Here is a 56,759-nt window from a genome sequence, read left to right as displayed (position 1 = left end):
CGCTTCATCGTCTCGATCGGGCACGGCGAGCCGGCCATGATCCCGGTGCGCAGCGTCGACAGGTCGAATTTCGCGAACTCGGGGTGATCGAGCTCGGCGATGAACATCGTCGGTACGCCGTGCAACGCGGTGCAACGCTCGTCGGCCACCGCCGCGAGCGTCGCGACCGGGTCGAACGCTTCGCCGGGGAACACCATCGTCGCGCCCTTCGACACGCATGCGAGCACCGCGAGCACCATCCCGAAGCAGTGATACAGCGGCACCGGGATGCACAGCGTGTCCTGCTCGGTGAACCGCATCGCCGTCGCGATCGAGCGCCCGTTGTTGACGACGTTGCGGTGCGTGAGCGTCGCGCCCTTCGGGCTGCCGGTCGTGCCGCTGGTGAACTGGATGTTGATCGGCTCGCTGGCCGAGAGCGTCGCGCCGATCGCATCGAGCAATGCGGGATCGACGGCCCGGCGGCCGCGCGCCATCAGGTCCGCGAAGCGGAACATGCCGGCCGGCGCGACGTCGCCCATCGACACGACCGTGCGCAGGCTCGGCACGCGCGCTGCATGCAGATCGCCCGGCGTCGCGGTCGCGAGCTCCGGCGCGATGGTCTGCAGCATCTCGACGTACGCGGACGTCTTGAAGCGCTCGGCAGCGATCACGGCCTTGCAGCCGACCTTGTTCAGCGCGTATTCGAGCTCCGACAGCCGGTAGGCCGGATTGATGTTGACGAGCACCGCGCCGATCCGCGCGGTCGCGAACTGCGTGAGCAGCCATTCGCTGCGGTTCGGCGACCAGATGCCGACGCGATCGCCCTTCACGATGCCGAGCGAGGCCAGGCCCGCGGCCAGCACGTCGACCTCGTTCGCGAACTCGCGCCAGGTCCAGCGCACCTGCTGCTCGCGGAACACGACGGCCGGACGATCGGGAAAGCGCCCGGCCGTGTCGAGCAGGAACCGGCCGATCGTCGCTTCGGAGAGCGGCACGTCGGTCGTGCCGCGCACATACGACAAGCCGTTTTCGGGCGCGATCAGCGCGCCCACGCCAAGGTCTGCTGCCATGAATGTCTCCGTCCTTTTTGTCTGATCGGCCCGCGCGCTTCCTGCGCCCGCCTTCGCCGCGCACTCGCGACGAATGGCCGCCACCCGGATGATGACGCGCGCGGCTGACGATACTCTGACAGCAAATCACGGCGCACGGATGAAATAGCACGACCGGACGGAATGATCCGGCCCGCAAAAATCAGACGAACACGACGGACGAAAAAAAAGCAGCCCGAAGGCTGCTTTTCTTTCGCGGGATACGCGGCGCGGCTCAGTGCCGGCTGCGAATCTTCGCCAGACGCTGGATCGCCTCGAGCTGCGCCATCGCGGTCGCGAGCTCGGATTGCGCCTTCGCGAGGTCGAGATCCGACTTCGCGTTCTGCAGCGTTTCCTCGGCACGCTTGCGTGCTTCCTCGGCTTTCGCCGCGTCGAGGTCCTTGCCGCGGATCGCGGTATCGGCGAGCACCGTCACGGCGCCCGGCTGCACTTCGAGAATGCCGCCCGCGACGAACACGAATTCGTCGTTGCCGCCCTCGACTTCGATGCGCACCGCACCCGGACGAATCCGCGTGATCAGCGGCGTGTGGCCCGGCAGAATGCCCAGCTCACCCGTTTCGCCCGGCAGCGCGACGAATTTCGCCTCGCCCGAGAAGATCTGCTCTTCCGCGCTGACGACGTCTACTTTGATGGTTGCCATATCGACTCCTGTCGACGAGTGCGAACGCCTCGCGGCGCCAGCCCTCGTCCCATGCACGGCGGATTGAGCGTGTTGCGGTCGGCGCGACCGGCCTGACTATCGGCAATGGAGACCGACAACCTGACCCGCACGCGCCGTGCGACTCACTCGAATCCTTACGAGATCTTCTTGGCCTTTTCGAAGGCTTCGTCGATCGTGCCGACCATGTAGAACGCCTGTTCCGGCAGGTGGTCGCACTCGCCGTCGACGATCATCTTGAAGCCGCGGATCGTTTCCTTCAGCGGCACGTACTTGCCCGGCGAGCCCGTGAACACTTCAGCAACGTGGAACGGCTGCGACAGGAAACGCTGGATCTTACGCGCGCGCGCGACCGACAGCTTGTCTTCCGGCGACAGTTCGTCCATGCCCAGAATCGCGATGATGTCGCGCAGTTCCTTGTAGCGCTGCAGCGTCTGCTGAACGCGACGGGTGATCGAGTAGTGCTCTTCACCGATCACGTTCGGGTCGATCTGGCGCGACGTCGAGTCGAGCGGGTCGACCGCCGGGTAGATACCCAGCGAAGCGATGTCACGCGACAGAACGACGGTTGCGTCCAGGTGGCCGAAGGTCGTAGCCGGCGACGGGTCGGTCAAGTCATCCGCAGGGACGTACACGGCCTGGACCGACGTAATCGAGCCCTTCTTGGTCGACGTGATGCGCTCTTGCAGCTTGCCCATTTCTTCAGCCAGCGTCGGCTGATAGCCCACTGCCGACGGCATACGGCCGAGCAGTGCCGACACTTCGGTACCGGCCAGCGTGAAACGGTAGATGTTGTCGACGAAGAACAGCACGTCGAGGCCTTCGTCACGGAAGTGCTCGGCCATCGTCAGGCCGGTCAGCGCGACGCGCAGACGGTTGCCCGGCGGCTCGTTCATCTGGCCGTACACCAGCGCGACCTTGTCGAGAACGTTCGAGTCCTTCATTTCGTGGTAGAAGTCGTTCCCTTCACGGGTACGCTCGCCCACGCCCGCGAACACGGAGTAACCGCCGTGTTCCTTCGCGATGTTGTTGATGAGCTCCATCATGTTGACGGTCTTGCCCACGCCAGCACCGCCGAACAGGCCAACCTTGCCGCCCTTTGCGAACGGGCAGATCAGGTCGATAACCTTGATACCCGTTTCGAGCAGTTCGGTCGACGGCGACAGTTCGTCGAACGCCGGAGCCTTCTGGTGGATCGAACGCGTCGTTTCGCTTTCGATCGGGCCAGCTTCGTCGATCGGACGGCCCAGCACGTCCATGATTCGGCCGAGGGTCGGCTTGCCGACCGGCACCGAGATCGGCTTTGCCGTGTTCTTCACGGTCAGGCCGCGGCGCAGGCCGTCGGATGCACCCAGACAGATGGTACGGACAACGCCGTCGCCCAGCTGCTGCTGGACTTCGAGGGTCAGTTCCGAGCCATCGAGAATGAGCGCGTCGTAGATCTTCGGCATGCTGTCGCGCGGAAATTCCACGTCGATAACGGCGCCGATGCACTGTACGATCTTGCCTTCTACCAAAGCAGCAGTACTCATCGCTTTTCCTTTAAATACCTGATTCTTTACTCGCGCAAAGGCGCAGTTGTCGTCCCGGGCGCGCGCTTAAACAGCGGCTGCGCCGCCGACGATCTCCGACAGTTCTTTCGTGATCGCGGCCTGACGGCTCTTGTTGTATACGAGCTGCAGTTCGCTGATCACCGTTTTCGCGTTGTCGGACGCGGCCTTCATCGCGACCATGCGCGCCGATTGCTCGGACGCCATGTTTTCCGCGACGGCCTGGTACACCAGCGCCTCGACGTAACGCACGAGCAGTTCGTCGACGACAGCCTGCGCGTCCGGCTCGTAGATGTAGTCCCACGACGTGGCCGGCGTACCATCATCGGCTTCGAAGTGTTCCGACGACAGCGGCAGCAGCTGCTCGATCACGGCTTCCTGCTTCATCGTGTTGACGAAGCGCGTGTAAGCGATATAAACCGCCGACAGCTTGCCTTCCGAGTACAGGTCGAGCTGCGTCTTCACGGCGCCGATCAGCTTGTCCAGATGCGGGGTGTCGCCGAGGTGCACGACCTGCGACATCACCTTCGCGCCGAAGCGGTTCAGGAACCCGAGGCCCTTGCTACCGATCGCGGTGGCTTCGACCTTCTGGCCCTTCTCTTCCAGCTCCTTGAACTTCTGCACCGTCGCACGCAGCACGTTGGTGTTCAGACCACCGCACAGCCCCTTGTCCGTCGTGACGAGGATGATGCCGGCCGTCTTCGCATCTTCGTTCGCCACCATGAACGGGTGGCGGTACTCCGGGTTCGCGCGGCTCATGTGCGCGGCGATGGCACGGACCTTGTCCGCATACGGACGAGCGGCGCGCATGCGTTCCTGCGCGCGGCGCATCTTCGATGCGGCCACCATTTCCATCGCCTTCGTGATCTTGCGCGTGTTCTGCACGCTCTTGATCTTGCCGCGAATTTCCTTCATTCCAGCCATAGCTTGCTCCTTGACCGAAGCGGCGCGGGCGCATCAGCACCCGCGCGGCCTCAGTGTGTCACTCGCGGATCAATAGGCACCGGACTTCTTGAAGGATTCGATCGCCGAGCGCAGTGCGCCTTCGTCGTCCTTCGAGAGATCCTTGGTGTCTTCGATGCGCTTGATGAGGTCAGCGTTGCTGGTCTTCAGGCTTTCGCGCAGGCCCTTCTCGAACGACAGCACTTGCTTGACGTCGAGGTCGTCGAGGTAGCCGTTGTTTGCGGCGTACAGCGACACGGCCAGTTCCCACACCTGCAGCGGCTGGTACTGCGGCTGCTTCAGCAGTTCCGTCACGCGGCGGCCGCGCTCGAGCTGCTTGCGGGTCGCTTCGTCGAGGTCCGATGCGAACTGGGCGAATGCCGCCAGTTCACGATACTGCGCGAGGTCGGTACGGATACCGCCCGACAGCTTCTTCACGACCTTCGTCTGAGCGGCGCCACCGACTCGCGACACCGACACGCCGGCGTTGATTGCCGGGCGGATGCCTGCGTTGAACAGGTCGGTTTCCAGGAAGATCTGGCCGTCGGTAATCGAGATCACGTTCGTCGGAACGAACGCGGTCACGTCGCCAGCCTGCGTTTCGATGACCGGCAGTGCCGTCAGCGAGCCGCTCTTGCCCTTCACTTCGCCGTTCGTGAACTTCTCGACGTACTCTTCCGACACGCGAGCAGCACGCTCGAGCAGACGCGAGTGGAGATAGAACACGTCGCCCGGGTACGCTTCACGGCCCGGCGGGCGGCGCAGCAGCAGCGAGATCTGACGGTATGCCCAGGCCTGCTTGGTCAAGTCGTCATAGATGATCAGCGCGTCTTGGCCGCGGTCGCGGAAGTATTCGCCCATCGTGCAGCCGGCGTACGGTGCGAGGTACTGCATCGCTGCCGAATCCGAAGCCGAAGCGGCGACGACGATCGTGTATTCCATCGCGCCCGTTTCTTCGAGCTTGCGAACCACGTTCATGATCGACGAAGCCTTCTGGCCGATCGCGACGTAGATACAGATCAGGTCCTTGCCCTTCTGGTTGATGATCGCGTCGAGCGCCACCGCGGTCTTGCCGCACTGACGGTCGCCGATGATCAGCTCACGCTGGCCACGGCCGATCGGCACCATTGCGTCGATCGACTTGATGCCCGTCTGCACCGGCTGCGACACCGACTTACGCCAGATCACGCCCGGGGCGATCTTTTCGATCGCGTCGGTCAGCTTGGCGTTGACCGGGCCCTTGCCGTCGATCGGGTTGCCGAGCGCATCGACCACGCGGCCGACGAGTTCCGGACCAACCGGGACTTCGAGAATGCGGCCCGTCGTCTTGACGATGTCGCCTTCCGAGATGTGTTCGTATTCGCCGAGAATCACCGCGCCGACCGAGTCGCGCTCGAGGTTCAGCGCGAGGCCGAACGTGTTGCCCGGAAACTCGAGCATTTCGCCCTGCATCACGTCCGACAGGCCGTGGATACGCACGATACCGTCGGTCACGGAGATCACGGTGCCCTGGTTGCGAACGTCTGCGCTCGCTTCAAGGCCCTGGATCCGGCTCTTGATCAGCTCGCTGATCTCAGAGGGATTGAGTTGCATTATTCGCTCCTGATAGTCAATTCTGTTGCGTGCCGGCGTGGCGCTCAGGCGGTCAACGCAGCCTGCATCGATGCGAGGCGCGCGCGAACCGAGGTGTCGAGCACTTCGTCGCCGACCGTCACGCGCACGCCGCCAATCAGCGACGAATCGACTGCGACCGTCGGTTTCAGCTTGCGCTTGAACTTGCGTTCGAGGCCCGAGACGAGACTCTCGAGATCCGCGCCGTTCAGCGGGAACGCGCTCACGATCTCGGCGTCGGCTGCACCTTCACGTTCGTTCTTGAGCGCCTCGAACTGCTCGGCGATTTCCGGCAGCAGCGCGATGCGATGATTGTCGACCAGCATCTGCACGAAGTTCTTCGCTTCGGCGCCAGCTCCGAGCGGCGACTTCACCGCAGCAAGCAGCAACTCGGCTACTTGCGTGCGCGTCACCTTCGGGCTCGACGCGACCGACAGGACTTCCGGCAGACGCGCAACCTGGGCCAGCTCTTGCACGAGCGTGGACCAGGCGGCGATGTCACCGCCCTCGGCCACGCGGAACAGCGCTTCTGCGTAAGGGCGGGCGATGGTTGCAAGTTCGGCCATGATCAGAGCTCGGCTTTCAGTTGATTCAGCAGTTGGGCGTGGGCCGTTTGATCGACTTCGCGCTTCAGGATCTGCTCGGCGCCCTTCACGGCCAGCGTAGCGACTTCGCCACGCAGCGCTTCGCGCGCCTTCACGATTTGCTGTTCTGCTTCCGCCTTCGCCTGGGCGATGATGCGGGCGGCTTCAGCCTGGGCGTTGGCCTTGATTTCCTCGGCGACCGCCTGGGCACGCTTTTCAGCGTCGGCGATGCGCTGCTGGCCGTCATTGCGGGCCTGCGCGAGTTCCTGGTCCACGCGCTTGTGCGCTGCGTCGAGTTCTGCCTTGCCCTTCTCGGCGGCGGCGAGGCCGTCGGCGATCTTCTTCGAACGTTCGTCGAGGGCGTTGATCAACGGCGGCCACACGAATTTCATCGTGAACCACGCGAGGACCAGGAACACGACCATTTGCGCAAACAGAGTTGCGTTGAGATTCACGGTGTTTCCTTATCTGCTATTCCGGAAAAATGAAACGGTAAGGCGCTCATCGAGTTGCATTCGATCAGCGCCCCAAGTCTCCGTTCCGCCCTGCGCCGGCTTGCGCCGGACGCATATTTCCGAGGAACCTTAGCCTGCGAGCTTCGACAGGAGCGGGTTCGCGAACGCGAACAGCATTGCAACACCCACGCCGATCAGGAATGCCGCGTCGATCAGACCAGCCAGCAGGAACATCTTCGTTTGCAGCGGGTTGATGAGTTCCGGCTGACGTGCGCAGGCTTCGATGTACTTACCACCCATCAGCGCGATACCGATACAGGCGCCGATTGCACCCAGGCCGATGATGATGCCGATACCGATGGCGGTCAGACCCTGGATGTTGGCGATGTAAGCTTGCATGATCACTCCTTTGTGAAAAGACTTGGAACTGAGATTTAAAAAACTAAAACGGAAACTCTTTCTTGCACGCCGCGCTTAGTGCTTGTCGTGCGCTTGGCCGAGATACACCAGCGTCAGCATCATGAAAATGAATGCCTGCAACAGAACAATCAGGATGTGGAAGATTGCCCAGACGCTACCCGCGATCACATGACCAACGAAGCCGAGGAACGTTGCGTCGCCACCGAAGCTCCACATGCTGCCGAGCAGGGCGATCAACAGGAACAACAGCTCACCCGCGTACATGTTGCCGAACAGCCGCATACCGAGGGAGACGGTCTTCGCGAGATATTCGACGATGTTGAGCGCGAGGTTCGGGATCCACAGCAGCGGGTGGGCGCCAAACGGTGCCGACAGCAGCTCATGCACAAAGCCGCCCGCGCCCTTGATCTTGATGCTGTAGTAGATCATCAGGACGAACACGCCGAGCGCGATGCCGAGCGTGCCGTTCAGGTCGGCCGTCGGGACGATGCGATGGTGGGAAATCACGTCCGACAGACCGAGCAGGCCGATCACGCGGCCCGGCAGGTCGACCGGGAGGAAGTCGAGGGAGTTCATCAGCGCGACCCACACGAACACCGTGAGCGCGAGCGGAGCGATGAAGGTACGATTGCCGTGAACGATGGCCTTCGATTGGTCTTCGACCATCTCGACGAGCATCTCGATCGCGCACTGGAAACGGCCCGGCACGCCCGACGTCGCCTTGCGGGCGGCCAGACGCAGCACGAGGATCGTCACGATGCCGCAAACGATCGACCAGAACAGCGTGTCGAGATTCCAGACGTGGATGTCGAAAATCGACGTCTGATGCGAGGTGGAGAAATTCTGCAAGTGGTGCGCAATGTACTCGGACGGATCCGGACCGCGCGTGCCTTCGCTAGCTGCCATATCGTTAATGCCACCCAAATTGTCGAAAATCGTTTTGCCCGTTCCGCAACACGCTATTGCGGGAACGGGCTGGTGCGGTTCGTTGTCGAAACCGCACGCTGCTTGTTCCTTACCGCCAGGCCAGCGCGATCCAGTACGTCTTCAGCACGACGAGGTACGTGACGAGGAACGGCACCCAATGCACGCCGGACCAGCCGAACGCCACTGCAGTGAACATCCCGATCGTCAGAGCGAGCTTCAGGGCTTCGCCCATCACCCAGCTCATCACGGTGGCCGAGCCACCTGCCTTCAGTCGTGCCACGAATACCGCACTGGGCACCCAGCCAATCGCTCCGCCCAGAAACGCGGATTGCGCAGCGGCGCCCGGCGACTTTGAAAACAGCCACCACGCCAGCGTTGCAACCAGGGACAGAACCACTTGCGCGAATACCACCTTATAGGGGGTCACGCGCGAGGGCTTGCTCACGTTCGGGCCGAACAGCTTTTCGGCGTCTGCCCGTGTGAGCGGAACGATGTTGTTATCTTGCTGCTCGGCATCCCAGTCATCGTCGAATTCGCGCCGCTCGCCGGCCGCTGAAGCGGTGCGTTGCGTGCGCTGATCATCGTGCCTGTCGTCCGGCGCCTGACCCGCCATCGCAATCTTCCGCAAAATCCTTGAACCCGGCCCCAAGCTTTCTGAAAGCTTTCAGGGGTGCCTAGCTAACAAATCCGGGCGATTGTAAGCGATAGTTGCAAGTGATTCAAGGCTTTAGACGCGACAAAAACCTGCGTAAAACGACGCCTCATCATGTGAAAAAACGGGCGATTCGACGACGTACGATGACAGTTGTAAGGTCGCCTTTTTGCACCGGTATTTCTTGCTCGAAAAATTCCGGCGACGAGGGAATGGCGAGGAAACGATGCCCGGCGCGGGCGCCGTCGAGGCGGCACGATCACCACCCAGCGCCCACGCTGTGACGCGGTTCCGGGCTCGAGTTCAACACGAAGCCCCGAACAGACGAAACACCGTGAGCACCCCGCCGCGCCGGATGCGCGAAATCCGGACCGATGCTGACGCAACGAATGATCCAATCAGTTGTCATGCCACCACAGTCGATCGACTGTGGATCGCGGCACTTATCAACAACCCCGCATCAGCGCGAATGCTGTGCGCCCTCCCGGCCATCCGAATGGCACGCCTGTGCCACACGCACCGCATCGTTCAACCATGAACGAGCAGCCACGCGCCGAGTGCCGCGCTGGCGAGCGCGAACGGAATCGAGACCAGGTGGAACGGCAACCACATGCGCGGCTCCTTCGCGAGACGCACCGCGATCAGGTTCGCCAGTGAGCCAATCGCGAATCCGAATCCACCGACCGATACGCCGAACGCGAGCGCGCGCCAGTCATGCGTGAACTCGGACAGCAGGATCGCGGTCGGCACGTTGCTGATGCCCTGCGACAGCACGGCACCGGCCGCAAAGATGCGCAGCGGTGAATCTAGATTCGCATGCGCAATCGCGTCATGGATGACGGGCAGCGCAGCCGCGCTGCGCAGCACGACGAACATCAGCACGAAGATCAGCAGCAGCAGCCAGTCGATCTTCAGGACTGCGTCACGTTTGACGACGAGCAGCACGATCGCGACGGCAAGCAGGCCCGGCAGCGGATGGTGTGCATCGGCGAGCAGCACGAAGGCCGCGAACAGCCCCGCCGCGATCAGCGCGTGCAGGCGTTGTACCGGAATGGCGACGACGTCGCCGGACAGGTCAAGCGGCTTCGCGCGAAACGCGCACGCGGTCAGCACGAGCAGCAGCGCCATCAGCGCGATCGCGAGCGGTCCGAGCGTGACCACGAAGCGGCCGAACGACACGCCGCTCAATTGCCACAGGAAAAGATTCTGGGGATTGCCGAGCGGCGTCGCGACGGACCCCGCGTTGACGGCCAGCGCGACGACGATCACGAGCCGCCGGAACGGCAGCGGCGTCAGCGCACGCAGCGACACCATCAGCGGCACGACGACGAACAGCGCGACGTCGTTGGTGAGCCACATCGACAGCAACGCGGCGAACCCGACGAGCAGCATCGCGAGCCCGCGTTCGGAGTGCACGTGATGCACGATGCGGTGGGCGAGCCACATCAGGCAGCCGGACAACTCGAGCGCCTTGGTCAGCATCAGCAGGCCCGCGAGCGTCGCGACCGTCTGCCAGTCGACGCGATCGGCCAATACGGAAAATGGTTGCGGACGCACCCATTGCAGCACAATCAGCCCAAGCACAAGCACCGATAGCACGGGCTCCTGCGCAAGCCACCCCCACCACCGGCGCGGCGCCGGTGCGTCCGTCTGCGCCATGCGTCGCCCTTTACTCTTCGGTTGCGACGTTGCCGCGCAGTCGCACGAGAATGCCTTCGAGTGCGTCGAGGTTGCCGAAGTCGATCGTCACCTGCCCTCGCCCGCGGCGGCCGAGCTTGATCTTCACCGTCGACGCGAGCAGGTCGGACAACTCCTCCTCGAGACGGCGCGTATCGCGACCGCCATCGTCCTTCGCGCGCGCCTTCACGGCCGGCACTTCCTTCGTCGTGTGCGTGACGAGCTTCTCGGTCTCACGCACCGACATGCGCTTGTTGACGACCTGATGGGCAAGCGTGATCTGCGTGGCCGCATCGACGGCGAGCAGCGCGCGCGCATGCCCCATGTCGAGATCACCGGCCAGCAGCATCGTCTGCACCGGCGAAGCCAGGTTCAGCAGGCGCAGCAGGTTCGATACCGCGCTGCGCGAACGGCCGACCGATTCGGCCGCCTGTTCGTGCGTGAAACCGAACTCGTCGAGCAGGCGCTGGATGCCGTGCGCTTCTTCAAGCGGGTTCAGATCCTCGCGCTGGATGTTCTCGATCAGCGCCATCGCCGCGGCGGCCTGATCCGATACGTCCTTCACGAGCACCGGCACTTCATCGAGACCCGCCAGGCGCGCCGCACGGAAACGGCGCTCACCCGCGATGATCTCGTATTTGTCTGATGAAATAGGCCGTACCAGGATCGGCTGCATCACGCCCTGCGCGCGAATGCTTGCCGCGAGCTCCTGCAGGCTGCCTTCGTCCATCCGCGTACGCGGCTGGTACTTGCCGGCCTGCAGCTTGCCGAGCGCGAGCGTGTTCGGTGCCCCTTCGATCTTCACCGCTTCGGTGATATCGGCACTGCCGCCGAGCAGCGCTTCGAGGCCACGTCCCAAGCCCTTCTTCTTTGGTACCGCGTTCATGTCTTTCTTCCTCGCTTCGCTCATGTCCGGATCACGACACCTCGAACGCGCGAACGCGGTCGATCATCTCGGCACCGAACTGGAGATACGCTTGCGCACCGCGCGAGCTGCGGTCGAACACGACGCCGGGCAGCCCGTAACTCGGCGCTTCCGCCAGGCGCACGTTACGCGGAATCACCGCGTCGAACACCTTGTCGCCGAAGTGCGCTTTCAGTTGATCGGAGACTTGCTGCTGCAGCGTGATGCGCGGATCGAACATCACGCGCAGCAAGCCGATGATCTTCAGGTCGCGGTTCATGTTCGCGTGAACCTGCTTGATCGTGTTGACGAGGTCCGACAACCCTTCCAACGCGAAGTACTCGCACTGCATCGGAATCACGACGCCGTGCGCCGCGCACAGCCCGTTCAGCGTCAGCAGCGACAGCGTCGGCGGGCAATCGATCAGCACGAAGTCGTAGTCGTCAGACACGTGCTCGAGCGCAGCCTTCAGCCGGCGCTCGCGGTTGTCGATACTGATCAGTTCGATCTCGGCGCCGGACAGCTCGCGATTCGCGGGCAGCACGTCGTAGGTGACGCCGTCCGGACGGATGCGCGCGTCGGTCACCGACACGCCGTCGACCAGCACCTCGTACACGGTCGCTTCGCAAGCAGCCTTGTCGATCCCGCTGCCCATCGTCGCATTACCCTGCGGGTCGAGATCGATCAGCAGGACTCGTTGCTCCTGCGCTGCAAGGCTTGCGGCGAGATTGACCGATGTCGTCGTCTTGCCGACGCCCCCCTTCTGGTTCGCAACGCAGAAGATCTTTGCCATCGTTGGTGTGTTCCCTTTACCTTCAAACAAACGGCGCGCTACTGCGCGCCTGCCCTTCAATTCGCTTCGTCGACGGCCACTTCGATCAGATGCCGTTCGGCATCGAGCATCGGCACCGCCAGCCGCATCGTCTGCTTCACACGGCTACCTTCCGGCAATCGCGCAATCTCGTCGTCCGGATGGACGCCCTTCATCGCCCAGATCGATCCGCTCGGCGCGACCAGATGTCGAGCAAGTTTAACGAAGTCGGATAGATCCGCGAAAGCGCGGGATACGATCATGTCGAATTTTTCCGGCACTTCGACACCCGGCTGCAGCGATTCGACCCGGCCGGTGACCACCGACAGGTTCGCGAGCTTCAACTCCGCGCGCATCTGCGTCTGGAATGCAGACTTCTTCTGCACGATATCGTTCAGCGTGACCTGCCAGTCCGGCTCGACGATCGCCAGCACGATACCCGGCAACCCGCCGCCCGAGCCTACGTCGAGCACGCGGGCCGATGCACGGCCGCGCAGATGCGGGACGATGGAAAGGGAATCGAGAATGTGCTGGATCAGCATCTGCTTCGGGTCGCGGATCGCGGTCAGGTTGTAGACCGCGTTCCACTTGCCGAGCAGCGCGACGTAGTCGAGCAGCTGGTTGCGTTGTGCATCCGTCAGGGTGAGGTCGAGCGCCGTCGTGCCTTCGACGAGCATCTGTTCCAGTACGTCCCGATTAACCGCCGGCGCGCGACGCGCCGTCATTGTTGCGTCGGGACGGCGCCGTCCCCCTGCTCCGTTGCCTCTGCGGCAGTGCCATTACGGCGACCCAGGCCGCGGCGCTTCAGGTGCACCATCAGCAGCGAGATCGCTGCCGGCGTGACGCCCGAGATGCGCGATGCCTGCCCGATCGTTTCCGGCCGGAACTCGTTGAGCTTCTGGCTCACCTCGAACGACAGGCCGCGGACTTCGCGGTAATCGATACCGTCCGGCAAGCGCGTGTTCTCGTTCGCGTCGTTGCGTTCGATCTCGGAGGCCTGACGCTCGATATAGCCCTGATACTTGATGCCGATCTCGACCTGCTCCTTGATCTGCTCGAGCATCACCGGATCGTCGGCCAGCGGCTCTGCAGGGCCGCATTCGCCGCCCTTCAGTCCACACACACCGTCGTAGTTGATACCCGGGCGGCGCAGCAGCTCGGCGAGGCTGTATTCATGGTCGATCGCCTTGCCGAGGAGCGCGGTCGCCTCTTCCGGCGGCAACGTCTTGGGCGTAACCCACGTCGACTTCAGGCGTTCGGTTTCACGTGAAACAGCGTCGCGCTTCCGGCTGAATGCGTCCCAGCGCGCGTCGTCGACGAGGCCCAGTTCGCGGCCCATCTCGGTCAGGCGCATGTCGGCATTGTCTTCACGCAGGCTCAGGCGATACTCGGCGCGGCTCGTGAACATCCGGTACGGCTCGGCCACGCCGCGCGTCACGAGATCGTCGACCAGCACACCAAGGTAGGCCTGGTCACGGCGCGGGCACCATGCATCCTTCTCCTGCACGTAGCGGCCCGCATTCAGGCCAGCCAGCAGACCCTGCGCGGCCGCTTCTTCATAGCCGGTCGTGCCATTGATCTGGCCCGCAAAGAACAGCCCGTTGATCGCCTTCGTCTCGAGCGACGCCTTCAGCGCACGCGGATCGAAGTAGTCGTACTCGATCGCATAGCCAGGGCGCAGGATATGTGCGTTCTCGAGGCCGCGCATCGAATGCACGAGCTCGAGCTGAACATCGAACGGCAGGCTCGTCGAGATCCCGTTCGGGTAGAACTCATTGGTCGTCAACCCTTCCGGCTCCAGGAAGATCTGGTGCGATTCCTTCGACGCGAACCGGTGAATCTTGTCCTCGATCGACGGGCAATAGCGCGGCCCGACGCCTTCGATCACGCCTGTATACATAGGGGAACGGTCGAGACCACCGCGAATGATGTCGTGCGTGCGCTCGTTCGTGTGCGTGACCCAGCACGGCAGCTGCTGCGGATGCTGCTCCGCGCGGCCCAGGAACGAGAAGACGGGAATCGGATCGAGATCGCCCGGCTGTTCGGTCAGCTGCGAGAAATCGATCGAGCGGCCATCGATACGCGGCGGCGTACCGGTTTTCAGGCGGCCCTGCGGCAGCTTCAGCTCCTTCAGGCGCGACGACAGCGACACAGCCGCCGGATCGCCCGCGCGGCCGCCCGTGTAGTTGTTCAGGCCGACGTGGATCTTGCCGTCGAGGAACGTACCGGCGGTCAGCACGACCGCGCGAGCGCGGAAGCGAATGCCGATCTGCGTGACGGCGCCCACCACACGGTCGCCTTCGACCATCAGGTCGTCGACGGCCTGCTGGAACAGCCAGAGGTTCGGCTGGTTCTCGAGCCGGTGACGGATCGCGGCCTTGTACAAGATACGGTCGGCCTGCGCACGCGTCGCGCGCACCGCCGGACCTTTCGACGAATTGAGGATCCGGAACTGAATACCGCTCTCGTCCGTCGCGGCTGCCATTGCGCCGCCCAGCGCATCGACTTCCTTGACCAAATGGCCCTTGCCAATGCCGCCGATCGACGGATTGCAGCTCATCTGCCCAAGCGTTTCGATGTTGTGGGTCAGCAGCAGTGTCTTTGCGCCCATGCGGGCGGACGCCAGCGCAGCTTCGGTGCCGGCATGACCGCCACCGACGACGATGACGTCAAATTCTGTGGGAAAAAGCATGGTGGATTCCGTACGCAGGGCTGCGCACGAACCTATCTGAGAAATGTATGGGGCGAATTATAGCGGGTTCGCTTTTCACCCGAACGCCGTCCGAATGGTAGGGTATGTGCATTTCGTCGATTTTTCGGCGATGAGCCGGTGAATCTGTGGTTCAGCGCCCACGCCGGCGAAGCTATCGGGCCACCCGCCGTACATCGCTGCGCCTGTGCAGAGGCCCATTTGTCGGAAATTTCACGTGGAACCTATAACCCGTTCGAGGCCCGCGTCCCGCCCAACGCCCAGGCGAAATACCCTCGGCCCCTTCCTCACAGAATTTCCGTCGGTTCGCTCGACACTTATCCCCAGTGACCCGGCACATCATCATTCTGTGGAACGAGTGGCACCCAGTTCCGATCGACAAACCGGATCGCCATCTGCATTGTGGATACCTCCACCTGCCGCCACTGCACAGCGCTTTTGATCGTTCCTCCAAGACTTATCCTCTGGTTGTTAACCGCCGATGCATTGGAGTCGGATCTCGACCCAAAAAACAAAAGCGGCGTGTTTCACGTGAAACACGCCGCCCGTTTCCCACCCACCGAGCCTCCGATCAAGCCGTTTTCTTCGCCAACCCGAGGTAGGTCTCGATCACGCGTGGATTCTGCGCGAGTTCCGCCGCCGGCCCTTCCAGCGCAAACTCGCCCGTCTCCAGCACGTAGCCGTAGTCGGAGATCTGCAGCGCCGCCCGCGCATTCTGCTCGATCAGCAGCGTCGCCACGCCCGTACCGCGCAACGCGCTGATGATATGAAAGATCTCCTTCACGATCAGCGGCGCCAGCCCCAGGCTCGGCTCATCAAGCATCAGCAGGTCGGGCTTGCCCATCAGCGCGCGGCCAACCGCGAGCATCTGCCGCTCGCCGCCGGACAGCGTCCCGGCCGCCTGCTTGCGCCGCTCCTTCAGACGAGGAAACAGCGCGAACACGTGATCGAGCTGATCGAGGAAGTTAGCTTCACCTGCCAGCTTGCGCCGATACGCGCCCAGCACGAGGTTATCTTCGACCGTCATCGTGCTGAACAGCTCACGCTTTTCCGGCACGAGGCACATACCGCGTGCGACGCGCTGCTCGACCGGCAATGCACCGACATCGTGACCGCGATACACGATCGCGCCCGACGCATGCCCAGTCACCGGCAGCGCGCCCATGATCGCGTTCAGCAGCGTCGACTTGCCGGCGCCGTTCGGCCCGATCACGCTGACAATCTGCCCCGCACCGACCTTGATCGCCGCGCCGTGCAGCGCCTCCACTTTCCCGTACCGGACCGCCAGCCCGCGCACGTCGAGAATCGGCATCGTCGTGTCCGTCATCACTCCACCCCGCCCAGATACGCTTCGAGCACCGCCGGATCCTGCTGCACGTCCTGCGGCAGCCCTTCCGCGATCCGTGTGCCGAACTCCATCACCACCAGCCGGTCGGTGAGATTCATCACGAAATCCATGTCGTGTTCCACGAGCAACACGCTCATGCCTTCCGCCTTCAGCCGCCGCAGCAGGTCGGCGAGTTGCTGCTTCTCCTGGTAACGCAGCCCGGCAGCCGGCTCGTCGAGCAGCAGCAGCGTCGGATCGCAACACAGCGCCCGTGCGATTTCGAGAATCCGCTGCTGGCCCAGCGCGAGGCTGCCCGCTTCGTCGTACATGTGTTTTTCGAGTCCGACGCGGCGGATCTGCTGTGCAGCCTCGGCCAGCAACTGCGCTTCCTCGTGGGCATTGAGCCGCACGACGCTACGCCACACGCCCGTATGGCCACGCAGGTGCGCACCGATCGCGACGTTCTCGAGTACCGTCATCGCCGGCAACAGCTTCACGTGCTGGAACGTCCGGCCGATGCCACGGCGGACGATCTGGCGCGATGTGAGTCCGTCGATGCGTTCGCCTCGGAACGTGATCGTGCCGCCCGTCGGCTTCAGCACGCCCGTCACGAGGTTGAACGTGGTCGACTTGCCGGCGCCGTTCGGGCCGATCAGCCCGATGATCTGCCCCGCTTTCACGTCGAAGCTGACGTCGTTGACGGCCACGAGCCCGCCGAACTGCTTGCGCGCGCTGTCGACGACGAGCAGCGGCTCGCCGGCCACGGGCTTCGCGCGTTGCGGCAACGGGTCGGCGTGCTCGGGCACATGCGCGCGCGGCCCACGCGGGAACAGCCTGGCGACGAACGGCCACACGCCCTGGCGTGCGTACTGCAGCAGCAGCACCATCAGCACGCCGAACACGATGATCTCGAAGTTGCCTTCCGAACCGAGCAGCTTCGGCAGCAACGTCTGCAGGTAGTCCTGCAGCACCGTCAGGATCGCCGCGCCGAGCACGGCGCCCCACACGTGCGACACGCCGCCGACCACGGCCATGAACAGGAACTCGATCCCGTGGTTCAGCCCGAACGGTGTCGGGTTCACCGCACGCTGCAGGTGTGCGTACAGGAAGCCCGAGATGGCCGCGAGCACGGCCGCATAGACGAAGATCACGACGCGCATCCACGCGGTGTTCACGCCCATCGCCTCGGCCATCACGCCGCCGCCGCGCAGCGCACGGATCGCGCGGCCCGGGCGACTGTTCAGCAGGTTCTGCACCGACACGATCGCGGCCAGCACGACGGCCCAGATCAGGAAATACAGGCTTCGGCCGCTTTCGAGCGTGATGCCGAACAGGTTCAGCGCCGGAATCCCGTTGATCCCGTCGTACTTGCCGAGCAGTTCGAGATTGCCGAACAGGTAGAACAGCGCCAGGCCCCACGCGATCGTGCCGAGCGGCAGGAAGTGGCCGGACAGTCGCATCGTGACCGCGCCGAGCACGAGCGCGACGAGCGCCGTCAGCACGACGCCGACGATCAGCGCGAGCCACGGCGACACGCCGTAGCGCGTCGTCAGGAGCGCGGTCGCATAGGCGCCGATGCCGACGAACGCGGCCTGCCCGAAGCTCGTCATTCCGCCGACGCCCGTGAGCAGCACGAGCCCGATCGCGACGATCGCGTAGAGGCCGATGTAGTTCAGCAGCGTGATCCAGTATTCAGGCACCTGCAGCGCGCCGGGCAGCACCGGCAGCGCGAACAGCACCACGAGAAACACCCAGAAGGTCTTGTTGCGTACCATCGTCTTCATCGTGTCACTCCTCTTCCTCTTCCGCGTGCGGCGTGGCGAAGCTCCGCCACAGCAGCACCGGAATGATCAGCGTGAACACGATCACCTCCTTGTACGCGCTCGCCCAGAACGACGAATACGATTCGAGCACGCCGACGAGCAGCGAGCCGGCGGCCGCGAGCGGATAGCTGACAAGCCCGCCGATGATCGCGCCGACGAAACCCTTCAGGCCGATCAGGAAGCCCGAGTCGTAGTAGATCGTCGTCAGCGGGCCGACGAGGATCCCGGACAGCACGCCGAGCCCCGCCGCGAACGTGAACGCGAGCCGCCCGGCCTCGGTCGTGCCGATGCCGACGAGCCGCGCGCCGAGCCGGTTCACCGACGTCGCGCGCAGCGCCTTGCCGGCGATCGTGCGGCCGAAGTACACGTAGAGCGCGCCGATCAGCACGAGTGCCGTCACGACGACCAGGATGCTCTGCACCGACACGGTCATGCTGCCGATCGACAGCGACGCATCCGAGAAGCCGTTGGTGCGCGAGCCTTCCGCGCCGAACATCACGAGCCCCAGGCCGACCATCGCGAAGTGGACGGCGACCGATACGATCAGCAGCAGCAGCGTCGTGCCTTCGGCGATCGGCTGGTAGACGAGCCGGTAGACGAACGGCCCCATCGGCACGACGATCGCGAGCGTCAGCGCGATCTGCGCGAGCATCGGCAGCGGCTGCACGGCGAAGCTGCGCGTGATAGCGAATACGGCGAGCGGCAGCAAGATGTAGCGGCTGCCGAGTGTCGCGAGCGTGCGACCGAGCTGCTGGCGCCGTTCGCGATGCCGGATCAGACCGCCGACTTCGAGCAGGAAGCATGCGATGCCCATCACGAACAGCAGCCAGCAGGTGGCGGGAAATTTCTGCGCCTGCAACGCGGCAAGCGTCAGCGCACCGTAGGCGACGAATTCGCCCTGGGGAATGAAGATCACCCGCGTGACGGAAAACACCAGTACGAGCGCCAGCGACAGCAATGCATATATGGCGCCGGTCGTGATGCCGTCTTGCGCGAGGATCGCTGCAATCGAGAGATCCATACGTTTCGTGTATCGAGAATGCTGCGGAGAAACGAAAGACAGGAACGACCGGGCGCACGGGCCGCAAGATCGACGCGTCGCGCGCCACGCAGCGAGCCCCTGAGGTTCCACACGACATGGGCACGGTCGCGGCCCGTCGGCCCCGGCACCCTGCCGACGGCATGCACGGCGCCATCCGCGCCGCGCACGCCGGTTTCACGTGATGCTTACTCGGCCTGCAGCTTCCACTTGCCGTCGACGATCTGCACCATCACGCGCGCACGCGTGTCGAAGCCGTTGTGATCGGTCGGCGTCATGTTGATCACGCCGTGCGACACGGGCAGATCCTTCACGTTCTCGATCGACGCGCGCAGCGCCTCGCGAAACGCCTCGGTGCCCGGCTGGCCCTTCTTGAGTGCTTCCGGAATCGCACGCTGCAGCAGCAGCCCAGCATCCCACGCATGGCCGCCGAACGTCGCCAGCGAGCCCGCGCCGTACGCCTTCTCGTACGCGGCCTTGTAGCCGAGCGCCGGCTTCTTCACCGGGTTCGAATCGGGTAGCTGGTCGGTCACGAGCACCGGGCCGGCGGGCAGGATCTCGCCTTCGCAATCCTTGCCGCACACGCGCAGGAAGTCGTTGTTCGCGACGCCGTGCGTCTGGTAAACCTTGCCCTTGTAGCCGCGCTCCTTCAGCGTCTTCGCCGGCAGCGCCGCCGGCGTACCGGAGCCGGCGATCAGCACCGCATCCGGGTTCGAACCCATCAGCTTCAGCACCTGCCCCATCACCGACGCGTCGGTGCGGTTGTAGCGCTCGTTCGACACCAGCTTCAGCCCGTTCTTCGCGGCCGCCGCATCGAACGTCTTGTACCAGCTGTCGCCGTACGCATCGGCGAAACCGATGAAGCCGACCGTCTTCACGCCGTGCTTCGCCATGTAGCCGGCGATCGCGTCGGCCATCAGCTGGTCGTTCTGCGGCACCTTGAACATCCATGCGCGTTTCGCGTCCATCGGCGAGATGATCTGGGCGCTCGCCGCGAGCGAGATCGTCGGCGTCTTGCCCTGCGACACGGGGTCGAGCATTGCCAGCGAGTTCGGCGTGACGGACGAGCCGATGATCGCGTCGACGTGATCTTCATCGATCAGCTTGCGCACGTTCTGCACCGCTCGGCTCGTGTCGGATGCGTCGTCGAGCACGATGTACTGCACGCTCTTGCCGGCGATTTCCTTCGGCAGCAGCGCGATCGTGTTCTTTTCCGGAATCCCGAGCGATGCGGCCGGCCCGGTGGCCGACAGCGTCACGCCGATCTTCACCTGCGCCGACGCCGTTGCCGCCGCGCACACGAGGCCCGCGGCGAGCACGGCCTCCATCCATCGATTCATCTTCATTTACGTTGTCTCCAAACGCTGCTCGAAAAAGCCTCGGGTCGCTCGGGCGGCTCCCGATCCCCAAACAAGTTAATAAATTAACTATCTCGCCATACCGCGTCTACGCTCGTTTTCCCGTGAAACACCCCATCTTCAACGGCACCCGGACGGAACCACGCACGGACGCACCGGCCGGCAGTCGAAACGGTCGTTCGACCGTCACGATGCGTAGCGGCGGTGTCGTCTGGATGAAGAAAGCGGAGAAAGGCGTAATCGTGTGCGCAATCGATGTATGCACAACGATCAAGGAAAGGCACGTCGATCCGGCCTGATGCGGGCAGGTCCGCGCGCGGCGCATGATCGGGAAGCCGGCTGCTCATGCGAATACGGATGCCGATATCGACACGGATGCGCACGCAACGACCGGCGATGACGCCAGAGCGCGCCTACAGGCCGCAGAACGGCTCGGGAAGGCCGCGGCGACAGCAGCCCAACCCCACGACGAACGAACGGCACCCGCCGCCCTTCCTGCCCCGATCCATCGTCCTGCGCTGCTCATCCAACCGTACTCCCTCTTCTGCATTCCGCTTGTAGGAGAACTGCCGACCGATTTTCCCGACCGCGCGGTCGGCGAAAGCTGAGTGTAACGGACGCGTTTTGCGCACGCCAACCGGGTTAGCCCGAACGGCCTGCGCACGGCTGAGCATCGTCTGCGAACGACTCGAGGGAAAGCGGAAATCGGGAAAACGGAGGGACGCGACGAAGCGCGGAAGAAGCGCGGTGCGAACGCAAGCGCGGAATACGGCCGCCGCGCAGGCCGATGCACCAACAGCGGAAATCCGTGCACGCAAATGAAAAAGCGCTGTTGGATTCCGTCCAACAGCGCTTTGGGGTTCGGGCACTTTGTGCCTCGATTGTCTCCTCGTTCTCCACCTGCAAATTCGTTTCGCGGTGCATCAGAACTAAAGTGAATCTTAAAGAGGCTTAAGCACCACGGCAACTTAGCATTTACCCCTATGGTGCATCGCCGCACGAAAATGGGGCACCAGCTTGCCGCGCGGCGTCGGCTCGAGCCCGTTGCGACGCCCTTCCGGAGCATGCCGGATGGTGCTTCGCATCAACGCCCCGTGACGTGCGCCGCACGCATTCAGGACGCCCTGAGCGGCTTGATCCGCGCGACCATTTCACCGACGATGCCGCGCCGGAATGCGAGCACGCATGCGATGAAGATCAGCCCGGTGACGATCGTCGCCGATTCGCCGAGCGAATGGAACCACGCGACGCCCGTCGTCGACGCGAGCCATTCGCCGATGTCGCCGAGCCGGTCTTCCAGCGCGACGATCAGCGCCGCGCCCAGCAGCGGCCCGAACAGCGTGCCCATCCCGCCGACGAGCGTCATCAGCACGACGAGGCCCGACATCGTCCAGTAAGCGTCCGACAGCGTCTCGAAGCCGAGCACGAGCACCTTCAGCGAGCCGGCCAGCCCCGCGATGCCCGCCGACAGGATGAACGCGAGCAGCTTGAAGCGGTCGGTGTCGTAACCGAGCGAGATCGCGCGCGCTTCGTTCTCCTTGATCGCGACGAGCACCTGGCCGAACGGTGAATGCACGACCCGCACGATGAACGCGCACGCGGCGACCACCACGGCCAGCACGACGTAGTACAGCGCGACGTCGTTCGACAGGTCGAGCAGCCCGAACAGATGGCCGCGCGGCACGCCCTGCAGCCCGTCCTCCCCGTGCGTGAACGGCGCCTGCAGGTAGATGAAGTAGACCATCTGCGCGAACGCGAGCGTGATCATCGCGAAGTAGATGCCCTGCCGCCGGATCGCGAACAGCCCGACGACGAGCCCGAGCAGCGTCGCGGCAACGGTGCCGACCAGCACGCCGAGCTCCGGCGTGAAACCGAGCGTCTGCATCGAATAACCGGTCGCATAGCCGGCGGTCGCGAGGAACATCGCATGGCCGAACGACAGCAGCCCCGTATAGCCGATCAGCAGGTTGAACGCGGCCGCGAACAGCGCGAACGTGAGCACCTTCATCACGAACACCGGATACGCGCCGATGAACGGCGCGGCGAGCAGTGCGGCAAGCAGCACGCCGTAGAGCACTTTTCTCTGCATCATTTTTCCTTGCCGAAGAGGCCCGCCGGGCGGAACAGCAGCACGATCGCCATGATCACGAACACGACCGTGGCCGACGCTTCGGGGTAGAACACGCGCGTGAAGCCCTCGATCACGCCGAGCAGCAGGCCCGTGACGATCGAGCCGAGGATCGAGCCCATCCCGCCGATCACGACCACCGCGAACACGGTGATGATCATCGGCTGGCCCATCAGCGGCGACACCTGGATCACCGGCGCGGCCAGCACGCCCGCGAACGCGGCGAGCGCGACGCCGAAGCCGTAGGTGAGCGTGATCATCATCGGCACGTTCACGCCGAACGCCTCGACGAGCTTCGGGTTCTCGGTGCCCGCCCGCAGGTACGCGCCAAGGCGCGTCTTCTCGATCACGAACCACGTTGCGAGACACACCGCGAGCGACGCGACGACCACCCACGCGCGGTAGTTCGGCAGGAACATGAAGCCGAGGTTGGTGGCGCCGGACAGCTGCGACGGCACGTCGTACGGCTGGCCGGACGAGCCGTAGATCGACCGGAACACGCCTTCGACGACCAGCGTGAGCCCGAACGTGAGCAGCAGCCCGTACAGGTGATCGAGCTTGTACAGCCAGCGCAGCATCGAACGTTCGATCAGGATTCCGAACGCGCCGACGACCAGCGGCGCGATCACGAGCATCGCCCAGTACGGCAGCCCGAAATACGACAGGCCCATCCACGCGAGCATCGCGCCCAGCATGAACAGCGCGCCGTGCGCGAAGTTGATCACGTTGAGCAGCCCGAAGATCACCGCGAGCCCGAGGCTCAGGATCGCGTAGAACGAGCCGTTGACGAGCCCGAGCAGCAACTGGCTCAGCATCGCCGGCAACGGAATGCCAAAGATTTCCATCGACTTAGCCGTCAGAATGAGTTTCGTTGCGCGCGCAACCTTCATGCAGCGCGTGCGCGGGCGGCGCAGCGGGCACATCGCCGCAGCCGCCACCGAGCGGCGCGCCCGCGCGCACCGCTACGCCCTGCTTACTTCCACAATGCGCAGCGCGTTTCCTGCTTGGTCCCGAACGCCTGCTCGCCCGGAATCGTCGCGAGCACCTTGTAGTAATCCCACGGCTCCTTCGATTCCGCCGGCTTCTTCACTTCCATCAGGTACATGTCGTGGATCATGCTGCCGTCCGTGCGGATGTAGCCCTTTGCATAGAAGTCGTTGATCTTGATCTTCTTCAGCTCGGCCATCACCTTGTCGGAGTCGGTCGTGCCGGCGGCCTGGACGGCCTTCAGGTAGGTCGTCACCGACGAGTAGTCGGCCGCCTGCAGGCTCGACGGCATCTTCTTCATCTTGCCGAAGTAGCGCTGCGCCCACTGGCGCGACGCCGCATCGCGGTTCCAGTACCAGCTGTCGGTCAGCACCAGGCCCTGCGTCGTCTCGAGGCCGAGGCTGTGCACGTCGTCGATGAACATCAGCAGCGCGGCGAGCTTCATCGTCTTCGTGATGCCGAACTCCTTCGCGGCCTTGATCGAGTTGATCGTGTCGCCGCCCGCGTTCGCGAGGCCGAGGATCTGCGCTTTCGACGCCTGCGCCTGCAGCAGGAACGACGAGAAATCCGATGCCGACAGCGGGTGGCGCACCGCGCCTAGCACCTGGCCGCCGTTCGCCTTCACGACATCCGACGTATTCTTCTCGAGCGCCTTGCCGAACGCATAGTCGGCTGTCAGGAAGAACCACGACTTGCCGCCTTGCTTCACCACCGCCGAACCGGTGCCCTTCGCGAGCGCCATCGTGTCGTAAGCGTAGTGAACCGTGTACGGCGTGCACTGCTCGTTGGTCAGCGTGTCGGCGCCCGCGCCGATGTTGATGTAGACCTTCTTCTTCTCGGCCGCGACCTGGTTCATCGACAGCGCGGTGGCGGAGTTCGTGCCGCCGACCAGCAGGTCGAGGCCGCCGCGGTCCATCCATTCGCGCGCCTTCGACGCGGCGATGTCGGCCTTGTTCTGGTGATCGGCATAAACGACCTCGATCGGCTTGCCGAGCACCTTGCCGCCGAAGTCGGCTACTGCCATGCGGATCGCCTCGAGGCCACCCTGCCCGTCGATATCCGCGTAAAGCCCCGACATGTCGGTGATGAAGCCGATCTTCACGGTATCCGCCGCGTGTGCGGCGCCGGCGGTGAACGCGGCAGTCGCGAGCGCGAGACAGGCCTGTGCGAGGGTCTTCATTTTCATTGACGTCTCCTGTTGTTCTGATGCGTTGTGGTTGTTCGAGGGCCGCCACGGCTAGCGGCAAGGGAAACGGGGCGGCGTCACACCCCGAGCAGGTCGTGCAGGGTCGGCATCTTGCTTTCCAGTTCGGCCGCCTGGAAATGCTCGACGATGCTGCCGTGCTCCATCACGTAGAAGCGGTCGGCGAGCGGCGCGGCGAAGCGGAAATTCTGTTCGACCATCACGATCGTGTAGCCGCGCGCCTTCAGCGCGACGATCATCCGCGCGAGCGCCTGCACGATCACCGGTGCGAGGCCTTCGGAAATCTCGTCGAGCAGCAGCAGGTTCGCGCCGGTGCGCAGGATCCGCGCGACCGCGAGCATCTGCTGCTCGCCGCCGGACAGCCGCGTGCCCTGGCTCTGCCGGCGCGACGCGAGGTTCGGGAACATCGCATAGATCTCGTCGATCGGCATCGCGTGCTCGCGCGGCCCGATCAACGGCGGCAGCATCAGGTTCTCCTCGCACGACAGGCTCGAGAAGATCCCGCGCTCCTCCGGGCAGTAGCCGATGCCGTAATGCGCGATGCGGTGCGTCGGGAGGCCGATCGTCTCGTTGCCCGCGACCTTGATCGACCCGCTGCGGCGGCCCGTGAGGCCCATGATCGCGCGCAGCGTCGTCGTGCGGCCCGCGCCGTTGCGGCCAAGCAGCGTGACGACTTCACCGCGGTGCACCGTCAGGTCGACACCGTGCAATATGTGGGATTCCCCGTACCAGGCCTCCAGGCCCGTGATCTCCAGCGCGGGCGTACCGCTTTCGACGCCGCTCAATTCGCGTTCCTCCCGTTCGCTGTGCTTCATGCGTGCGCCCCCGCGAGCGCCGCATCGGCACTGCCCATGTAGGCCTCGATGACGAGCGGATTCTTCGACACCTCCGCATACGAGCCTTCGGCCAGCACCTCGCCGCGTTGCAGGACGGTGATCGTGTCGGAGATGCCCGCGATCACGTTCATGTTGTGCTCGACCATCAGAATCGTGCGGCCGCTCGCGACCTTCTTGATCAGCGCGGTCACGCGATCGACGTCCTCGTGGCCCATCCCCTGCGTGGGCTCGTCGAGCAGCATCAGTTCGGGTTCCATCGCGAGCGTGGTCGCGATCTCCAGCGCGCGCTTGCGGCCGTACGCGAGCTCGACGGTCGGCACCTGCGCGAAATCGGTGAGGCCGACCTGCGTGAGCAGGTCCATCGCGCGGTCGTCGAGCCGTTTCAGCGTGCGTTCGCTGCGCCAGAAATGGAATTCGGTGCCGAGCGCGCGTTGCAGCCCGATGCGCACGTTCTGCAGCGCGGTCAGGTGCGGAAAGACGGCCGAGATCTGGAACGAGCGGATGATGCCGCGCCGCGCGACCTGCGCGGGCCGCTCGTCGGTGATGTCGATGCCGTTGAAGACGATCTGGCCGGCCGTCGGCGTCAGGAATTTGGTGAGGAGGTTGAAGCAGGTGGTCTTGCCCGCGCCGTTCGGTCCGATCAGCGCATGGATCGCACCGCGACGCACACGCAGGTTCACGCCGTTGACGGCCGTGAAACCCCTGAATTCCTTGGTCAGTCCGCGTGTTTCCAGAATCGTGTCGCCGAGAATCATGTTCCCTTCCGTACGAAGTCAGGCGAAGCACCGGGAAGATTCGCGAGAAGCGTCCGCGAAACAGGTCAGCGGATGAGCGGGCTGCCCCGGGCGCCGTGTTACGCCTCGAGGGTGGTCTCCCGCGCCGACGCGTATGCACACTGCGCCACATTGTCTCGCCGTTGGTGCAGTGCAATCATCGGGATTTGCACTTATAGGGCTGACCGCCCTGTCGCACGCGGCTGTGCACGGTTTTACACGCCGTTTTTTTGACACGTGCATCATCGACCGTTGCCCTCCTCCCGGCCCCGGCAGGCACGCAACAAAAAAGCCGTGCGACGGCACGGCTTGCATGGATCTTGCCGGATGAACCGGCGTGATTCGCTGCTATCGGCACCCTCGGCACCGCTGCTGCAACAGCAGCTTGTTTCGCAGATCGAATCAGCGGGCGTCATCATGACGGCCCGCTGTCGTGCGTGTCAGCGTTCCGTCACGCGGCCGTCACCGCCTGCTCCGTGCGCACCTGTGTCGCTTCGCGCGCCGCACGGCGATCGGCACGAATCATGTCGCTCGCGCGCTCGGCGATCATCAGCGTCGGCGAATTGGTGTTGCCCGACGTAATGAACGGCATCACCGATGCATCGACGATTCGCAGCCCGGCGATGCCGCGTACGCGCAACCGGCTGTCGACCACCGCGCGCTCATCGTCGGCACGCCCCATCCGGCAGGTGCCGACCGGATGGAAGATCGTCGTGCCGACGGCGCCGGCCGCCTCGATCAGCTCGGCTTCGCTTCGATACTGCAGGCCCGGCAGGATTTCCTCCGGCCGATAGCGCGCGAGCGCCGGCGCGGACGCGATCCGGCGCGTGAGCCGCAGCGCGTTCGCGGCGACGTGGCGATCGTGGTCGGTCGACAGATAGTTCGGCGCGATCGCGGGTGCCGCGCCCGGGTCGGCGCTCGCGATATGCACGCTGCCGCGAGACGTCGGCCGCAGGTGGCACACGGACGCCGTAAATGCGTTGAAGCTGTGCAGCGGCTCGCCGAAGCGCTCGAGCGACAACGGCTGCACGTGGTATTCGAGATCGGGGCGCGTGAGCGCGGGATCGTCGGGATCGGATTTTGCGAACGCGCCGAGCTGCGACGGCGCCATCGACATCGGCCCGCGCTGCAGCAACGCATATTCGGCGCCGATCATCAGCTTGCCCCACCAGTGCGCGGACAGCGTGTTGAGCGTGCGCACGCCTTCGACGCGAAACGCCATCCGCAATTGCAGGTGATCCTGCAGGTTTTCGCCGACGCCCGGCAGATCCTGCACGACGTCGATGCCAAGCGCCTGCAGCCGCCGGCCATCGCCGACACCCGACAGTTCGAGCAGCTGCGGCGAATTCACCGCGCCGGACGTCAGCAGCACCTCCGAACGCGCCCGCGCGACGTAATCGGTGCCGCCGCCGTGGTATTCGACGCCGACCGCGCGCCGCCCGTCGAAGATCACGCGCTGCGCCTGCGCGCCGGTGATCACGGTCAGGTTCGGGCGGGCCATCGCGGGCCGCAGGAACGCCTTCGACGTATTCCAGCGCACGCCGCGCTTCTGGTTCACCTCGAAATAGCCGACCCCGGCATTGTCGCCGCGGTTGAAATCGTCGGTTGCCGGGATGCCTGTCTGCTGCGCGGCCTGCGCGAACGATTCGAGGATCTCCCAGCGCAGCCGCTGCTTCTCGACACGCCAGTAGCCGCCCGCGCCGTGCGCGTCGCTCGCGCCCGCATGGTGATCCTCGCTGCGCTTGAAGATCGGCAGCACGCTGTCCCACGACCAGCCGGCGTCGCCGGTTTCCTGCGCCCAGCTGTCGTAATCCTCGCGCTGGCCGCGCATGTAGATCATCCCGTTGATCGACGAGCAGCCGCCGAGCACCCGGCCACGCGGATACGACAGCGACCGCCCGTTGAGCGCGGCTTCGGGTTGCGTCTTGTACAGCCAGTCGGTGCGCGGATTGCCGATGCAATACAGATAGCCGACCGGGATGTGGATCCAGTGATAGTCGTCCTTGCCGCCCGCTTCGAGCAGCAGCACGTGGATGTCGGGATCCTCGGTCAGGCGGTTCGCGAGCACGCAGCCCGCGGTGCCCGCGCCGACGATCACGTAATCGAATTCGCCTTCTAGCGTGCGTTGGGTGGTCACGGTTTGTCTCCTGTCACGCGGCGCAACGCCGCGCGTCATTTTCAGCATAGTGCGTCGCGCGCCGCGCTTGCGGCCCCGCGCCACGACCGATGAAGCGTACTCCGGCCGCCGGCCGCCGATCCAATGAGTTATGCTGAACTGCGTTATAAGCTGCGCTCATATCACGACGATGGATCTCACCCTGCTCCGCGCGTTCGCGACGGTCGCGCGCGAAGGCAACCTGACGCGCGCCGCCGTGCAGCTGCACCTGACGCAGCCGGCGGTCAGCCTGCAGATCAAGCATCTGCAGGAAACGCTCGGCGTCACGTTGTTCACGCGCACGTCGCGCGGCCTTGCGCTCACGCGCGACGGCCAGACGTTGCTGCCGCATGCGGAACGCGCGCTCGCCGCGGCCGCCGACGTGCAGCGCGCCGCCGCTGCGCTACGGCACGAGGTGCGCGGCCGGCTGCGGATCGGCACGATCCTCGACCCGGGCTTCCTGCGGCTCGGCGGCTTCCTGCGCGCGCTCGTCGAAACCCATCCGCAGATCGAGACGGCGCTGCGGCACGGGATGTCGGGCTGGGTGATCGAACAGGTGCGCACGCAGGCGCTCGACGTCGGCTACTACATCGGCCGGCCGGGCGAGGACGATCCGCTCGACGGCGCGCTGTTCCACACCGTCACGCTCACGCATTTCCAGTACCGCGTGCTCGCGCCGGCCGGCTGGAAGGAGCGCGTGCAGCGCGCACACGACTGGCGCGCGCTCGCCGCGCTGCCGTGGATCTGGACGCCGCCGGCGTCCGCGCACCACCGGCTGCTGTCGCGGCGCTTCGCGGAGGCCGGCGCGCAGCCGCTCAAGGTGGCCGAGGTCGACCAGGAGCAGTCGATGCTCGATCTCGTCAAATCGGGGATCGGATTGACGCTCGCGCGCGACTCGACCGCGCTGGCGGAAGCGCATGCGCATGCGCTGACGATCGTCGAGCCCGTGACGGTGCCCACCGAACTGACGTTCGTGACGCTTGCCGAGCGGCGCGACGAACCGGCGATCGCTGCGGCGCTGCGGCTGATCGAAGCGCAGTGGGCGATATGAGGGCTGCTGATAGCGCCGGGGCTGGCCGCGCACCGGGCGCCAACGCCTGACACGCCGCCGGCCGGCAACCGTGCGGGCCCTCACGCGTGCGGGAATGGGGAAATCACGAGAGCCGAACCTCCCGGCCGCGGCGTGTCGCCGCGTCCCGCCGGTCGTCACGCCACCTTCGCGGGCTTTTTGCTAGATTGTGCGTTCGCACACCGCGAGACCCCGATTGAAGGAGACCCGCATGGCCCGCAACATCGAGATCAAAGCCCGCGCCCGCGAATTCGACCAGCTGCGCGAACAGGCGGCGAGGCTCGCGACCGAAGCGCCGCTGTTCTATCGCCAGCAGGATTTCTTCTATGACGTGCCGCGCGGCCGGCTGAAGCTGCGCCGCTTCGAGGATGGCACGCCGGCCGAGCTGATCTTCTACCAGCGCGACGACCGCGACGGCCCGAAGGCGTCGTACTACACGCGCAGCCCGGTGACGAACCCCGACGCGATGCACGCGCTGCTCGCCACCGCGCTGACCACGCGGGGGATCGTGACGAAGGAGCGGCACGTGTACCTCGCGGGCCGCACGCGCATCCACCTCGACCGCGTCGACGGCCTCGGCGATTTCATCGAACTGGAAGTCGTGCTCGGCCCCGATGACGACGAAGCCGGTGGCGAAGCCGAAGCGCACGACGTATTCGCGAAGCTCGGCGTGTCGCAGGACGACCTCGTCGCCGTTGCGTACGTCGACCTGCTGAACGCCGACACGCCGCACGAAGCGGCCTGATCCGGCCCTGCCCCAAGGCGGCGCAACCCGCGCCGCCCTCAACCCTGCCGCCGCGCGGTAGCCGCGTCAGGCGGCGCCGGGCGCCAGGTGCGCGAGCGGCAGCGCGCCGTTGCGCTTGAAGGTCGTCAGCACGATGTTCGAGCGCACGCTGTCGACACCCGGCACGCGCATCAGCTTCTTCATCACGAACTGCGACAGCGCGTTCAGGTCGGGCGCGACGATCCGCAGCAGATAGTCGGCATCGCCCACCACCGCATGGCATTCGAGTACCTCGGGCAGCACGTCGATCTGCTGCTGGAACTGCTCGATGATCGAGTCGCCGTGGTGCTTGAGCTTGAGGCTCGTGAACGCGGTGACGCCGAGCCCGAGTTTTTCGGGGCGCAACATCACGCGGTAGCCTTCGATCACGCCGGCCGCCTCGAGCCGCTGCAGGCGCCGGCCGATCTGCGACGGCGACAGCGGCACCTCCTCGCCGAGTTGCTGATGCGTCGCGCGGCCGAAGCGCTGCAGCACGTCCAGCAGTGCGAGATCGAAGTGATCGAGTTCCAGCATGAGCATTCTCCGCATTGATTCGTTATTTGATGCGTGATTATCGCATCATCGATTGAATCAACGCCAACTATGCGCCCATTCCGCGCGCAGCCCGCTCTACACTTGCATGGTTCCCAACCGCCACGTGCAGAGCCAGATCATGTCCACCGTCGTCACCGCGAAACTGCAGGAGCAGTTCGATGCGGGCCTCGAAACCCGCGCCGATTTCACCATCGACCAGCCGCTCGCGCGTTACGGCCAGGTCGACCACGCGGTGTGGAAGCAGCTCTATGCACGCCAGTCGGCACTGCTGCGCGGGCGCGCCTGCGACGCGTTCGTCGCGGGGCTCGGGAAGATCGACCTGCCGGCCGATCGCGTGCCGTCGTTCGCCGACGTGAACCGCCAGTTGAAGCCGGCAACGGGCTGGGAGATCGTCGCGGTGCCGGGCCTCGTGCCCGATCGCGTGTTCTTCGAGCATCTCGCGAACCGGCGCTTCCCCGTCACCTGGTGGATGCGCCGCCCCGACCAGCTCGACTACCTGCAGGAACCCGACTGCTTCCACGACCTGTTCGGCCACGTGCCGCTGCTGATCGACCCGGTGTTCGCCGACTACATGCAGGCGTACGGCCGCACCGCGCTCGCGGTCGCCGACGATGAAGCGGCGCTGGCGCGCCTCGCGCGGCTCTACTGGTATACGGTGGAATTCGGGCTGATCCGCGATGCACGCGGCACGAACGGGCTGTCGATCTATGGCGCCGGGATCGTGTCGAGCAAGGGCGAAAGCCTGTACAGCCTCGAAAGCGCGGCGCCGAACCGGCTCGGCTTCGACCTCGAGCGTGTGATGCGCACGAAGTACCGGATCGACACGTTCCAGACGACCTACTTCGTGATCGACGATTTCGCGCAGCTGTTCGCGCTCGCCGACGTCGACGGCCGTGCGCTGGCCGACCGGCTGGCGGCGCGGCCGGAGTTCGCGGCCGGCGCGGTGCTCGATACCGATCGCGTGCTGCATCGCGGCACGGGTGAAGGCTGGCCCGACGACGCGGACGCGTGACGCTCGAGTGCGCCGGGACGCACCGCTGGCGGTCTCCCGATGGCCGTCCCCGGATGCCCGTCGCACAACTATGAAACAATGACCGATGCCGGCTGCGCCGCGCGGCGCAGCCGCGCGCGGGCGCCGTTACCGACCGAGAGGTGCAAGATGATCCACAAGCTCACATCAGAAGAACGCAAGACCCGGCTCGAAGGCCTGCCGCTCTGGACGGCCGTCCCGGGCCGCGATGCGATCCAGCGCAGCCTGCGCTTCGCCGATTTCAACGAAGCGTTCGGCTTCATGACGCGCGTCGCGATCAAGGCGCAGGAAATGAACCACCATCCGGAATGGTTCAACGTGTACAACCGCGTCGACATCACGCTGTCGACCCACGATGCCGACGGCCTGACCGAACGCGACATCGAACTGGCGCTGTTCATCGACCGTGCCGGCGCGCACGCGCAACCGGCCGCCTGAGGCCTTCCTCTACCGCCGCGCGTCTTTCGATGCGCGGCGCGTCAACTTTTCATTTCGATGAACGTTTTCTAGGATGTAGTCAGCGAAAGCCTTCAGCTTTCCAAGCCATCCTTAAGGCGCACGTAAGTCTCATACGCATTCCGTGCCTTGGGGTCCAATCCTTCCAGTTGTAGCGCGCTCTGGCGCTGTACAATCAGCAGCGCATACGGCTTGGAAAGCGCGCTGGCCTCTTCGCAGAGTTTGAGTTCGTCGCCGCTCGACGGCGAGCGGGCGCGCCAGAAATTGATCGCGGCTTCTAGGTCGTTGATCGAAATATCGGACATGTTTGGATTTAAACGTTCGCTGGCCGCCATGCTTGATGTCAGGTGTTGCGGCGCCCCTGTGGAAACGGCGTCGTGCTGTCCGCGTGCCTGAACCGCCAACCCATTGTACTTGAGCGAACTTCATGCGACTCCTTCTGATCGAAGACGACCGCCCCATCGCACGCGGTATCCAGAGCAGCCTCGAGCAGGCTGGCTTCACCGTCGACATGGTGCATGACGGCATCTTTGCCGAACAGGCGCTGGCACAGAACCGCCACGAACTCGTGATCCTCGACCTCGGCCTGCCGGGCATCGACGGCATGACGCTGCTCACGCGCTTTCGCCAGACCAACCGCCACACGCCCGTCATCGTGCTGACCGCACGCGACGAGCTGAACGACCGGATCCAGGGCCTGAACTCCGGCGCCGACGACTACATGCTCAAGCCGTTCGAGCCGGCCGAGCTCGAAGCGCGCATCCGCGCGGTGATGCGCCGCAGCGGCCCGCACAGCGACATGCCGCGTCCGGAAGTGTCGCTCGGTGGCGTCCGCCTGTCGGGCGTCGACCGTCGCATCTTCAACGACGACAAGCCGCTCGAACTGTCGCCGCGTGAATTCGCGGTGCTCGAGATGCTGCTGCTGCGTCACGGCCGCGTCGTCAGCAAGGCCCAGCTGCAGGATCACCTCACGCACTTCGGCGGCGATCTCGGCGACACCGCGATCGAAGTCTACGTCCACCGCGTGCGCAAGAAACTCGAGCAGTGCCGTGTCGAAATCGTCACGGTGCGCGGCTTCGGCTACCTGCTGCAGGAAATCCGCCAGACGGCGAGCGTCTGAACGGCACCGCACACGCGGGCGGCCACGTGCCGCCCGCGTGTGCGCGCTGCTCCGCGTCGCCGGCCGGCGCACGACCGCGCCGCTCCCCGTGAGCGGCGCTTATCCATTTGCCCGTCGAAATGTCTCCTGATCCGGCTGTGACCACCAGCCTGCGCCGCTCGCTGCTTCGGCGCCTCGCCGCCCCGCTGTCGATGCTCGCGCTGATGAGCGGCCTGATCGCCTACTGGCTCGCGTGGCAATACACGCAGCACGTGATCGACCGCTCGCTCGCCGATCTCGCGACCGCCATCTCCAAACAGATCCAGATCGCCGGCCCCGACGCGCCGTTCACGGTGCCGCCGCTCGCGCAGGCGATGTTCTCCGATCCCGCCGAAGCGCTGATCTACCGGATCAGCGACGGCGAACAGGAACTCGCCGGCGATCCCAAGCTGCCGCTGCAGGGGATCAACGTGCGCCGCATGCACCACGCGTACGTGTTCGAGGCCGAATACGACAACCGCGCGGTGCGGGTGGCGCAGGTGCGCGTCGACGACGTCGACGGCGGCAAGCCGATGGTCGTCGAGGTCGCGCAGCCGGTGCGGCACCGCTACCGGATCGCGGCCGAATTCCTCGTCGCGATCATGATGCCGCTGCTGCTGCTGCTGCTCGCGGGCTGGGGCATCGTATGGCGCGTCGTGAACCAGCAGCTCGGCCCGCTCACGCACCTGGCCGATTCGCTGAACCGGCAGACCCACACGTCGCTGGAACCGGTCGACGAAACCGAGGTGCCGCTGGAAATCCGGCCGCTGACGAGCGCGATGAACGCGCTGCTCGGCCGCCTGAAAACCGCGCTCGACGCGCAGCGCAAGTTCATCGCCGATGCCGCGCACCAGTTGCGCACGCCGCTCACCGCCGTGAAGCTGCACGCGGAGCAGGCAGCCGTCGCGCGCGACCCGCACCAGACCTTCGCCGCGGTGCGCGAACTGCGCGCCGCCGCCGACCGCGCGGTGCGGCTGTCCAACCAGTTGCTGTCGCTCGCCCGTGCGGAGCCCGGCGAACAGGCTGCGCGATTCGTCGACGTCGACCTCGCGGCGATGGCGTTCGAAACGGGTGCCGAGTGGGTGCCGCGCGCGCTTGCGTCGCACGTCGACCTCGGCTTCCAGCGCACCGACGATCGGGGGGACGACGAGAAGCTGGTCGTGCGCGGCAACCCGGTGCTGTTGCGCGAGGTGATCGCGAACCTGCTCGACAATGCGCTGAAGTACGTTCCGCTCGCGCGGCCGGACGGCGCACGGATCACGGTGAACGTCGCGCGTGGCGCACTCGAGGACGGCCAGCCGGCCGCCGAGATCGTCGTCGAGGACAACGGCCCCGGCGTGCCCGCCAACCAGCAGGCCGACCTGTTCAAGCGCTTCTTCCGCGGCGACGCGCAAAGCGGCAACGGCGTCGAGACGGGCGCCGGGCTCGGCCTCGCGATCGTGCACGACATCATCGCGATGCACGGCGGCACCGTCTCGTACGAGGATGCATCGGAAGGCGGCTCGCGCTTCGTGGTGCGGGTGCCGCTGGTTGCGCACACCGAGAAGCCGGCCAGCGAAACACCGGCCGCGGCGTCGACGCATTAAGGAACTGACGGACTTGCGGCGGGCGGCCGCTGATCGGGCCGCGCGCCGGATGAGGTAGGCGGAAAGCACGGCTGCACGATGCGGCAGCCATCCGCTGAAACGACAGCGGCAGCGCACGATGCGCCGCCGCCTGCGTCACTTCTTGCTTTTCTTGTCCTTCGACCGGGACTCGGACTTGCCGTCCTTCTTGTCCTTCTTCTTTTTCTTCTTGCCGCCTTCGTCGGTCGTCGCGAGCAGCGTGCCGCGGCACGAGGCCGCGCCGCAATGGCACGCGTACTCGCGCTTGAGCGTCTTCGTCAGCTTCGCGTCGATCACGAGGCCGTAGTCGTAGAACAGTTCCTCTTCCGGCCCGATGTCGCGCAGCGCGTGGATGTACACGCGGCCTTTGACTTCCTCGGCTTCGCAGTTCGGCGCGCACGAGTGGTTGATCCAGCGCGCGCTGTTGCCGTCGATCTTGCCGTCGATCACGCCGCCCTCGTCCAGTGCGAAGTAGAACGTATGGTTCGGTTCGCTCGGGTCGTGCGGGTGGCGGCGCAGCGCCTCCTTCCACGAAATTCGCTCGCCCTTGTATTCCACTACGCGTTCGCCGGCCTTGATCGGCGCCACGGCGAACACGCCCTTGCCGTGTACTCCCGAGCGGCGCACCGCGATCCTGCGTGAACTCATCGAACGAATCCTTGTGAAGACGACTTGAATGGAAGACGGCCGTGGTCAGGGCCTGGCGCCGCGCAAAACGAAAACGCGGCACCGGTGGGTGCCGCGTCGGGGCATGCGGCGAATCACCCGCATCCTACACGTTCACGATTGCTTCGTTCAACATCACGCGCAATATTGCGCGCGCGGTGCTCAACGCTGGCCGAACGCGATGTCGCCGAACAACGCCTTGTGCTCGCGCGGCTGCGAGCGCCAGTATTGCGGCGGCGCCGTCACCTGCGCGCCGAGCTCGGCCGCCGCGTGCCACGGCCAGCGCGGGTCGTACAGCATCGCACGCGCCATCGCGACGAAATCGGCATCGCCGGCCTCGATGAGCCGGTTCGCGTGCGCGGGCTCGTTGATCAGGCCGACGGCGATCGTCGGCATGCCGACCGCACGCTTCACGGCCTGCGCGAACGGCACCTGGTAGCCGGGCGACAGCGGAATCTTCTGCAGCGGCGACACGCCGCCGGACGACACGTCGATCCAGTCGCAGCCGCGGCGCTTCAGTTCGTGCGCGAACGCGATCGTATCGTCGAGCTCCCAGCCGCCTTCGACCCAGTCGGTCGCGGACACGCGCACACCGACCGGCCGGTCTTCCGGAAACGCCGCGCGCACGATCTCGAAGATCTCGAGCGGAAAGCGCATGCGGTTTTCGAGCGAGCCGCCGTATTCGTCGGTGCGCTGGTTCGCGAGCGGCGACAGGAACTGGTGCAGCAGGTAACCGTGAGCCGCGTGCACCTCGATCGCGTCGATGCCGAGCCGTGCGGCCCGCTTCGCCGACGCCGCGAACGCTTCGCGGATCCGGTTCAGGCCCGCGGCATCCAGTGCGAGCGGCGGCGTCTCGCCATCCTTGTGCGGCACGGCCGACGGCGCGTGCGGCAACCAGCCGCCGTCGGCGACGGACACGAGCCGACCGCCCTGCCACGGCACGTTGCTCGACGCCTTGCGCCCCGCATGCGACAACTGCATCGCGATGCGGACCGGCGAATGCTTGCGGATCGCGGCCAGCACGGGCTTCAACGCGGCTTCGGTCGCGTCGTCCCAGAGGCCGAGGTCGCCATGCGTGATGCGCCCGTCGGGTTCCACCGCGGTCGCCTCGATGCAGAGCAGCCCCGCGCCCGACAGGGCGAGATGGCCGAGGTGAATCATGTGCCAGTCGGTCGCTTCACCGCGTTCGGCTGAATATTGGCACATCGGGGAGATCACGATCCGGTTCGGAAGGGTCACGCCACGCAGCGTGAACGGGGAAAACAGCGCAGTCATGGAAGCCGCTCGCCAGGAAGGGAAAGAGCGAACGAGCGTAGCACGCAGGCAGCCAGCGTGCAGATGGCGCGTCCGGCAGTAAGCGGATGGTCAGGTACGGCGCGCGGCAGGTTGCCGGCAATGGAGAAAAGGCGGCGCATACGGCGATGCGCCGGCCTGCAACACATGCGGGCCGGGCATCCCGTTCGCGACAAGCGGCGCCGCCGCTGGCGGCGTCAGAGTCCGACGCTGTCGAGCCACTCCGCGAACATGCGTCGCGCGGCCGCCTCGAGCGCGGGGCCGTGCCGCGCGGTATCGGCGCGCAACTGGCGCGCGTCGATGCCGGGCGTCGCCGCGATTTCGCCGGCGTTCGCGATCAGCCACGGCTCGAAACGATCGGTGCGGATTTCCGGATGGCATTGCAGCGCCAGCACGTGCCGGCCCCAGGCGAATGCCTGGTGACGGCAGGCCGGGGTCGAGGCAAGATGAATCGCCCCGCCCGGCAGGTCGAACGTGTCGCCATGCCAGTGCAGCATCGACGTCGCCGCACCATCGAGATGGCGCAGCGGCGACGCGCGACCGGCATCGGTGAGCGTCAGCGGCGTCCAGCCGAGTTCGTGCTGGGCAGCCGGATAGACGCGCGCACCGAGCGCCCGGGCGATGAACTGCGAACCGAGACAGATCCCGAGGATCGGCAACCCGGCGTCGATGCGCTTGCGCACGAGCGCCGCGAGCGGCGCGATCGTCGGATACTGTGCATCGTCGTACACGCTGAGGGGCCCGCCGAGCACGACGAGGAGCGACGGCTCGAGCACGTCGAGCACCTCGACCCGCGACGACCCGACGTCGACGTAGCGCACCCGCCGGCCCCGTTCGCCGAGCACCTGCTCGAAGCTCCCGAGATCCTCGAAATGCACGTGGCGGATCGCCACGACTTCAGCGTTCATCATCGGCCTCCCGGTCGATCGACGGACGTCAGCTGGCGAAAATCTTCCAGGTCTTCTTCTGCGTCGCCGCGTCGGCCTCTTCCTGCACCGAGCAGTCGAGACGCAGATCGCTGTCGAACATCGAGATGTCGAGCGCCGCGCAGTGATGCACGGTCTTCTTCGACAGCTTGCCCGGCTGGAAGTGAGCGCACGTCAAGCACATGCGCTGCGGCGGCGTCGCACCGGCCACCTGCAGTTCGCGCAGCGTCTTCAGCAGTGCGCGATACAGTGCGCCCTGCTCGTCCGCGCCGAGCTTGCCGACCGCTTTCGTCAGGAATTCAGGCCATTGCAGCGCCTTCTTCGCGGCCGTCCGGCCACGGGCCGACAGGCGCACGGCCAGTGCGCGGCCGTCGTCCAGCGCACGGCGCTTCTCGACGAGACCCTTCGTTTCGAGCGTGCTCACCGCGTCGCTCGTGGTCGCCGCGGTCAGCTGCGTCTCGCGCGCGATCTCGCCGAGCCGCATCGGGCCCTTGCGCTGCAGCAGCAGCACGAGAATCTCGCCCTGCGTCGGCGTGAGGCCTGCGCCTTCCGCCCAATCCCATGCCTGGCTTCGCATGGCCGTACTCAACCGCAGCAGGCTGTGGGTCACACGTCCCGAAGCCTGATTCCCGTAAACGCCTTCGCTCATAGTCTTTTCGCTTTGCCGCCGCCCGGTTTGCCGAGCGGCCGTAGTGTGGAGATCGAATGTCTATCTCAAAACAGACATCCTCTTGCGAGTATGTCAGCACGGCCGTCGCGAGGGCACACGCGGCGGTCGCGTTCGCGGCGACCGGTAAGACACTCGACGTTCCGGTGTCCGCAAAGCCGACATTCTAAGCGAGAGCGGAAAATCGCACAGCTAAGTTATCCCCTTCATTCTGTGGAAAATCACTGGATAACCAGGATTTTTCGTTGTGCCAGCAATGCCGAACGACCGCCGAACGGTGCGCCAGGGCATTTTCCTGTTCGGATCGGCCATCGGGCCAACCGCAATGATCCACCGGGTTATCCCGCGCACAGATCGTTGACTTTGCAGCGGAATGTCAAGTTATCCACAGATTTTCAGGACAACCGGCAACGATTTCGGCGCCAATCCGGGGCGCCGGCCGTTCAGTGAATCGCGACTCGGTCGACCCCGTAATCTGCAAAACATTTTTTCACTCGCGCCAACGTAAGCACTGCTGGCGGACCGTCTCATTGAGCGATTTTTCCTGTTTGAAAACGGTTCTCAACCACGATGCGTCGTTCACGCGCGCCTGCGCGAGCGCGCCGATCTCGTCGAGCGCCGCGCGCGAACCGAGCGCGGCCGCGTGCGGCGCGATCCGGTCGAGCGTGTCGAGGATGTCTTCGGCGATCGTGCGGCGCTCACCCGTCTGAGGATTCACGCAGGTGCCCTCGAGCCCGAAGCGGCATGCCTCGAAACGGTTGAACGTGTAGACGAGGTAGTCGTCCTCGGACAGCTTCAGCGGCCGGTCGGTCAGCAGGTAGCGCGCGAGCGTCTGGATGTAGCAGGCGATCGCCGCCGCGCGGTCGACCGACAGCGGCGTGTCCATCACGCGCACCTCGATCGTCCCGTAGCCGGGCTTCGGCCGGATGTCCCAGTAGAAGTCCTTCATCGAGTTGACGACGCCGGTGTTCACCATCTTCGTGAAGTATTCCTCGAAGCTGTCCCAGGTCAGCACGAACGGCGCGCGGCCCGACAGCGGGAACGCGAACACCGAATTCAGGCGTGCCGAATGGAAGCCGGTGTCGACGTTCTGCACGAACGGCGACGACGCGGACAGCGCGATGAAGTGCGGAATGAAGCGCGACATCGAGTGCAGCAGGAACAGCGCGCTGTCGGGATCGGGGCAGCCGATGTGCACGTGCTGGCCGAACACGGTGAACTGCTTCGCGAGATAGCCGTACAGCTCGGAGATGTACTGGAAGCGCGGCGCGTCGTAGATCTGCCGGTCGCTCCATTGCTGGAACGCATGCGTGCCGCCGCCGGCCAGGCCGACGTTGAGCTGGTCGGCCGCCTTCACCAGCACGTCGCGGATCGCATGCAGCTCGCTCACCGCCTGCTCGTGCGAATGGCAGATGCCGGTCGACAGCTCGATCATGCTCTCGGTGATTTCCGGCGTGATGTTGCCCGGGAAGGTCTCGCCCTGGATCAGGCGCATCAGGTCGGAGGCCGCTTTGGTCAGGTCGTAGTTGTGCGTGTTGACGACCTGGATCTCCAGTTCGACGCCGAACGTAAACGGCTCGGAATTGACGAAGGTTTCGAGTGCCATGGCAGGTTCCGGAATCAGTTGCCGTCGCTGCGTTCACCGACCGCCGACAGGCAGCGGTACACGATGAACGGGCTGACGAGCTGCAGGATCACGATCGTGCACATCACGATCGCGCGCAGGTGCGGGTCGAAATTCGGATAGAGCTGGTAGGTGTCGTCGACGAGCAGGTACGACAGCGCGGACATCGGCGTGAGCGCGATGCCGAGCGCGATGCCCTGCTTCATGCCGATGCCGCTCGGCTTCGCGAACGCGACGACGCCGGCCAGCTTCGCAACGAGCCGCGTGACGATCAGCACGATCGCGAGCAACCCGCCGAGCGCGATGTCGCCCCACGTGAACGACGTGAGCGTGAGCACGAACAGCGTCACCGTCAGCAGCCAGCCGGCCGTGCCGAAGTGCTCGGGCCACAGTTGCGGGCGCGCCTCGAGGTTCTTCACGATGATGCCGGCGAGCAGCAGCGTGAGCAGCGTCGACAGCTTCAGCGCCTGGGCGACGGCGATCGCGAGCATCACGAGCCCGAACAACGCGACGAACGAATGCTCGTCGCGCATCGTCGCGGTCATGTGGCGGAACAGGTAGTTGCACGAACGCGCGACGACATACGCGACGATGAACGACCCCGCGAGCAGGTAGAGCGGCTGCAGGATCGTCGCGAAAACGTTGCCGTACGCTTCCTGGTGGAGCCAGCTCGTCACGAGCTTGGTCAGCACGATCGCATAGACGCTGTTGAGCGCGGTGAGCGTGATGAGGCGTTGCGACACCTGCCCTTCCGCGCGCAGTTCGGTCTTCAGCTGGATCACCATCGATGGCGACGTCGCGATCGCGATCGCCGACAGCACCAACGCGACCATCCCCGACACCCCGAGCGCGAGCATCACGAACAGCACCAGCACGAACGTCAGCGTGGCTTCGGCGAGGCTCGACGCGACGAGCCACGGATTGCGCCGGATCCAGCGCAGGTCGAGACGGCTGCCGAGCTCGAACAGCAAGAGGCCGAGCGCGACGTCGATCAGCAACCGGGATGTTTCGTCGGTGCTGGCATCGATCACGCCGAAGCCGAACGACCCGGCGATGAGACCGATCACCGCATAGCCGGTGATGCGGGGCAGACGCCATGCGCGATAGCAAAGCTCGCCACACAGGCCGGCCGCGAACAACGCGAGTCCGGCCCAGAACACGGCATCCGGCGTGAGCGGCCAGTTGGGCAGGAATGAGAACGCCGACTTCATCGTGGTGACTTCTCCTTTGGAAGCGACCGCCAGCGACGCGGGGTCAAGCGTCAGAAATGGATGCGCGCCGGCTGGGTATCGCCCCGAATGTGATTGTTGTGTCGACGACGGCGGGACATGGGATCCGCCTTTTCCACCACAGGGCGGAAAGTCGTTCAGGTTGCCGATCTGGATTGTCGGCCTGGTGTGTGAACGGACTGCGCAGTCTCGAAGATTCAGATTCGAAATCGTGCCGACCGTTCCATTGAAGCATGTCCGGCGCCTGGCCGGATGAACGCGAAGGAAACCGATTGTGCCACAGCTTTTTCGGTCTGGAACCCATTGAATCGACTCGCGGCGCTGTGCGACACCCCAGGTCTTTGGTTTCAAAGGTTTACTTGTATATATACGTAGTAGAAGTTAACAAAGGGCGCACAGTTCTGTGGATAACTTCGGTTTACGTCGACAGATCAAGGTGTTGCAGAACCCATAACCCGTTGCACAGACTGTTCGTGCACAGAGGTTTGAGTTGAGCAACTTTTGGGCCGCCTCACAGCTGTGCCGAGTTGCCCAGTTTACGTCCACTGTGATTACACACGAAGTGCGCGCGGATTTCGCGCGGTTATCCACAGCGTCGAGTGGATAACCTTGCGCGAAAAAGTCGGGAAGCTGTGAGCGGCTCGGCCGAGCGGTCAGCCGGCCTGGCCGACGCGGCGCGCGCGCAATGCGCGGATCAGGAAGCGTGCGGGGTCGACGGCATCGGCAAGTTCACGTTCGAGCGGCCAAGGCTCGCCTTCGAGTTGCGAGGCGATCAGTTCCGCGCCGAGCGCCGCCCATACGAGGCCGCGCGAGCCGAAGCCGAATGCGCCGTAAAGCCCGGGCATGCGCGGCAGGTCGCGCGCCTGCGCACCGCTCAGCGCGCGGGCATGGGCGATGGCGCCTGCTTCGTCCGCGAGCGGGCCGAGCAGCGGCAGGCGGTCGCCGACGACCCAGCGGAACGCAACGCGGCCGCGCAGCGTGTCGGGATCCGGCAGGTCGCCGATCAGGCCCGGTAGCAGATGCCGTACGCGCTCGATGTTTTCGAGGTGGCCGGCCGCACGCATCGCGGGATCGACGTCGTCGGGTTCGAACGTCGCGCCGATCAGCAGCGTGCCGTCGTCGAGCGGCACCGCGTAACCGTCGCCGATCGTCGGGCACGGCAGCGGTGCCGTGCTGCCCGCCGGCAGCAGCGTGAGCTGGCCGCGCACCGGCTGCAGCGCGACATGCCGCAGCCCGGCGAGACGCGCGGCATCGCCCGCATTCGCGAGCACGACGACGGGCGCTTCTGCCAGCGTGCCGCCCGCATCGTCGAGTGCATGCCAGGCGTCACCCCGCCGTTCGAGCTTGGCAACGCGGGTGGACGCAAGCAAGCGTACGCGCTCGCCGGCCGCCGCATATTGGGCCGCGCACAGGCCGGCCGGCCAGACGGCGCCGCCGTGCGGAAACAGCAGGCCGCCCTGCGCGACCGGCAGCTTCAGATGCGCGCGCGCGGCCTCGACGTCGAGCAGCGAGACATAGTCGGACGGCGCACCGAACGCATCGAATGCGTCGCGCATCCGCTCGAAGTCGCCGGCCGATTCGGCGAGATGGATCATCCCGTGCGTGCTGCGCGCGAATGCGTGGCCTGCGCGTTCGAGTGCCTGCCAGCGTGCGATCGCGTGCAGGAAGCCGCCGCGTGTGAGCCGGCTCGCGACGTTGTCGTCGCGTGTCATCAGCGGATGGAATACACCGGCCGGATTGCCCGACGCGTCGCTCGCGATCCGCTCGTGCCGCTCGATCAGCGTGACTTCCCAGCCGCGCGCGGCCAGGCGTTCGACGACCGCGCAGCCCGCCAGCCCCGCGCCGATCACGATCGCACGGCGCGTCGCAACGGGCAGTGCGAGCGGCGGCTCGTGCCGGCGCGCGCGCCAGCGCGGCGCATATTCGCCGACGAGCAGATCGTCGACCTCGCGATACGTGAAACCCGATTTGTCGAGTGCGTGTTTCAACGCGTCCGAACGCGCATGCGCTGCAAAGGTGGCGTGTTCGCCGGCGATTTTCGAGAGCGCGCGGACCACGTCGGCCGATGGGAGATTCGCGTCGTTCGATGATGCGAGGCCGTCGAGACAGAACGCATCGGCGCGCGCGACGATCTTCCCCAGCATGTCGATCGCATCGCCGAACGCCAGCGTGAGCACCACGCGCCCGTCGTCGAATTCGAGCCGATGAAGGCCCGGCACGCGCATCGGCCACGCGTCGGCAAGTGCATCGACATCCGCCGATATGGTTGTGTGCGCAACGATATGCGAAGCTGCGCGGCGCAGGTCGTCGCGAGAGAACGGATGCGGTTCGACTGCGACGAAATGCAGCCGCTCGCAGCGCGCGGGATCGTCGCGCCAGGCGGCCCAGGCCGCGAGAAAGCTGCCGCCCGCGCCGAATCCGGTCGCCACGATCGTGAACGTGCGGCGGCCCTGCCAGCGCGCCGGCAGCCCGTTGCCCGCGACGAACACGCGATGCGCGAGCGCGCCTGACGCGCCGCGATGGAGATCGCCGAACTCGGGCGAGACGAGCGTGCCGTCGTCGCGAAGCGCGAGCGTGGCGGGAACAAGTCGGTCGGTCATGCGAAACAAAAAACGTGGCAGCCAAGCCTGGCAAGGGATTGCGCGGGGCCGTCCGACCGGTCGTTGGAAAAAGCCAACGGCGCGGCGCACGGGCGGACCGCGCTGCGTATCCTGTCCGGTTGGCGCTGGTCAAAAAACGGGCAGTCGATGATTCATTCGGCGAAATACCGATGAAAATCTTTGAAACCCTTGTCGTTATTGGGTTTGCGCTGCGCTATCATAGCAACGCCGTACCGCGGGGTGGCCACCGGCTCACCGGAGGGCGCGTCGCGCGGGCCAGGATTCGGCGCTGTGTCGTCGGAGTCTGACTCTCGACGGCACGGTTCGCGCACGTATAATCGGCGCGTTCGCGCTGTTCGTGTCAACCTAACCTGATAAAGGAACCTTAATGAACAAACAGGAACTGATCGACGCCGTCGCCGCCCAAACGGGCGCCAGCAAGGCTCAAACCGGCGAAACGCTGGACACGCTGCTCGAAGTCATCAAGAAGGCCGTGTCGAAGGGTGATGCGGTTCAGCTGATCGGCTTCGGCAGCTTCGGTTCGGGCAAGCGCGCAGCACGTACGGGCCGCAACCCGAAGACCGGCGAAACCATCAAGATCCCGGCAGCCAAGACGGTCAAGTTCACGGCTGGCAAGGCGTTCAAGGACGCCGTCAACAAGCGTTAAACCAGCGCCTGTTCCAAGAAAAACCCGCCTTTCGGCGGGTTTTTTGTTGGGCGCGCGCAGCATTTTCGCCACAGTCCGCGCCCCTCTTGCAAGATTTAACGGTTGTTTTTACAACGCGTTACGCGTGCACGATCTGCGTGTCGCCGTGATCGTCATCGTCGTGCGAATCGACATCCCACGCCGGGAACGGATCGTCGAACCCGTGCCAACCGGCCGCGCCGAGCGCGAATTCCGCATCGGTCAGCAGGCACGCATCGAGCTTCGCGCGCCAGGCATCCGCGTCGAGCGCGATGCCGATCAGCACGAGTTCCTGCCGGCGATCGCCCACTGCGCGATCGTCGATGTCGCCGTGCCATTCGGCGCGGATTTCACCGAGCAGCTCGTCGTCGTCCGGCCATTCGGCACGATCCTGCGCCGCCCACCAAAGCCCCGCCGGGCCGTGCCGGCATACGCCGCCCGCCTGCGACAGCGAACCCGCGATGTCGTTGCGCGTCGCGAGCCAGAAGAAGCCCTTGCTGCGCAGCACGCCCGGCCACTCCTGATGCAGCAGCGCCCAGAGTCGCGCCGGATGGAACGGCCGGCGCGCGCGGTAAACAAAATTGCCGATCCCGAATTCGTCGGCTTCGCCGTGCACGTGCGCATGATGTTCGTCATGGCAGTCGGGGTCGTCGCAATGCGTGTGATCGTGATCGAGCGACGCGAGCCAGCCCGGTGCGTTCGCGGCCTCGTCGAAATCGAAGCGGCCCGTGTTCAGCACTTCGTCGAGCGGCACGTTGCCGAACGTCGACACGACCTGGTGCGCGCGCGGGTTGAGTCGCGCGAGGATGTGCTGCAGGCGGGCAAGGTCGTCCGCGGCGACGAGGTCGGCCTTGTTGATCACCAGCACGTCGCAGAATTCGATCTGCTCGATCAGCAGCTCGACGAGCGTGCGGTCGTCCTCTTCCGATGCGGCGATGCCGCGCGTCGCGAGCGCATCGTCCGAGCCGTAGTCGCGCAGGAAGTTGTACGCGTCGACCACGGTGACGAGCGTGTCGAGCCGCGCGATGGTCGACAGCGACGTGCCGTCATCGTCGACGAACGTGAAGGTTTCGGCGATCGGCATCGGCTCCGCGATGCCGGTCGATTCGATCATGATCGCGTCGAAGCGCCCTTCGGACGCAAGCGTGCGGATCTCGACGAGCAGGTCGTCGCGCAGCGTGCAGCAGATGCAGCCGTTCGACATCTCGACGAGGCGTTCCTCGACGTGCGACAGCGCCTGCGCGTCGCGCACGAGCGACGCATCGATGTTGACCGCCGCGAGATCGTTGACGATCACGGCGACTTTCAGGCCCGCGCGGTTCGCGAGGATGTGATTGAGCAGCGTGGTCTTGCCGGCGCCGAGGAAGCCGGACAGCACGGTGACGGGCAACGGCTGGTTCATTGCCGGATTCATAGCGATATGCACCAACGGAAAAATTGAAAAAGCGGCCGCGACGCCCTTCCGGGGCGCGATCGGCCCGCGGACGGGCGAAATTGCGGCGTGAGATCCGCATTGTGCATCAAACGCGCGCCGGCCGGCCGGTACCGCGTCGGGCCGCGCTGCGGCGCGGCGTCACTGCACGGGCGGCAGCAGCTTCCATTGCGTCAGGATGCCGGCGATCTGCCGTGCATACTTGTCGCGCAGCGACGGGGTTTCCGAGTGATAGGCGCCGACCGCCTGCCACGTGTTGCCGTAACGGTTCATCTTCTGCTTGAGATGCCACGCGGCGATATAGACGTTCTTGCACGGCTCCATCAGCGTGTCGCGGCCGATTCCATAGCGCGACAGCGTCGGCAGGTGGATCGAATTGATCTGCATCAGGCCGTAGTCGACCGAGCCGTTCGTGTTCTTGTTCAGCGCGCCGGGCCGGTTGCGCGATTCCTGCCACGCGATCGCGCGCAGGATCAGCGGATTGACCTGCTGATATTTAGCGGCCTCGTCGAAACAGTCCGCGCGAGCGTTCGCGCTGGCGAAACACCCGCCGGCGGCGATCAACACGATCGAAACGAACCGTCTGTTCATGGTGCGAAATCGACAAGAAAATGCGTGAGGGTCGGGAAAACCCGTGCCTGTTATTCGTGCGACGAGAATCGTGCCGCCCGTATCATACCGACAGTCAGTCAGCTCGCGACATACAGGAATACCGCCGCCCGGTTATACCGCATTTCCGTGTCGGTTCATCGTGAAAACGGAGGCGATGGCCGCGTGCCGAGAATAATGCCGAATCTTACAGATTGCATACGATTCGCCGGACACATGTCGTATGTGAGACAGTCCTCGGATCAATGTGATATTTCGGACATGAAAAACTGCTAATGTCGCCTCTTTCGGACTTGGATCCCAGCACTACCGCCGGAAGTGGCCTGAGCCGGCATCGACCCATTCATCCATGACAAGAAATCGCTTCGTTATGCGGCGTGTCGCCACGACCCTGATCGTCGCCGGCATCATCGTCTCGCAGGCCGCCTACGCTCAGGTCACACTCAATTTCGTGAATGCGGATATCGACCAGGTCGCCAAGGCGATCGGCGCCGCAACCGGCAAGACCATCATCGTCGACCCTCGTGTGAAGGGGCAGCTCAACCTCGTGGCCGAACGGCCGGTGCCGGAAGACCAGGCGCTGAAGACGCTGCAGTCGGCGCTGCGCATGCAGGGCTTCGCACTCGTGCAGGATCACGGCGTGCTGAAGGTCGTGCCCGAGGCCGACGCGAAACTGCAGGGCGTGCCGACCTATGTCGGCAATGCGCCGCAGGCGCGCGGCGACCAGGTGATCACGCAGGTGTTCGAGCTGCACAACGAATCGGCGAACAACCTGCTGCCCGTGCTGCGGCCGCTGATCTCGCCGAACAACACGGTCACCGCCTACCCGGCGAACAACACGATCGTCGTGACCGACTACGCGGACAACGTGCGGCGCATCGCGCAGATCATCGCCGGCGTGGACAGCGCCGCGGGCGCGCAGGTGCAGGTCGTTCCGCTGCGCAACGCGAACGCGATCGACCTCGCCGCGCAGCTGCAGAAGATGCTCGACCCGGGCGCGATCGGCAACAGCGATGCGACGCTGAAGGTGTCGGTCACGGCCGACCCGCGCACCAACTCGCTGATGCTGCGCGCGTCGAGCGCGTCGCGCCTCGCGGCCGCGAAGCGGCTCGTGCAGCAGCTCGACGCACCGAGCGCGGTGCCCGGCAATATGCACGTCGTGCCGCTGCGCAACGCCGATGCGGTGAAGCTCGCGAAGACGCTGCGCGGGATGCTCGGCAAGGGGAGCGGCAGCGACAGCGGCTCGTCGGCATCGTCCAACGATGCGAACAGCTTCAACCAGAACGGCGGCTCGTCATCGAGCGGCAACTTCTCGACCGGTACCTCCGGCACGCCGCCGCTGCCGTCGGGCGGCCTCGGCGGCTCGTCGTCCTCGTCGTCGTACGGCGGCACGTCCGGCAGCGGCGGGCTCGGCAGCGGCGGCCTGCTCGGCGGCGACAAGGACAAGGGCGACGACAACCAGCCCGGCGGGATGATCCAGGCCGACGCGGCGACCAACTCGCTGATCATCACCGCGTCGGATCCGGTTTACCGGAACCTGCGCTCGGTGATCGACCAGCTCGATGCGCGGCGCGCGCAGGTCTATATCGAGGCGCTGATCGTCGAGCTGAACTCGACGACGCAGGGCAACCTCGGCATCCAGTGGCAGGTGGCGAGCGGCCAGTTCCTCGGCGGCACGAACCTGAACCCCGGGCTGGGCCTGGGCAACAGCATCATCAACCTGACGGCGGGCGGCGTGACCAACGCCGCCGGCGGCATCTCCGGCGGCGGGCTGGCCAACAATCTCGGGGCGCTGAGCCAGGGGCTCAACATCGGCTGGCTGCACAACATGTTCGGCGTGCAGGGGCTCGGTGCGCTGCTGCAGTATTTCGCGGGCGTGAGCGACGCGAACGTGCTGTCGACGCCGAACCTGGTGACGCTCGACAACGAGGAAGCGAAGATCGTCGTCGGCCAGAACGTGCCGATCGCGACCGGCTCGTATTCGAACCTGACGAGCGGCACGACGAGCAATGCGTTCAATACCTACGATCGCCGCGACGTCGGCCTGACGCTGCACGTGAAGCCGCAGATCACCGACGGCGGGATCCTGAAGCTGCAGCTCTACACGGAAGATTCGGCGGTCGTCAGCGGCACGACGAATGCGCAGACCGGCCCGACCTTCACGAAGCGCTCGATCCAGTCGACGATCCTCGCGGACAACGGCGAGATCATCGTGCTCGGCGGCTTGATGCAGGACAACTACCAGGTGTCGAACAGCAAGGTGCCGCTGCTCGGCGACATCCCGTGGATCGGCCAGCTGTTCCGCTCCGAATCGAAGGTGCGCCAGAAAACCAACTTGATGGTGTTCCTGCGCCCGGTGATCATCTCCGATCGCAGTACCGCGCAGGAAGTCACGTCCAACCGCTACGACTACATCCAGGGCGTGACGGGTGCGTACAAGTCGGACAACAACGTGATCCGCGACAAGGACGATCCGGTCGTCCCGCCGATGCCGATCGGCCCGAGCCAGGGCGGCACGGCCGCGGGCAACCTGTTCGACCTCGACAAGATGCGTCGCCAGCAGCTGCAGCGCCAGGTGGCGCCGGTGCCGGCCCAGCCGTTGCCGGAGGCGACGCCCGCGCAGCCGCAGAGCGTGCCGCAGCAAGCCGTGCCGCAACAGCCGCTGACGGCCACGCCGGGAGCGTCGCAGTGAGCGACGTGCACGCCTCTTCCACCCACGGCGGCGCGCCGGGCGAACGGCAGCCGCCGTCGCCGCTCGCCGCGCGACTGTTGCCGTACGGCTTCGCGAAGAGCGGCCAGGTGCTGATCGCGCATCAGCTCGACGACACGCTCGAGGTGTGGATCAGCGAACGCACGAGCGACGCCGCGCTCGCGGAAATCGCGCGCAACTTCGGCTCGATCGCCGTGCATCGCGTGCCGGCCGACGAGCTCGCGCAGGCGATCAACCATGCGTACGCACGCCAGGACGGCAGCGCCGCGCAGGTGGTCGGCGAAGTCGAGGGCGAAGTCGACCTGTCGCGGCTGATGCAGGACATCCCCGAAGTCGAGGATCTGCTCGAATCGGAAGACGACGCGCCGATCATCCGGATGATCAACGCGCTGCTCACGCAAGCGGCGCGCGAACAGGCGTCGGACATCCACATCGAGCCGTTCGAGAACGCGTCGGTCGTGCGCTTTCGCGTCGACGGCACGCTGCGCGACGTCGTGCGGCCGAAGAAGGCGCTGCACGGCGCGCTGATCTCGCGGATCAAGATCATGGCGCAGCTCGACATCGCCGAGAAGCGCCTGCCGCAGGACGGCCGCATCACGCTGCGCGTCGGCGGCCGGCCGGTCGACGTGCGGGTGTCGACGCTGCCGACCGGGCACGGCGAGCGCGCGGTGCTGCGTCTGCTGGAAAAGGATGCGCAGCGCCTGAACCTCGAGGCGCTCGGGATGGGCCGCGACACGCTCGTGCAATTCGACAAGCTGATCGCGCGCCCGCACGGCATCGTGCTCGTCACGGGCCCGACGGGTTCGGGCAAGACGACCACGCTGTATGCGTCGATGTCGCGGCTCGAAACCGCGACGACGAACATCATGACCGTCGAGGACCCGATCGAATACGACCTCGGCGGCATCGGCCAGACGCAGGTGAACGAGCGGATCGGGATGACCTTTGCCCGTGCGCTGCGCTCGATCCTGCGCCAGGATCCGGACGTGATCATGATCGGCGAAATCCGTGACCTCGAAACCGCGCAGATCGCGGTGCAGGCGTCGCTGACGGGCCACCTCGTGCTCGCGACGCTGCACACGAACGACGCGGCCTCGGCCGTCACGCGCCTGACCGACATGGGCGTCGAGCCCTACCTGCTCGCGTCGTCGCTGCTCGGCGTGCTCGCGCAGCGGCTGGTGCGGCAGCTCTGCCCCGTCTGCAAGGAAGAACGCCAGGAAGAAGGCCGCACCGTGTGGCATCCGGTCGGCTGCGACAAGTGCGGGCACTCGGGATATTCGGGCCGGCGCGGTGTGTACGAACTGCTGCTGGTCGACGAGTCGATCCGCTCGCTGATCCACCGCAACGCGGCCGATGCGGAGATTCTCGCTGCCGGCCGGGCGGAAGGGATGCGCACGCTGCGCGACGACGCCGAGCGCTGGCTCGCGTCGGGCGCGACGTCGCTCGAGGAAGTGCTGCGCGTGACGGGAGGCGCATAGCGCGATGCCGGCATTCCGTTTCGAAGCAATCGATTCGGCGGGACGCGCGCAGAAAGGCGTCATCGATGCCGACAGCGCACGCGCCGCGCGCGGCCAGCTGCGTACGCAGGGGCTCACGCCGCTCGTCGTCGAGCCGGCCGCCAGCGCGACGCGCGGGGCGCGGTCGCAGCGGCTCGCGTTCGGCCGCAAGCTGTCGCAGCGCGAACAGGCGATCCTCACACGCCAGCTCGCGAGCCTGCTGATCGCCGGGCTGCCGCTCGACGAGGCGCTCGGCGTGCTGACCGAGCAGGCCGAGCGCGACTACATCCGCGAACTGATGGCCGCGATCCGCGCCGAGGTGCTCGGCGGCCACTCGCTCGCGAATGCGCTGGGCCAGCATCCGCGCGACTTCCCGGAAATCTATCGCGCGCTCGTCGCCGCGGGCGAGCACACCGGCAAGCTCGGCATCGTGCTGTCGCGCCTGGCCGACTACATCGAGCAGAGCAACGCGCTGAAGCAGAAGATCCTGCTGGCGTTCACGTATCCGGGGATCGTCACGCTGATCGCCTTCGGCATCGTCACGTTCCTGCTGAGCTACGTCGTGCCGCAGGTCGTCAACGTGTTCGCGAGCACGAAGCAGCAGCTGCCCGTGCTGACGATCGTGATGATGGCGCTGTCGGATTTCGTGCGGCACTGGTGGTGGGCGATCCTGATCGCCGTCGTGCTGATCGTGTGGTTCGTGAAGTCGACGCTGTCGCGCGACGGGCCGCGCCTCGCGTTCGACCGCTGGGTGCTCACCGCACCGCTCGCGGGCAAGCTCGTGCGCGGCTACAACACGGTGCGCTTCGCGAGCACGCTCGGCATTCTCACCGCGGCGGGCGTGCCGATCCTGCGCGCGTTGCAGGCGGCCGGCGAGACGCTGTCGAACCGTGCGATGCGCGCGAACATCGACGACGCGATCGTGCGCGTGCGCGAAGGCTCCGCGCTGTCGCGCGCGCTGAACAACGTGAAGACGTTTCCGCCGGTGCTCGTGCACCTGATCCGTTCCGGTGAAGCGACGGGTGACGTGACGACGATGCTGGATCGCGCGGCCGAAGGTGAAGCGCGCGAGCTCGAGCGTCGCACGATGTTCCTGACGAGCCTGCTCGAGCCGCTGCTGATCCTGGCGATGGGGGGCATCGTGCTCGTGATCGTGCTGGCCGTGATGCTGCCGATCATCGAACTGAACAACATGGTGCAGTGACGGCCTGACCGCGGGTCGGGCCGTCGCCTTCGGCTTCAGCGCACGTAGATCGCCGGGGACGGCGTGTTGGCGGGCAGCTGGACTTCGGTGCGGGCGCCGTTGCGCTCGACGATGATCGAGCGGGGGCGGACTTCGGCGAGCTTCGCGCCGGACGTGACGTCCGCGCCGAGCGACACGGCACGCGGCGGTTCGCCACCGACACCGATGATCGCGGCGCCGCCGTGGTCGAGCGCGAGGATGCCGAACAGGTGGATGTCCTGCACGGCATTCTTGTCGAGCTGACCGCCGAAGAGCGCCGCGGCGTCCTCGGTGCGGATCGGCAGCCGCGCGGCGGCGGCGGGCAGCGGCGCTTCGCGGGCGGACAGCGTGACGACCCAGTAGGTGGCCGTCGCGCACAAACCCGCGAAGAGGGCTAGGGAGAGGATCCGGATCGAGAGCGCGTTCATGCGCGCTATTGTACGGATGTATATGAAATTTGCGTTGGGTGAAAGCCCTCGGCAATGCGCGCCTTACAATGCGTGCTCCGCGCCCGCGGGTTCGGAAGGTTGCCGTCAGGCAATCGTCCGGTGCGCCGGGTGCGTCACCCGACCAACGACATTTTTTGGAAAGAGGTAGTCAGTCATGCAAACGTGGATCACTCGCCGCAACGCGGCCGTGCGTCGCCAGCGCGGTTTCACGCTGATCGAGATCATGGTGGTGGTCGCGATCCTCGGGATCCTGGCGGCGCTCATCGTGCCGAAGATCATGAGCCGCCCGGACGAGGCACGCCGCATCGCCGCGAAGCAGGACATCGGCACGATCATGCAGGCGCTCAAGCTGTACCGTCTCGACAACGGCCGCTACCCGACCCAGGAGCAGGGCCTGAACGCGCTGATCCAGAAGCCGTCCACCGATCCGATCCCGAACAACTGGAAGGACGGCGGCTATCTCGAGCGCCTGCCGAACGATCCGTGGGGTAACGGCTACAAGTACCTGAACCCGGGCGTGCACGGCGAGATCGACGTGTTCAGCTACGGCGCCGACGGCAAGGAAGGCGGCGAAGGCAACGACACCGACATCGGTTCGTGGCAATAAGCGCTCACTGACCGGCCCGACGCTTCGTTCCCTTCCTCATGCTCGCCACTCGCACGACCTTCCGCTGCGGCCGCGATTGCCGTGTGCGTCGCGGCGCGGCTTCGACCGCGCCGGTGCGTGCCGACGGCGGGCAAGCGAAGCACGGCGCGCGGCGTCATCGCACGCGCGGCTTCACGCTGCTCGAAATGCTGGTCGTGCTCGTGATCGCGGGGCTGCTCGTGTCGCTCGCGTCGCTGTCGCTCACGCGCAATCCGCGCACCGACCTGCGCGAGGAAGCGCAGCGCATCGCGCTGCTGTTCGAGACGGCCGGCGACGAAGCGCAGGTGCGTGCCCGGCCGATCGCGTGGCAGCCGACCGCGCACGGCTTCCGTTTCGACGTGAGTTCGCCCGACGGCTGGCGCACGCTACGCGACGACCTGCTGCGCCCGCGCGACTGGGACGGTGGCGTCACGGGCGCCGACATCGACTATCCGGGGTCCGACATGCATGCGAATCGCGTCGTGTTCGGTACCGAGAGCATCGACACGCCGGTGCGCGTGACGCTGCATTCGGCGGTCGGCAGCGCGACGATCGTCGGCACCGGCAACGGCCGCTACGAGGTGCAATGACGATGCGTCGTCGCCTGCCCTCTTCTGTTTCCTCATCGCGCGGTTTCACGATGATCGAGGTGCTGGTCGCACTCGCGATCATCGCGGTCGCGCTCGCCGCGTCGATCCGTGCTGTCGGCACGATGGCGAACAACGCGTCCGACCTTCATCGCCGCCTGCTCGCCGGCTGGAGCGCCGACAACGCGCTCGCGCAGATGCGGCTCACGCATGCGTGGCCGGAGATCGGCGAACAGAGTTTCGACTGCTCGCAAGGCAACGTGCAGCTCGTCTGCACGCAGCGCGTGAGCACCACGCCCAACCCGGTGTTCCGGCGCGTGAGGATTTCGGTGAGCATGCCCGGGCACACCGGCGTGCTCGCGCAAATGGTGACGGTGGTCGCGAATGAAACCAGCCGTCCGCTCTGACGCGCCGATGCGACGCCCGCTCGCCCGCCCCGCCCGCGGCTTCACGCTGATCGAGCTGATGATCGCGATCGCGATCCTCGCGGTGGTCGCGATCCTCGCGTGGCGCGGGCTCGACCAGATCATGCGCGGTCGCGACAAGGTCGCGGCCGCGATGGAAGACGAGCGCGTGTTCGCGCAGATGTTCGACCAGATGCGCATCGACGCGCGGCTCGCCGCGACCGACGACGAGGCCGGCCAGCCGGCGATCGGCGTGGCAGGCAACACGCTGCAGATCGTCCGCGAACTCGAGGTGCCGGGCGTCGCGCCGCGGCTGCAGGTGGTGCGCTACCGGATCGCCGGCGGGCGCGTCGTGCGCTATGCATCGCCGCCGATCGACGACGCGAACCGGCTGCGCACCATGCTGAAGGACAGCAGCGTCGAAGGCTGGAGCTGGGTCGCGCTGATGGGCGGCGTCGGCGCGATCGACGCGAAGCTGTACGTGCCGCGCGTGGGCTGGACCACCAACCTGCAGACGGCCAACGACGCGCTCGCGCAGAACAACGATGCGCTCAAGGTGCCGCAGATCGGCAACGCGCCGCCCGCACGCGCGGTGACGGGGCTGCAGGTCAGCATCGGCGCGACGTCGCTGCGTGTGCCGGTCACGCGCATCTTCCTCGTCGGGGAATGACGATGCGCGCGCGCCCTCACCGCTCATTGCTTGCCGCCCGTGCTGCCGGTCACGCACGGGCACGCGGCCGCCAGCGCGGCGCGGCGATCATCACCGCGCTGCTGGTCGTCGCGCTGTCGGCGATCCTCGTCTCGGGGATGCTGTGGCGCCAGCAGGTGCAGATCCGCCGGATCGAGAACCAGCGCGTGATCGCGCAGGCGCAGTGGGTCGCGCGCGGCGCGCTCGACTGGACGCGGATGATCCTGCGTTCCGAAGGCGACACGGCGCCCGGCATCACGTATCTCGGCGGCATCTGGGGCGTGCCGATCGCGAAGACGAAACTGTCGGACTTCCTCGGCCGGATCGGTGCGCCCAACGACGCCGGCGGCGAAGACACCTATCTCTCCGGCTCGATCGAGGACGCGCAGGCGAAGTTCAACCTGCGCAACCTCGTGGCATCGCCGGCGCCCGGCGTGCTGCAGTTGAACGTCACGCAGGTCCAGGCGTTCCAGCGCCTGCTGACGACGCTCGGCTACGACGGCGCGTTCGCGAAGCGCATCGCGCTCCAGGTGCGCGCGAGCCTGCTGAATTCGGCGACGCGTTTCCAGATGCCGACGCTGCCGGGCGGCGGCACGGCGCCGCCGGTCACCGCGCCGGTGACGACCGATCAGCAAGGCGGCGGCGGCTTCACCGACGATCCCGGCATGACGGGCGGCGATCGCGGGCCCGCGCCGCTGATGATGACGGGCGTCGACAGCCTGCTCGACGTCGACGGCGTGACGCCCGAGATGGTCGCGCGGCTGCGCCCGTTCGTCACCGTGCTGCCGACCACGACGCCCGTGAACATGAACACGGCGCCGGCCGAGGTGATCGCGGCGCTGATGCCGGGGATGAGCGTGTCGTCCGCGCAGGCGCTCGTGTCGCGCCGCGAGACCGTGTTTTTCCGCAACGTCGGCGACGTGCAGCTCGCGCTGCGCGGCGCCGGTGCGCCGCCGAACGTGACGCCCGACTCGAGCGTCATCGACGTCAATTCGAGCTATTTCATCGTGCATGGCCGGATCCAGCATGACCGGGCGGAGGTTGATCGCACCTCGCTCGTGTATCGTGATCCGACCACGCACTCGACACGGGTCGTGCGCATTCGCGACCAGCTATAACGACGCCAATCGGGAGAGGAGCTCTTGTGAGCACGTTGATTGTTTCTTTGCCGCCGCGCGAGCCTGCCGTGCCGTTGCAGGAATGGCAGTGGCCCGAGCTGCCGTTCACGCTCGTCGACAAGGCCGGCCACGTGCAGCGCGCCGGCCGCGCCGCGCTTGCGCTGCTGCCGCGCGCGAATGCGACCGTGCTGATCGTCGCCGCGCGCGACGTGCTGCTGCTGGCCGCGACCGTGCCGCCGCTGAAGGGACCGAAGCTGCGCCAGGCGCTGCCCAACATCGTCGAGGATCAGCTGATCCAGGATCCGCTCGGCTGCCATATCGCGCTCGATCCGGACGCGCTGCCCGACGGGCGCCGCGTGCTGGCCGTCGTCGATCGCGCGTGGTTCCGCACGATCTGCGAAGCGTTCACGGCGGCCGGCCACCGGCACCTGAGCGCGGTGCCCGCGACCCGCTGCCTGCCGGCGCCGCACGCCACCGCCGCGCCGGCCGACAGCA

At 65.7% G+C, this 56,759-nt stretch carries 54 protein-coding genes (1 of these 54 running past the window's edge); 17 read left to right on the top strand and 37 right to left on the bottom strand.

All coding sequences use genetic code 11. The features are described 5' to 3' along the window. The 19 genes from G3N96_RS14875 to G3N96_RS14785 form a co-directional block, all read right to left on the bottom strand. Positions 1–1,049, bottom strand: the 5' portion of a protein-coding gene (locus G3N96_RS14875; RefSeq protein ID WP_206137647.1) for an AMP-binding protein. 679 nt of this gene lie to the left of the window's left edge; only the first 1,049 of its 1,728 coding nucleotides appear in the window; its start codon is at positions 1,047–1,049; its stop codon lies beyond the left edge, outside the window. A gap of 253 nt (positions 1,050–1,302) precedes the next feature. Next, positions 1,303–1,728, bottom strand: coding sequence for a F0F1 ATP synthase subunit epsilon (locus G3N96_RS14870; protein ID WP_006477288.1), 426 nt, complete (start codon positions 1,726–1,728; stop codon positions 1,303–1,305). Between the two features lie 155 nt (positions 1,729–1,883). Continuing rightward, the gene (gene atpD / locus G3N96_RS14865; RefSeq protein ID WP_011350527.1) at positions 1,884–3,278 is read right to left on the bottom strand and encodes a F0F1 ATP synthase subunit beta; all 1,395 of its coding nucleotides are present in this window, start codon (positions 3,276–3,278) and stop codon (positions 1,884–1,886) included. A 66-nt stretch (positions 3,279–3,344) separates the two neighbouring features. After that, entirely contained in the window at positions 3,345–4,220 is an 876-nt protein-coding gene (gene atpG / locus G3N96_RS14860) for a F0F1 ATP synthase subunit gamma (RefSeq protein WP_089438921.1), read from the bottom strand. 69 nt (positions 4,221–4,289) lie between these two features. Further along, positions 4,290–5,831 (bottom strand): F0F1 ATP synthase subunit alpha, encoded by a 1,542-nt coding sequence (gene atpA / locus G3N96_RS14855; RefSeq protein ID WP_011350525.1) that lies wholly within the window; start codon positions 5,829–5,831, stop codon positions 4,290–4,292. Between the two features lie 44 nt (positions 5,832–5,875). Further along, positions 5,876–6,415 carry a F0F1 ATP synthase subunit delta gene (locus G3N96_RS14850; protein ID WP_011350524.1) on the bottom strand — a complete coding sequence of 180 codons (540 nt, stop codon included), beginning with the start codon at positions 6,413–6,415 and terminating at the stop codon, positions 5,876–5,878. 2 nt (positions 6,416–6,417) lie between these two features. Then, positions 6,418–6,888: a F0F1 ATP synthase subunit B gene (locus G3N96_RS14845; protein WP_039351436.1), complete on the bottom strand. Its 471-nt coding sequence runs from the start codon at positions 6,886–6,888 to the stop codon at positions 6,418–6,420. Between the two features lie 129 nt (positions 6,889–7,017). Beyond that, positions 7,018–7,287, bottom strand: coding sequence for a F0F1 ATP synthase subunit C (atpE, locus tag G3N96_RS14840; protein WP_006482730.1), 270 nt, complete (start codon positions 7,285–7,287; stop codon positions 7,018–7,020). 75 nt (positions 7,288–7,362) lie between these two features. Next, entirely contained in the window at positions 7,363–8,214 is an 852-nt protein-coding gene (gene atpB / locus G3N96_RS14835) for a F0F1 ATP synthase subunit A (protein ID WP_011350522.1), read from the bottom strand. A gap of 109 nt (positions 8,215–8,323) precedes the next feature. Next, on the bottom strand, positions 8,324–8,848 hold the full coding sequence (locus G3N96_RS14830; protein WP_089424151.1) for an ATP synthase subunit I: 525 nt from the start codon (positions 8,846–8,848) through the stop codon (positions 8,324–8,326). Positions 8,849–9,415: 567 nt separating this feature from the next. After that, positions 9,416–10,546 (bottom strand): SLC13 family permease, encoded by a 1,131-nt coding sequence (locus tag G3N96_RS14825; protein ID WP_206137646.1) that lies wholly within the window; start codon positions 10,544–10,546, stop codon positions 9,416–9,418. 10 nt (positions 10,547–10,556) lie between these two features. After that, a complete protein-coding gene (locus tag G3N96_RS14820; protein WP_041492996.1) occupies positions 10,557–11,450 on the bottom strand; it encodes a ParB/RepB/Spo0J family partition protein in 894 nt (297 codons plus the stop codon). Positions 11,451–11,481: 31 nt separating this feature from the next. Then, positions 11,482–12,261: a ParA family protein gene (locus G3N96_RS14815; RefSeq protein ID WP_089438916.1), complete on the bottom strand. Its 780-nt coding sequence runs from the start codon at positions 12,259–12,261 to the stop codon at positions 11,482–11,484. A 56-nt stretch (positions 12,262–12,317) separates the two neighbouring features. After that, a complete protein-coding gene (rsmG, locus tag G3N96_RS14810; RefSeq protein ID WP_206137645.1) occupies positions 12,318–13,004 on the bottom strand; it encodes a 16S rRNA (guanine(527)-N(7))-methyltransferase RsmG in 687 nt (228 codons plus the stop codon). Next, positions 13,001–14,971: a tRNA uridine-5-carboxymethylaminomethyl(34) synthesis enzyme MnmG gene (gene mnmG / locus G3N96_RS14805; protein WP_206137644.1), complete on the bottom strand. Its 1,971-nt coding sequence runs from the start codon at positions 14,969–14,971 to the stop codon at positions 13,001–13,003. Before mnmG ends, rsmG begins: the two co-directional genes overlap by 4 nt. A 589-nt stretch (positions 14,972–15,560) precedes the next feature. Further along, the gene (locus G3N96_RS14800) at positions 15,561–16,316 is read right to left on the bottom strand and encodes an ABC transporter ATP-binding protein (protein ID WP_206137643.1); all 756 of its coding nucleotides are present in this window, start codon (positions 16,314–16,316) and stop codon (positions 15,561–15,563) included. Next, positions 16,316–18,100: a branched-chain amino acid ABC transporter ATP-binding protein/permease gene (locus G3N96_RS14795; RefSeq protein ID WP_206137642.1), complete on the bottom strand. Its 1,785-nt coding sequence runs from the start codon at positions 18,098–18,100 to the stop codon at positions 16,316–16,318. The genes G3N96_RS14800 and G3N96_RS14795 overlap by 1 nt, the downstream gene beginning before the upstream one ends. 4 nt (positions 18,101–18,104) lie before the next feature. Further along, positions 18,105–19,160: a branched-chain amino acid ABC transporter permease gene (locus G3N96_RS14790; protein WP_206137641.1), complete on the bottom strand. Its 1,056-nt coding sequence runs from the start codon at positions 19,158–19,160 to the stop codon at positions 18,105–18,107. A 206-nt stretch (positions 19,161–19,366) separates the two neighbouring features. Continuing rightward, a complete protein-coding gene (locus G3N96_RS14785) occupies positions 19,367–20,524 on the bottom strand; it encodes an ABC transporter substrate-binding protein (protein ID WP_089493810.1) in 1,158 nt (385 codons plus the stop codon). A 335-nt stretch (positions 20,525–20,859) separates the two neighbouring features. Between G3N96_RS14785 and G3N96_RS14780 the strand changes: the two genes are divergently transcribed. Next, positions 20,860–21,144 (top strand): hypothetical protein, encoded by a 285-nt coding sequence (locus G3N96_RS14780; RefSeq protein ID WP_124582190.1) that lies wholly within the window; start codon positions 20,860–20,862, stop codon positions 21,142–21,144. A gap of 506 nt (positions 21,145–21,650) precedes the next feature. Here the strand turns inward: G3N96_RS14780 and G3N96_RS14775 are convergent. The 6 genes from G3N96_RS14775 to G3N96_RS14750 form a co-directional block, all read right to left on the bottom strand. Continuing rightward, positions 21,651–22,625, bottom strand: coding sequence for a branched-chain amino acid ABC transporter permease (locus tag G3N96_RS14775; protein WP_039351467.1), 975 nt, complete (start codon positions 22,623–22,625; stop codon positions 21,651–21,653). Continuing rightward, positions 22,625–23,509 (bottom strand): branched-chain amino acid ABC transporter permease, encoded by an 885-nt coding sequence (locus G3N96_RS14770; RefSeq protein ID WP_011350508.1) that lies wholly within the window; start codon positions 23,507–23,509, stop codon positions 22,625–22,627. The genes G3N96_RS14775 and G3N96_RS14770 overlap by 1 nt, the downstream gene beginning before the upstream one ends. Positions 23,510–23,637: 128 nt before the next feature. Next, positions 23,638–24,837, bottom strand: coding sequence for an ABC transporter substrate-binding protein (locus G3N96_RS14765; protein WP_089493806.1), 1,200 nt, complete (start codon positions 24,835–24,837; stop codon positions 23,638–23,640). A gap of 77 nt (positions 24,838–24,914) precedes the next feature. Beyond that, positions 24,915–25,670, bottom strand: a complete 756-nt coding sequence (locus tag G3N96_RS14760; protein ID WP_089493805.1) for an ABC transporter ATP-binding protein — start codon at positions 25,668–25,670, stop codon at positions 24,915–24,917. Beyond that, positions 25,667–26,446 (bottom strand): ABC transporter ATP-binding protein, encoded by a 780-nt coding sequence (locus G3N96_RS14755; RefSeq protein ID WP_021160426.1) that lies wholly within the window; start codon positions 26,444–26,446, stop codon positions 25,667–25,669. The genes G3N96_RS14760 and G3N96_RS14755 overlap by 4 nt, the downstream gene beginning before the upstream one ends. Positions 26,447–26,915: 469 nt before the next feature. Continuing rightward, positions 26,916–28,601, bottom strand: a complete 1,686-nt coding sequence (locus G3N96_RS14750) for a choline dehydrogenase (protein WP_206137640.1) — start codon at positions 28,599–28,601, stop codon at positions 26,916–26,918. Positions 28,602–28,770: 169 nt separating this feature from the next. Between G3N96_RS14750 and G3N96_RS14745 the strand changes: the two genes are divergently transcribed. Both G3N96_RS14745 and G3N96_RS14740 read left to right on the top strand, forming a co-directional pair. Next, on the top strand, positions 28,771–29,670 hold the full coding sequence (locus tag G3N96_RS14745) for a LysR family transcriptional regulator (RefSeq protein WP_124582186.1): 900 nt from the start codon (positions 28,771–28,773) through the stop codon (positions 29,668–29,670). 229 nt (positions 29,671–29,899) lie between these two features. Then, positions 29,900–30,433 carry a class IV adenylate cyclase gene (locus tag G3N96_RS14740; protein WP_069246759.1) on the top strand — a complete coding sequence of 178 codons (534 nt, stop codon included), beginning with the start codon at positions 29,900–29,902 and terminating at the stop codon, positions 30,431–30,433. A 66-nt stretch (positions 30,434–30,499) separates the two neighbouring features. Here the strand turns inward: G3N96_RS14740 and G3N96_RS14735 are convergent, their stop codons facing one another. Continuing rightward, positions 30,500–30,985 carry an Lrp/AsnC family transcriptional regulator gene (locus G3N96_RS14735; protein ID WP_006408082.1) on the bottom strand — a complete coding sequence of 162 codons (486 nt, stop codon included), beginning with the start codon at positions 30,983–30,985 and terminating at the stop codon, positions 30,500–30,502. A gap of 139 nt (positions 30,986–31,124) precedes the next feature. Between G3N96_RS14735 and phhA the strand changes: the two genes are divergently transcribed. After that, positions 31,125–32,018, top strand: a complete 894-nt coding sequence (gene phhA / locus G3N96_RS14730) for a phenylalanine 4-monooxygenase (RefSeq protein ID WP_241022644.1) — start codon at positions 31,125–31,127, stop codon at positions 32,016–32,018. A 147-nt stretch (positions 32,019–32,165) separates the two neighbouring features. Continuing rightward, positions 32,166–32,474, top strand: coding sequence for a 4a-hydroxytetrahydrobiopterin dehydratase (locus G3N96_RS14725; protein ID WP_011350499.1), 309 nt, complete (start codon positions 32,166–32,168; stop codon positions 32,472–32,474). A 92-nt stretch (positions 32,475–32,566) separates the two neighbouring features. Here G3N96_RS14725 and G3N96_RS14720 read toward each other — a convergent pair whose 3' ends face one another. Next, positions 32,567–32,797, bottom strand: coding sequence for a DUF3717 domain-containing protein (locus tag G3N96_RS14720; RefSeq protein ID WP_089438903.1), 231 nt, complete (start codon positions 32,795–32,797; stop codon positions 32,567–32,569). Positions 32,798–32,919: 122 nt separating this feature from the next. Between G3N96_RS14720 and G3N96_RS14715 the strand changes: the two genes are divergently transcribed. Beyond that, positions 32,920–33,612 carry a response regulator transcription factor gene (locus tag G3N96_RS14715; RefSeq protein ID WP_006401494.1) on the top strand — a complete coding sequence of 231 codons (693 nt, stop codon included), beginning with the start codon at positions 32,920–32,922 and terminating at the stop codon, positions 33,610–33,612. 119 nt (positions 33,613–33,731) lie between these two features. Then, the gene (locus tag G3N96_RS14710; RefSeq protein WP_206137638.1) at positions 33,732–35,216 is read left to right on the top strand and encodes a sensor histidine kinase; all 1,485 of its coding nucleotides are present in this window, start codon (positions 33,732–33,734) and stop codon (positions 35,214–35,216) included. Between the two features lie 135 nt (positions 35,217–35,351). Here the strand turns inward: G3N96_RS14710 and G3N96_RS14705 are convergent, their stop codons facing one another. The 7 genes from G3N96_RS14705 to mnmC all read right to left on the bottom strand — a co-directional run bounded on the left by G3N96_RS14705 (position 35,352) and on the right by mnmC (position 44,239). Continuing rightward, complete coding sequence (locus G3N96_RS14705; RefSeq protein WP_124582180.1) at positions 35,352–35,882, bottom strand: SET domain-containing protein-lysine N-methyltransferase; 531 nt, start codon at positions 35,880–35,882, stop codon at positions 35,352–35,354. A gap of 180 nt (positions 35,883–36,062) precedes the next feature. Then, positions 36,063–37,175: an NADH:flavin oxidoreductase/NADH oxidase gene (locus G3N96_RS14700; RefSeq protein ID WP_206137637.1), complete on the bottom strand. Its 1,113-nt coding sequence runs from the start codon at positions 37,173–37,175 to the stop codon at positions 36,063–36,065. Positions 37,176–37,390: 215 nt separating this feature from the next. Beyond that, the gene (locus G3N96_RS14695; protein ID WP_206137636.1) at positions 37,391–38,101 is read right to left on the bottom strand and encodes a glutamine amidotransferase; all 711 of its coding nucleotides are present in this window, start codon (positions 38,099–38,101) and stop codon (positions 37,391–37,393) included. 28 nt (positions 38,102–38,129) lie between these two features. Beyond that, entirely contained in the window at positions 38,130–38,768 is a 639-nt protein-coding gene (locus G3N96_RS14690) for a MarR family winged helix-turn-helix transcriptional regulator (RefSeq protein ID WP_206137635.1), read from the bottom strand. A gap of 508 nt (positions 38,769–39,276) precedes the next feature. Next, positions 39,277–40,392 carry a YbdK family carboxylate-amine ligase gene (locus tag G3N96_RS14685; protein WP_021160413.1) on the bottom strand — a complete coding sequence of 372 codons (1,116 nt, stop codon included), beginning with the start codon at positions 40,390–40,392 and terminating at the stop codon, positions 39,277–39,279. A 14-nt stretch (positions 40,393–40,406) separates the two neighbouring features. Beyond that, the gene (locus G3N96_RS14680) at positions 40,407–41,621 is read right to left on the bottom strand and encodes a cation:proton antiporter (RefSeq protein ID WP_124582174.1); all 1,215 of its coding nucleotides are present in this window, start codon (positions 41,619–41,621) and stop codon (positions 40,407–40,409) included. Positions 41,622–42,292: 671 nt separating this feature from the next. Further along, complete coding sequence (mnmC, locus tag G3N96_RS14675; RefSeq protein ID WP_206137634.1) at positions 42,293–44,239, bottom strand: bifunctional tRNA (5-methylaminomethyl-2-thiouridine)(34)-methyltransferase MnmD/FAD-dependent 5-carboxymethylaminomethyl-2-thiouridine(34) oxidoreductase MnmC; 1,947 nt, start codon at positions 44,237–44,239, stop codon at positions 42,293–42,295. Between the two features lie 388 nt (positions 44,240–44,627). Here mnmC and G3N96_RS14670 point away from each other — a divergent pair, with 388 nt between their 5' ends. Further along, positions 44,628–44,906 (top strand): HU family DNA-binding protein, encoded by a 279-nt coding sequence (locus G3N96_RS14670; protein WP_006401505.1) that lies wholly within the window; start codon positions 44,628–44,630, stop codon positions 44,904–44,906. Positions 44,907–45,024: 118 nt separating this feature from the next. Here the strand turns inward: G3N96_RS14670 and G3N96_RS14665 are convergent, their stop codons facing one another. Together G3N96_RS14665 and G3N96_RS14660 are read right to left on the bottom strand one after the other, a co-directional pair. Further along, positions 45,025–46,338 (bottom strand): GTP-binding protein, encoded by a 1,314-nt coding sequence (locus tag G3N96_RS14665; RefSeq protein WP_124582168.1) that lies wholly within the window; start codon positions 46,336–46,338, stop codon positions 45,025–45,027. A gap of 159 nt (positions 46,339–46,497) precedes the next feature. After that, positions 46,498–46,947, bottom strand: a complete 450-nt coding sequence (locus G3N96_RS14660) for a lytic transglycosylase domain-containing protein (protein WP_089483164.1) — start codon at positions 46,945–46,947, stop codon at positions 46,498–46,500. Positions 46,948–47,314: 367 nt separating this feature from the next. Between G3N96_RS14660 and gspD the strand changes: the two genes are divergently transcribed. Genes gspD through gspF form a run of 3 tightly spaced genes read left to right on the top strand, consistent with a single transcriptional unit; the run spans position 47,315 to position 52,375 of the window. Then, positions 47,315–49,657 (top strand): type II secretion system secretin GspD, encoded by a 2,343-nt coding sequence (gene gspD, locus G3N96_RS14655; protein WP_206137633.1) that lies wholly within the window; start codon positions 47,315–47,317, stop codon positions 49,655–49,657. After that, entirely contained in the window at positions 49,654–51,153 is a 1,500-nt protein-coding gene (gene gspE, locus G3N96_RS14650; RefSeq protein WP_124582164.1) for a type II secretion system ATPase GspE, read from the top strand. Before gspD ends, gspE begins: the two co-directional genes overlap by 4 nt. Before the next feature lie 4 nt (positions 51,154–51,157). Continuing rightward, on the top strand, positions 51,158–52,375 hold the full coding sequence (gene gspF, locus G3N96_RS14645; protein ID WP_039351519.1) for a type II secretion system inner membrane protein GspF: 1,218 nt from the start codon (positions 51,158–51,160) through the stop codon (positions 52,373–52,375). Positions 52,376–52,410: 35 nt separating this feature from the next. Here the strand turns inward: gspF and G3N96_RS14640 are convergent, their stop codons facing one another. Next, complete coding sequence (locus tag G3N96_RS14640; RefSeq protein ID WP_039351532.1) at positions 52,411–52,821, bottom strand: type II secretion system protein N; 411 nt, start codon at positions 52,819–52,821, stop codon at positions 52,411–52,413. 175 nt (positions 52,822–52,996) lie between these two features. Here G3N96_RS14640 and gspG point away from each other — a divergent pair, with 175 nt between their 5' ends. The 6 genes from gspG to gspL form a co-directional block, all read left to right on the top strand. Continuing rightward, a complete protein-coding gene (gene gspG / locus G3N96_RS14635; protein WP_085041255.1) occupies positions 52,997–53,449 on the top strand; it encodes a type II secretion system major pseudopilin GspG in 453 nt (150 codons plus the stop codon). Between the two features lie 38 nt (positions 53,450–53,487). Continuing rightward, positions 53,488–54,057, top strand: coding sequence for a GspH/FimT family pseudopilin (locus G3N96_RS14630; RefSeq protein WP_124582162.1), 570 nt, complete (start codon positions 53,488–53,490; stop codon positions 54,055–54,057). Between the two features lie 2 nt (positions 54,058–54,059). Beyond that, entirely contained in the window at positions 54,060–54,461 is a 402-nt protein-coding gene (gene gspI, locus G3N96_RS14625; protein WP_011350481.1) for a type II secretion system minor pseudopilin GspI, read from the top strand. Continuing rightward, positions 54,439–55,128, top strand: a complete 690-nt coding sequence (locus G3N96_RS14620; RefSeq protein ID WP_124582160.1) for a prepilin-type N-terminal cleavage/methylation domain-containing protein — start codon at positions 54,439–54,441, stop codon at positions 55,126–55,128. Before gspI ends, G3N96_RS14620 begins: the two co-directional genes overlap by 23 nt. A gap of 2 nt (positions 55,129–55,130) precedes the next feature. Next, positions 55,131–56,264 carry a type II secretion system minor pseudopilin GspK gene (gene gspK, locus G3N96_RS14615; protein WP_124582158.1) on the top strand — a complete coding sequence of 378 codons (1,134 nt, stop codon included), beginning with the start codon at positions 55,131–55,133 and terminating at the stop codon, positions 56,262–56,264. Positions 56,265–56,290: 26 nt separating this feature from the next. Then, a partial coding sequence (gspL, locus tag G3N96_RS14610; protein WP_346778893.1) for a type II secretion system protein GspL occupies positions 56,291–56,759 on the top strand: 469 nt, incomplete at its 3' end.

The organism is Burkholderia sp. Se-20373 (assembly GCF_017104705.1).
In the GTDB taxonomy this organism is placed as follows: Bacteria; Pseudomonadota; Gammaproteobacteria; order Burkholderiales; family Burkholderiaceae; genus Burkholderia.
The sequence above is the reverse complement of the archived record's forward strand: the minus strand, read 5'-3'. Positions and strand labels throughout refer to the sequence as shown.

Bases quoted from the DNA above. Each gene is read 5' to 3' on its own strand.
- G3N96_RS14870 (WP_006477288.1), bottom strand. From the start codon at position 1,728: ATGGCAACCATCAAAGTAGACGTCGTCAGCGCGGAAGAGCAGATCTTC.
- atpD (WP_011350527.1), bottom strand. From the start codon at position 3,278: ATGAGTACTGCTGCTTTGGTAGAAGGCAAGATCGTACAGTGCATCGGC.
- atpG (WP_089438921.1), bottom strand. From the start codon at position 4,220: ATGGCTGGAATGAAGGAAATTCGCGGCAAGATCAAGAGCGTGCAGAAC.
- atpA (WP_011350525.1), bottom strand. From the start codon at position 5,831: ATGCAACTCAATCCCTCTGAGATCAGCGAGCTGATCAAGAGCCGGATC.
- G3N96_RS14850 (WP_011350524.1), bottom strand. From the start codon at position 6,415: ATGGCCGAACTTGCAACCATCGCCCGCCCTTACGCAGAAGCGCTGTTC.
- atpE (WP_006482730.1), bottom strand. From the start codon at position 7,287: ATGCAAGCTTACATCGCCAACATCCAGGGTCTGACCGCCATCGGTATC.
- atpB (WP_011350522.1), bottom strand. From the start codon at position 8,214: ATGGCAGCTAGCGAAGGCACGCGCGGTCCGGATCCGTCCGAGTACATT.
- G3N96_RS14830 (WP_089424151.1), bottom strand. From the start codon at position 8,848: ATGGCGGGTCAGGCGCCGGACGACAGGCACGATGATCAGCGCACGCAA.
- G3N96_RS14825 (WP_206137646.1), bottom strand. From the start codon at position 10,546: ATGGCGCAGACGGACGCACCGGCGCCGCGCCGGTGGTGGGGGTGGCTT.
- G3N96_RS14820 (WP_041492996.1), bottom strand. From the start codon at position 11,450: ATGAACGCGGTACCAAAGAAGAAGGGCTTGGGACGTGGCCTCGAAGCG.
- G3N96_RS14815 (WP_089438916.1), bottom strand. From the start codon at position 12,261: ATGGCAAAGATCTTCTGCGTTGCGAACCAGAAGGGGGGCGTCGGCAAG.
- rsmG (WP_206137645.1), bottom strand. From the start codon at position 13,004: ATGACGGCGCGTCGCGCGCCGGCGGTTAATCGGGACGTACTGGAACAG.
- mnmG (WP_206137644.1), bottom strand. From the start codon at position 14,971: ATGCTTTTTCCCACAGAATTTGACGTCATCGTCGTCGGTGGCGGTCAT.
- G3N96_RS14800 (WP_206137643.1), bottom strand. From the start codon at position 16,316: ATGACGGACACGACGATGCCGATTCTCGACGTGCGCGGGCTGGCGGTC.
- G3N96_RS14795 (WP_206137642.1), bottom strand. From the start codon at position 18,100: ATGAAGACGATGGTACGCAACAAGACCTTCTGGGTGTTTCTCGTGGTG.
- G3N96_RS14790 (WP_206137641.1), bottom strand. From the start codon at position 19,160: ATGGATCTCTCGATTGCAGCGATCCTCGCGCAAGACGGCATCACGACC.
- G3N96_RS14785 (WP_089493810.1), bottom strand. From the start codon at position 20,524: ATGAAGATGAATCGATGGATGGAGGCCGTGCTCGCCGCGGGCCTCGTG.
- G3N96_RS14780 (WP_124582190.1), top strand. From the start codon at position 20,860: ATGATCGGGAAGCCGGCTGCTCATGCGAATACGGATGCCGATATCGAC.
- G3N96_RS14775 (WP_039351467.1), bottom strand. From the start codon at position 22,625: ATGCAGAGAAAAGTGCTCTACGGCGTGCTGCTTGCCGCACTGCTCGCC.
- G3N96_RS14770 (WP_011350508.1), bottom strand. From the start codon at position 23,509: ATGGAAATCTTTGGCATTCCGTTGCCGGCGATGCTGAGCCAGTTGCTG.
- G3N96_RS14765 (WP_089493806.1), bottom strand. From the start codon at position 24,837: ATGAAAATGAAGACCCTCGCACAGGCCTGTCTCGCGCTCGCGACTGCC.
- G3N96_RS14760 (WP_089493805.1), bottom strand. From the start codon at position 25,670: ATGAAGCACAGCGAACGGGAGGAACGCGAATTGAGCGGCGTCGAAAGC.
- G3N96_RS14755 (WP_021160426.1), bottom strand. From the start codon at position 26,446: ATGATTCTCGGCGACACGATTCTGGAAACACGCGGACTGACCAAGGAA.
- G3N96_RS14745 (WP_124582186.1), top strand. From the start codon at position 28,771: ATGGATCTCACCCTGCTCCGCGCGTTCGCGACGGTCGCGCGCGAAGGC.
- G3N96_RS14740 (WP_069246759.1), top strand. From the start codon at position 29,900: ATGGCCCGCAACATCGAGATCAAAGCCCGCGCCCGCGAATTCGACCAG.
- G3N96_RS14735 (WP_006408082.1), bottom strand. From the start codon at position 30,985: ATGCTGGAACTCGATCACTTCGATCTCGCACTGCTGGACGTGCTGCAG.
- phhA (WP_241022644.1), top strand. From the start codon at position 31,125: ATGTCCACCGTCGTCACCGCGAAACTGCAGGAGCAGTTCGATGCGGGC.
- G3N96_RS14725 (WP_011350499.1), top strand. From the start codon at position 32,166: ATGATCCACAAGCTCACATCAGAAGAACGCAAGACCCGGCTCGAAGGC.
- G3N96_RS14720 (WP_089438903.1), bottom strand. From the start codon at position 32,797: ATGTCCGATATTTCGATCAACGACCTAGAAGCCGCGATCAATTTCTGG.
- G3N96_RS14715 (WP_006401494.1), top strand. From the start codon at position 32,920: ATGCGACTCCTTCTGATCGAAGACGACCGCCCCATCGCACGCGGTATC.
- G3N96_RS14710 (WP_206137638.1), top strand. From the start codon at position 33,732: ATGTCTCCTGATCCGGCTGTGACCACCAGCCTGCGCCGCTCGCTGCTT.
- G3N96_RS14705 (WP_124582180.1), bottom strand. From the start codon at position 35,882: ATGAGTTCACGCAGGATCGCGGTGCGCCGCTCGGGAGTACACGGCAAG.
- G3N96_RS14700 (WP_206137637.1), bottom strand. From the start codon at position 37,175: ATGACTGCGCTGTTTTCCCCGTTCACGCTGCGTGGCGTGACCCTTCCG.
- G3N96_RS14695 (WP_206137636.1), bottom strand. From the start codon at position 38,101: ATGAACGCTGAAGTCGTGGCGATCCGCCACGTGCATTTCGAGGATCTC.
- G3N96_RS14690 (WP_206137635.1), bottom strand. From the start codon at position 38,768: ATGAGCGAAGGCGTTTACGGGAATCAGGCTTCGGGACGTGTGACCCAC.
- G3N96_RS14685 (WP_021160413.1), bottom strand. From the start codon at position 40,392: ATGGCACTCGAAACCTTCGTCAATTCCGAGCCGTTTACGTTCGGCGTC.
- G3N96_RS14680 (WP_124582174.1), bottom strand. From the start codon at position 41,621: ATGAAGTCGGCGTTCTCATTCCTGCCCAACTGGCCGCTCACGCCGGAT.
- mnmC (WP_206137634.1), bottom strand. From the start codon at position 44,239: ATGACCGACCGACTTGTTCCCGCCACGCTCGCGCTTCGCGACGACGGC.
- G3N96_RS14670 (WP_006401505.1), top strand. From the start codon at position 44,628: ATGAACAAACAGGAACTGATCGACGCCGTCGCCGCCCAAACGGGCGCC.
- G3N96_RS14665 (WP_124582168.1), bottom strand. From the start codon at position 46,338: ATGAATCCGGCAATGAACCAGCCGTTGCCCGTCACCGTGCTGTCCGGC.
- G3N96_RS14660 (WP_089483164.1), bottom strand. From the start codon at position 46,947: ATGAACAGACGGTTCGTTTCGATCGTGTTGATCGCCGCCGGCGGGTGT.
- gspD (WP_206137633.1), top strand. From the start codon at position 47,315: ATGACAAGAAATCGCTTCGTTATGCGGCGTGTCGCCACGACCCTGATC.
- gspF (WP_039351519.1), top strand. From the start codon at position 51,158: ATGCCGGCATTCCGTTTCGAAGCAATCGATTCGGCGGGACGCGCGCAG.
- G3N96_RS14640 (WP_039351532.1), bottom strand. From the start codon at position 52,821: ATGAACGCGCTCTCGATCCGGATCCTCTCCCTAGCCCTCTTCGCGGGT.
- gspG (WP_085041255.1), top strand. From the start codon at position 52,997: ATGCAAACGTGGATCACTCGCCGCAACGCGGCCGTGCGTCGCCAGCGC.
- G3N96_RS14630 (WP_124582162.1), top strand. From the start codon at position 53,488: ATGCTCGCCACTCGCACGACCTTCCGCTGCGGCCGCGATTGCCGTGTG.
- gspI (WP_011350481.1), top strand. From the start codon at position 54,060: ATGCGTCGTCGCCTGCCCTCTTCTGTTTCCTCATCGCGCGGTTTCACG.
- G3N96_RS14620 (WP_124582160.1), top strand. From the start codon at position 54,439: ATGAAACCAGCCGTCCGCTCTGACGCGCCGATGCGACGCCCGCTCGCC.
- gspK (WP_124582158.1), top strand. From the start codon at position 55,131: ATGCGCGCGCGCCCTCACCGCTCATTGCTTGCCGCCCGTGCTGCCGGT.